This window comes from Halobacillus sp. ACCC02827, assembly GCF_030291935.1.
Classification (GTDB): Bacteria; Bacillota; Bacilli; order Bacillales; family Halobacillaceae; genus Halobacillus.
Genome location: NZ_CP128168.1, coordinates 3,615,676 through 3,673,346, shown reverse-complemented (window position 1 = coordinate 3,673,346; position 57,671 = coordinate 3,615,676). Strand labels below are relative to the sequence as shown.

Annotated in this window: 56 protein-coding genes and 2 tRNA genes (2 of these 58 only partly in view); 44 read left to right on the top strand and 14 right to left on the bottom strand. The window is 50.8% G+C overall.

Features of this window, described 5'->3' with window-relative positions:
- The 4 genes in view from mnmE to QRD89_RS19170 are tightly spaced (at most 57 nt apart) and all read left to right on the top strand, a layout consistent with a single transcriptional unit that may run on beyond the window.
- Positions 1-863, top strand: partial view of a tRNA uridine-5-carboxymethylaminomethyl(34) synthesis GTPase MnmE gene (gene mnmE, locus QRD89_RS19185; protein ID WP_026577627.1) — the 3' portion only. 514 nt of this gene lie to the left of the window's left edge; 863 of the gene's 1,377 nt are visible here — the last part of the coding sequence; its start codon lies off the left edge, out of view; it ends in the stop codon at positions 861-863.
- Between the two features lie 57 nt (positions 864-920).
- Entirely contained in the window at positions 921-2,810 is a 1,890-nt protein-coding gene (gene mnmG, locus QRD89_RS19180) for a tRNA uridine-5-carboxymethylaminomethyl(34) synthesis enzyme MnmG (protein ID WP_008638946.1), read from the top strand.
- Positions 2,811-2,827: 17 nt separating this feature from the next.
- Entirely contained in the window at positions 2,828-3,544 is a 717-nt protein-coding gene (gene rsmG, locus QRD89_RS19175; protein WP_026577628.1) for a 16S rRNA (guanine(527)-N(7))-methyltransferase RsmG, read from the top strand.
- A 57-nt stretch (positions 3,545-3,601) separates the two neighbouring features.
- Positions 3,602-4,093 carry a metallophosphoesterase family protein gene (locus QRD89_RS19170; protein WP_286096074.1) on the top strand — a complete coding sequence of 164 codons (492 nt, stop codon included), beginning with the start codon at positions 3,602-3,604 and terminating at the stop codon, positions 4,091-4,093.
- A 61-nt stretch (positions 4,094-4,154) separates the two neighbouring features.
- Here QRD89_RS19170 and nei read toward each other — a convergent pair whose 3' ends face one another.
- The 4 genes from nei to QRD89_RS19150 form a co-directional block, all read right to left on the bottom strand.
- Positions 4,155-4,976, bottom strand: coding sequence for an endonuclease VIII (gene nei, locus QRD89_RS19165; RefSeq protein ID WP_286096073.1), 822 nt, complete (start codon positions 4,974-4,976; stop codon positions 4,155-4,157).
- 16 nt (positions 4,977-4,992) lie between these two features.
- Complete coding sequence (locus tag QRD89_RS19160; RefSeq protein ID WP_008638937.1) at positions 4,993-5,862, bottom strand: SDR family oxidoreductase; 870 nt, start codon at positions 5,860-5,862, stop codon at positions 4,993-4,995.
- Positions 5,863-5,971: 109 nt separating this feature from the next.
- Positions 5,972-7,000 (bottom strand): spore photoproduct lyase, encoded by a 1,029-nt coding sequence (gene splB / locus QRD89_RS19155; RefSeq protein ID WP_008638935.1) that lies wholly within the window; start codon positions 6,998-7,000, stop codon positions 5,972-5,974.
- Complete coding sequence (locus tag QRD89_RS19150; RefSeq protein WP_008638933.1) at positions 6,994-7,248, bottom strand: transcriptional regulator SplA domain-containing protein; 255 nt, start codon at positions 7,246-7,248, stop codon at positions 6,994-6,996. The genes splB and QRD89_RS19150 overlap by 7 nt, the downstream gene beginning before the upstream one ends.
- 197 nt (positions 7,249-7,445) lie before the next feature.
- Here QRD89_RS19150 and QRD89_RS19145 point away from each other — a divergent pair, with 197 nt between their 5' ends.
- The 8 genes from QRD89_RS19145 to QRD89_RS19110 all read left to right on the top strand — a co-directional run bounded on the left by QRD89_RS19145 (position 7,446) and on the right by QRD89_RS19110 (position 14,478).
- Entirely contained in the window at positions 7,446-8,315 is an 870-nt protein-coding gene (locus QRD89_RS19145; protein ID WP_286096072.1) for an ABC transporter ATP-binding protein, read from the top strand.
- Positions 8,299-9,039 carry an ABC transporter permease gene (locus tag QRD89_RS19140; protein WP_286096071.1) on the top strand — a complete coding sequence of 247 codons (741 nt, stop codon included), beginning with the start codon at positions 8,299-8,301 and terminating at the stop codon, positions 9,037-9,039. The genes QRD89_RS19145 and QRD89_RS19140 overlap by 17 nt, the downstream gene beginning before the upstream one ends.
- A gap of 5 nt (positions 9,040-9,044) precedes the next feature.
- A complete protein-coding gene (locus QRD89_RS19135; RefSeq protein WP_241210940.1) occupies positions 9,045-10,130 on the top strand; it encodes a sensor histidine kinase in 1,086 nt (361 codons plus the stop codon).
- Positions 10,131-10,142: 12 nt separating this feature from the next.
- Positions 10,143-10,751: a response regulator transcription factor gene (locus QRD89_RS19130; RefSeq protein WP_026577635.1), complete on the top strand. Its 609-nt coding sequence runs from the start codon at positions 10,143-10,145 to the stop codon at positions 10,749-10,751.
- Between the two features lie 375 nt (positions 10,752-11,126).
- A complete protein-coding gene (gene noc, locus QRD89_RS19125; RefSeq protein ID WP_026577636.1) occupies positions 11,127-11,990 on the top strand; it encodes a nucleoid occlusion protein in 864 nt (287 codons plus the stop codon).
- 114 nt (positions 11,991-12,104) lie between these two features.
- On the top strand, positions 12,105-12,878 hold the full coding sequence (locus QRD89_RS19120) for a ParA family protein (protein WP_026577637.1): 774 nt from the start codon (positions 12,105-12,107) through the stop codon (positions 12,876-12,878).
- Positions 12,859-13,707: a ParB/RepB/Spo0J family partition protein gene (locus tag QRD89_RS19115; protein ID WP_026577638.1), complete on the top strand. Its 849-nt coding sequence runs from the start codon at positions 12,859-12,861 to the stop codon at positions 13,705-13,707. The genes QRD89_RS19120 and QRD89_RS19115 overlap by 20 nt, the downstream gene beginning before the upstream one ends.
- 66 nt (positions 13,708-13,773) lie before the next feature.
- Complete coding sequence (locus tag QRD89_RS19110) at positions 13,774-14,478, top strand: DUF554 domain-containing protein (RefSeq protein ID WP_026577639.1); 705 nt, start codon at positions 13,774-13,776, stop codon at positions 14,476-14,478.
- 150 nt (positions 14,479-14,628) lie between these two features.
- Here the strand turns inward: QRD89_RS19110 and yyaC are convergent, their stop codons facing one another.
- The gene (yyaC, locus tag QRD89_RS19105; protein ID WP_008636576.1) at positions 14,629-15,255 is read right to left on the bottom strand and encodes a spore protease YyaC; all 627 of its coding nucleotides are present in this window, start codon (positions 15,253-15,255) and stop codon (positions 14,629-14,631) included.
- 89 nt (positions 15,256-15,344) lie between these two features.
- On the opposite strand from yyaC, the gene QRD89_RS19100 reads away from it, so the two are divergent.
- The 7 genes from QRD89_RS19100 to rpsR all read left to right on the top strand — a co-directional run bounded on the left by QRD89_RS19100 (position 15,345) and on the right by rpsR (position 20,049).
- Entirely contained in the window at positions 15,345-16,364 is a 1,020-nt protein-coding gene (locus tag QRD89_RS19100; RefSeq protein ID WP_008636578.1) for a YkvI family membrane protein, read from the top strand.
- Positions 16,365-16,413: 49 nt separating this feature from the next.
- Positions 16,414-17,319 (top strand): mechanosensitive ion channel family protein, encoded by a 906-nt coding sequence (locus QRD89_RS19095; protein WP_008636581.1) that lies wholly within the window; start codon positions 16,414-16,416, stop codon positions 17,317-17,319.
- A gap of 15 nt (positions 17,320-17,334) precedes the next feature.
- A complete protein-coding gene (locus QRD89_RS19090) occupies positions 17,335-17,529 on the top strand; it encodes a DUF951 domain-containing protein (RefSeq protein ID WP_008636583.1) in 195 nt (64 codons plus the stop codon).
- Positions 17,530-17,774: 245 nt separating this feature from the next.
- The gene (ychF, locus tag QRD89_RS19085; RefSeq protein WP_008636585.1) at positions 17,775-18,872 is read left to right on the top strand and encodes a redox-regulated ATPase YchF; all 1,098 of its coding nucleotides are present in this window, start codon (positions 17,775-17,777) and stop codon (positions 18,870-18,872) included.
- A gap of 134 nt (positions 18,873-19,006) precedes the next feature.
- Positions 19,007-19,300 (top strand): 30S ribosomal protein S6, encoded by a 294-nt coding sequence (gene rpsF, locus QRD89_RS19080; protein ID WP_008636603.1) that lies wholly within the window; start codon positions 19,007-19,009, stop codon positions 19,298-19,300.
- Between the two features lie 12 nt (positions 19,301-19,312).
- Positions 19,313-19,801: a single-stranded DNA-binding protein gene (gene ssb / locus QRD89_RS19075; protein WP_008636605.1), complete on the top strand. Its 489-nt coding sequence runs from the start codon at positions 19,313-19,315 to the stop codon at positions 19,799-19,801.
- 20 nt (positions 19,802-19,821) lie between these two features.
- A complete protein-coding gene (gene rpsR / locus QRD89_RS19070; protein ID WP_008636608.1) occupies positions 19,822-20,049 on the top strand; it encodes a 30S ribosomal protein S18 in 228 nt (75 codons plus the stop codon).
- Positions 20,050-20,262: 213 nt separating this feature from the next.
- Here the strand turns inward: rpsR and QRD89_RS19065 are convergent, their stop codons facing one another.
- On the bottom strand, positions 20,263-20,703 hold the full coding sequence (locus QRD89_RS19065; protein ID WP_008636610.1) for an Rrf2 family transcriptional regulator: 441 nt from the start codon (positions 20,701-20,703) through the stop codon (positions 20,263-20,265).
- A gap of 171 nt (positions 20,704-20,874) precedes the next feature.
- Here QRD89_RS19065 and hmpA point away from each other — a divergent pair, with 171 nt between their 5' ends.
- Positions 20,875-22,092, top strand: coding sequence for an NO-inducible flavohemoprotein (gene hmpA, locus QRD89_RS19060; protein ID WP_286096070.1), 1,218 nt, complete (start codon positions 20,875-20,877; stop codon positions 22,090-22,092).
- Positions 22,093-22,155: 63 nt separating this feature from the next.
- Here the strand turns inward: hmpA and QRD89_RS19055 are convergent, their stop codons facing one another.
- Entirely contained in the window at positions 22,156-23,820 is a 1,665-nt protein-coding gene (locus tag QRD89_RS19055) for a peptide ABC transporter substrate-binding protein (RefSeq protein ID WP_008636614.1), read from the bottom strand.
- Positions 23,821-24,070: 250 nt separating this feature from the next.
- Here QRD89_RS19055 and QRD89_RS19050 point away from each other — a divergent pair, with 250 nt between their 5' ends.
- The 3 genes from QRD89_RS19050 (at position 24,071) to QRD89_RS19040 (ending at position 28,506) form a co-directional block, all read left to right on the top strand.
- A complete protein-coding gene (locus QRD89_RS19050) occupies positions 24,071-25,255 on the top strand; it encodes a pyridoxal-phosphate-dependent aminotransferase family protein (RefSeq protein ID WP_008636616.1) in 1,185 nt (394 codons plus the stop codon).
- Positions 25,233-26,816 (top strand): phosphoglycerate dehydrogenase, encoded by a 1,584-nt coding sequence (serA, locus tag QRD89_RS19045; RefSeq protein WP_008636618.1) that lies wholly within the window; start codon positions 25,233-25,235, stop codon positions 26,814-26,816. The genes QRD89_RS19050 and serA overlap by 23 nt, the downstream gene beginning before the upstream one ends.
- A gap of 172 nt (positions 26,817-26,988) precedes the next feature.
- On the top strand, positions 26,989-28,506 hold the full coding sequence (locus tag QRD89_RS19040; protein WP_008636619.1) for an AbgT family transporter: 1,518 nt from the start codon (positions 26,989-26,991) through the stop codon (positions 28,504-28,506).
- A 253-nt stretch (positions 28,507-28,759) separates the two neighbouring features.
- Here QRD89_RS19040 and QRD89_RS19035 read toward each other — a convergent pair whose 3' ends face one another.
- Positions 28,760-29,575 (bottom strand): histidinol-phosphatase HisJ family protein, encoded by an 816-nt coding sequence (locus tag QRD89_RS19035; protein ID WP_008635918.1) that lies wholly within the window; start codon positions 29,573-29,575, stop codon positions 28,760-28,762.
- A gap of 155 nt (positions 29,576-29,730) precedes the next feature.
- Between QRD89_RS19035 and QRD89_RS19030 the strand changes: the two genes are divergently transcribed.
- From QRD89_RS19030 to dnaB, 4 genes are all read left to right on the top strand, one after another.
- A complete protein-coding gene (locus QRD89_RS19030) occupies positions 29,731-30,678 on the top strand; it encodes a YybS family protein (protein WP_026577643.1) in 948 nt (315 codons plus the stop codon).
- Positions 30,679-30,707: 29 nt separating this feature from the next.
- Entirely contained in the window at positions 30,708-32,681 is a 1,974-nt protein-coding gene (locus QRD89_RS19025; protein WP_286096068.1) for a DHH family phosphoesterase, read from the top strand.
- Positions 32,678-33,124, top strand: coding sequence for a 50S ribosomal protein L9 (gene rplI / locus QRD89_RS19020; RefSeq protein WP_008635913.1), 447 nt, complete (start codon positions 32,678-32,680; stop codon positions 33,122-33,124). The genes QRD89_RS19025 and rplI overlap by 4 nt, the downstream gene beginning before the upstream one ends.
- A 139-nt stretch (positions 33,125-33,263) precedes the next feature.
- Entirely contained in the window at positions 33,264-34,625 is a 1,362-nt protein-coding gene (dnaB, locus tag QRD89_RS19015; protein WP_008635912.1) for a replicative DNA helicase, read from the top strand.
- Between the two features lie 101 nt (positions 34,626-34,726).
- On the opposite strand, the gene QRD89_RS19010 is transcribed toward dnaB, so the two are convergent.
- Together QRD89_RS19010 and QRD89_RS19005 are read right to left on the bottom strand one after the other, a co-directional pair.
- Positions 34,727-35,581: a Cof-type HAD-IIB family hydrolase gene (locus QRD89_RS19010; RefSeq protein ID WP_286096067.1), complete on the bottom strand. Its 855-nt coding sequence runs from the start codon at positions 35,579-35,581 to the stop codon at positions 34,727-34,729.
- Positions 35,572-36,354 (bottom strand): DeoR/GlpR family DNA-binding transcription regulator, encoded by a 783-nt coding sequence (locus QRD89_RS19005; RefSeq protein ID WP_062515181.1) that lies wholly within the window; start codon positions 36,352-36,354, stop codon positions 35,572-35,574. The genes QRD89_RS19010 and QRD89_RS19005 overlap by 10 nt, the downstream gene beginning before the upstream one ends.
- A gap of 240 nt (positions 36,355-36,594) precedes the next feature.
- Between QRD89_RS19005 and QRD89_RS19000 the strand changes: the two genes are divergently transcribed.
- Positions 36,595-37,884 (top strand): adenylosuccinate synthase, encoded by a 1,290-nt coding sequence (locus QRD89_RS19000; RefSeq protein WP_026577646.1) that lies wholly within the window; start codon positions 36,595-36,597, stop codon positions 37,882-37,884.
- Between the two features lie 74 nt (positions 37,885-37,958).
- Entirely contained in the window at positions 37,959-38,501 is a 543-nt protein-coding gene (locus QRD89_RS18995) for an LOG family protein (RefSeq protein ID WP_008635034.1), read from the top strand.
- Between the two features lie 30 nt (positions 38,502-38,531).
- On the opposite strand, the gene QRD89_RS18990 is transcribed toward QRD89_RS18995, so the two are convergent.
- A complete protein-coding gene (locus tag QRD89_RS18990) occupies positions 38,532-39,014 on the bottom strand; it encodes a hypothetical protein (RefSeq protein WP_026577647.1) in 483 nt (160 codons plus the stop codon).
- Positions 39,015-39,161: 147 nt separating this feature from the next.
- Here QRD89_RS18990 and QRD89_RS18985 point away from each other — a divergent pair.
- From QRD89_RS18985 to QRD89_RS18945, 9 genes are all read left to right on the top strand, one after another.
- Positions 39,162-39,238: transfer RNA gene (locus tag QRD89_RS18985), tRNA-Asp, on the top strand.
- 244 nt (positions 39,239-39,482) lie between these two features.
- Positions 39,483-39,555, top strand: a tRNA-Phe gene (locus QRD89_RS18980).
- A 317-nt stretch (positions 39,556-39,872) separates the two neighbouring features.
- On the top strand, positions 39,873-41,171 hold the full coding sequence (locus QRD89_RS18975; RefSeq protein ID WP_286096065.1) for a peptidoglycan DD-metalloendopeptidase family protein: 1,299 nt from the start codon (positions 39,873-39,875) through the stop codon (positions 41,169-41,171).
- A gap of 480 nt (positions 41,172-41,651) precedes the next feature.
- Positions 41,652-42,356 carry a response regulator YycF gene (gene yycF, locus QRD89_RS18970; protein WP_008635039.1) on the top strand — a complete coding sequence of 235 codons (705 nt, stop codon included), beginning with the start codon at positions 41,652-41,654 and terminating at the stop codon, positions 42,354-42,356.
- Between the two features lie 6 nt (positions 42,357-42,362).
- A complete protein-coding gene (gene walK, locus QRD89_RS18965; protein WP_008635042.1) occupies positions 42,363-44,189 on the top strand; it encodes a cell wall metabolism sensor histidine kinase WalK in 1,827 nt (608 codons plus the stop codon).
- Entirely contained in the window at positions 44,186-45,532 is a 1,347-nt protein-coding gene (locus tag QRD89_RS18960; RefSeq protein ID WP_286096064.1) for a YycH family regulatory protein, read from the top strand. Before walK ends, QRD89_RS18960 begins: the two co-directional genes overlap by 4 nt.
- Positions 45,533-45,549: 17 nt before the next feature.
- The gene (locus tag QRD89_RS18955; RefSeq protein WP_286096063.1) at positions 45,550-46,440 is read left to right on the top strand and encodes a two-component system regulatory protein YycI; all 891 of its coding nucleotides are present in this window, start codon (positions 45,550-45,552) and stop codon (positions 46,438-46,440) included.
- Positions 46,441-46,469: 29 nt separating this feature from the next.
- A complete protein-coding gene (locus QRD89_RS18950) occupies positions 46,470-47,264 on the top strand; it encodes an MBL fold metallo-hydrolase (RefSeq protein ID WP_008635049.1) in 795 nt (264 codons plus the stop codon).
- Between the two features lie 71 nt (positions 47,265-47,335).
- A complete protein-coding gene (locus QRD89_RS18945; protein ID WP_008635051.1) occupies positions 47,336-48,559 on the top strand; it encodes a S1C family serine protease in 1,224 nt (407 codons plus the stop codon).
- A gap of 455 nt (positions 48,560-49,014) precedes the next feature.
- Here the strand turns inward: QRD89_RS18945 and QRD89_RS18940 are convergent, their stop codons facing one another.
- From QRD89_RS18940 to QRD89_RS18930, 3 genes are all read right to left on the bottom strand, one after another.
- Complete coding sequence (locus tag QRD89_RS18940; RefSeq protein ID WP_286096062.1) at positions 49,015-50,358, bottom strand: alanine/glycine:cation symporter family protein; 1,344 nt, start codon at positions 50,356-50,358, stop codon at positions 49,015-49,017.
- 232 nt (positions 50,359-50,590) lie between these two features.
- The gene (locus tag QRD89_RS18935; RefSeq protein WP_008635055.1) at positions 50,591-51,079 is read right to left on the bottom strand and encodes an Ltp family lipoprotein; all 489 of its coding nucleotides are present in this window, start codon (positions 51,077-51,079) and stop codon (positions 50,591-50,593) included.
- A gap of 177 nt (positions 51,080-51,256) precedes the next feature.
- Positions 51,257-51,553: a hypothetical protein gene (locus QRD89_RS18930; protein WP_008635058.1), complete on the bottom strand. Its 297-nt coding sequence runs from the start codon at positions 51,551-51,553 to the stop codon at positions 51,257-51,259.
- A 194-nt stretch (positions 51,554-51,747) separates the two neighbouring features.
- On the opposite strand from QRD89_RS18930, the gene QRD89_RS18925 reads away from it, so the two are divergent.
- The 6 genes from QRD89_RS18925 to QRD89_RS18900 form a co-directional block, all read left to right on the top strand.
- A complete protein-coding gene (locus tag QRD89_RS18925) occupies positions 51,748-53,022 on the top strand; it encodes a M48 family metallopeptidase (RefSeq protein ID WP_286096061.1) in 1,275 nt (424 codons plus the stop codon).
- 117 nt (positions 53,023-53,139) lie between these two features.
- Positions 53,140-54,501, top strand: a complete 1,362-nt coding sequence (locus QRD89_RS18920) for a sigma-54 interaction domain-containing protein (RefSeq protein WP_286096060.1) — start codon at positions 53,140-53,142, stop codon at positions 54,499-54,501.
- A 195-nt stretch (positions 54,502-54,696) separates the two neighbouring features.
- Positions 54,697-55,389: a CoA transferase subunit A gene (locus QRD89_RS18915; protein WP_008635063.1), complete on the top strand. Its 693-nt coding sequence runs from the start codon at positions 54,697-54,699 to the stop codon at positions 55,387-55,389.
- A gap of 18 nt (positions 55,390-55,407) precedes the next feature.
- The gene (locus QRD89_RS18910; protein WP_286096059.1) at positions 55,408-56,082 is read left to right on the top strand and encodes a 3-oxoacid CoA-transferase subunit B; all 675 of its coding nucleotides are present in this window, start codon (positions 55,408-55,410) and stop codon (positions 56,080-56,082) included.
- Between the two features lie 21 nt (positions 56,083-56,103).
- The gene (locus QRD89_RS18905; RefSeq protein WP_286096058.1) at positions 56,104-56,880 is read left to right on the top strand and encodes a 3-hydroxybutyrate dehydrogenase; all 777 of its coding nucleotides are present in this window, start codon (positions 56,104-56,106) and stop codon (positions 56,878-56,880) included.
- A gap of 18 nt (positions 56,881-56,898) precedes the next feature.
- A protein-coding gene (locus tag QRD89_RS18900) for a thiolase family protein (protein ID WP_286096057.1) crosses the window boundary here: on the top strand, positions 56,899-57,671 show its 5' portion. Its footprint extends 406 nt past the window's final position; only the first 773 of its 1,179 coding nucleotides appear in the window; its start codon is at positions 56,899-56,901; its stop codon lies off the right edge, out of view.

Sequence of the window (57,671 nt, the reverse complement as noted above, 5' to 3'; positions counted from 1 at the left end):
ATGTCGAAGTGAACATCGATTATCCAGAATATGACGACGTGGAAGAGATGTCCCATGAAATGATGAAAGAGAAGACGAAGGAAGTCCATGCGGAAGTGACGAGTCTTTTGGAAACAGCGCGACAGGGGAAAATCCTTCGCGAAGGTCTCGGTACGGCGATCATCGGGCGCCCGAACGTCGGAAAGTCTTCCTTGATGAACGCGCTTGTGCATGAAAACAAAGCCATCGTCACGGAGATCCCCGGAACGACACGGGACGTGATCGAGGAGTATGTCAACGTCCGCGGTGTACCGCTCCGGCTCGTCGATACGGCGGGAATCAGGGAAACGGAAGACATTGTCGAACGGATTGGTGTCGAACGATCCCGACAAGTATTGCAGGAAGCAGACCTCATTCTGTTTGTGTTAAACTATGGGGATGAATTCAATCAAGAAGATGAAGAGCTTCTGAAAGCCATTCAGGATATGAACGTCATCGTCATCGTCAATAAGATGGACTTAGAGAATCGGTTGGATCTGGAGCGGGTCAAGGAATTGGCTGGAGAGCATCCGGTTATTACGACAGCACTGATCCGTGAAGAAGGAATCGATCAGCTGGAGAAAGCGATCGCAGATACCTTCTTCGAGGGGGAGCTTGATGCCGGAGATATGACCTATGTGTCGAACGTTCGTCACGTACAGCTTTTGAAACAGGCGAAGCAGGCCCTGGAAGATGCCCGGGACGGCATGGAAATGGGTGTGCCGCTTGATGTTGTACAGATTGATGTAACGAGAACATGGGAGATCCTCGGAGAGATCGTCGGAGATACCGTCCATGACAGTTTGATCGACCAGTTGTTCTCTCAGTTCTGTTTAGGGAAGTAATTGTTGAGTAGGAAGTTTTTTTGAATAGATGTAGAACAAAAAAGGAGAGACACCCAAATGACATTTGATGCAGGGCATTATGATGTAATCGTAGTCGGCGCCGGTCATGCAGGAGTGGAAGCGGGGCTTGCTGCGGCACGCCGTGGTGCGAAAACCCTCATGCTTTCTTTGAACCTTGATCTGGTCGCTTTCATGCCATGTAACCCTTCCATCGGCGGACCTGCCAAAGGGATCGTCGTCAGAGAAATCGACGCCCTCGGCGGAGCGATGGGGAAAGTCATCGATAAAACGCATATTCAGATGCGTTTGTTGAACACACGAAAAGGACCGGCTGTCCGTGCACTGCGCGCTCAGGCGGACAAACCTCTGTATATTAAAGAAATGAAGCGCGTCCTTGAAACGCAGGATAATCTGACTTTGAAGCAGGCGATGGTCGAAAAGATCCTCGTGGAAGACGACGAAGTGAAAGGTGTCGTTACGGAAACCAATGCGGCGTATTACGCGCCGACGGTTGTCATCACGACGGGAACGTTCATGCGCGGACGCGTCATCATCGGCGACCTTTCCTATGAAAGCGGCCCGAACAACCAGCGCTCTACTGTATCGCTTTCCGAGCAGCTCGAAGAACTCGGAATCGACATGGTCCGTTTCAAGACGGGAACGCCGATGCGGGTCAACAGCAAGACGATCGACTATTCCAAGACGGAAATCCAGCCAGGCGAAGAAGAGCCGCGCTCCTTTTCCTATGAAACGACGGAATTCATCACGGATCAGATACCGTGCTGGTTGACGTATACGAACGAAGAAACACACAAAGTCATCAATGATAACCTCGGACTGTCTGCGATGTATTCCGGTGCGATCAAGGGGACAGGACCGCGCTATTGTCCGTCCATCGAGGACAAAATCGTTCGTTTCAATGACAAGCCGCGCCACCAGATCTTCCTTGAACCGGAAGGCCGTGAGACGGAAGAAGTTTATGTACAGGGAATGTCGACATCGATGCCGGAATCCGTCCAGCATGAAATGATGCGTACCGTTCCCGGACTTGAGAATGCTGAAATCATGCGGGCCGGTTATGCCATTGAGTATGATTCCGTCGTTCCGACCCAATTATGGCCGACGTTGGAGACGAAACAGATCTCCGGGTTGTTCACAGCTGGTCAGCTGAACGGAACTTCCGGGTATGAAGAAGCAGCCGGACAAGGGTTGATGGCGGGCATCAATGCCGCGGCCAAGGCGCTTGATCTCGAAACACTTGTACTCGATCGTTCTCAAGGCTATATCGGTGTTATGATCGACGACCTTGTCACGAAAGGAACAGGCGAACCGTACCGTCTGCTTACTTCCCGTGCGGAATTCCGTCTGATGCTGCGCCATGATAATGCGGATCTCCGCCTGACGGAAATCGGCTATCAGCTGGGACTCATCACGGAGGACCGCTACAAGCGTTTCCTTGAGAAGAAACGGTTGATTGAGGAAGAACAGAAGCGTTTGGATAAAGTCATCCTGAAAGAGACGGAGGAAGTCCAGGCTGTCATAGAAGAGGCGGGCGGATCCAAACTGAAGGATGCTATTCGTGCGACCGATCTTCTGAAGCGTCCGGAAATGAGCTACAGCCATCTGGAGCGTGTGACACCGAGTGATGTGAGGCTTCCAGAAGCGGTCAAAGAACAGGTCGAGATCCAGGTCAAATACAGCGGCTATATTAAGAAGGCGCTGGAACAGATCGAACGGATGAAGAAGATGGATAACAAGAAAATTCCTGAAAACATCGATTACGATGCGATCAACGGACTGGCTACCGAAGCGAAAGACCGCCTGAAAACGGTTCGTCCGCTTTCTGTAGGGCAGGCTTCCCGTGTGTCCGGGGTCAACCCTGCGGACGTATCGATTCTGCTTGTCTATATTGAGCAGGGTCAGATTGCACGCGTTTCAGGAGAATAAATCGAAGGGATGGACGTATGGATACCGCAACCTTTATACAAGCATTGAAAGAAAAAGGGATCGATCTTGACGAGAAACAGCAGCACCAGTTCCAGCGTTACTTCGAAATTCTTGTCGAATGGAACGAGAAGATGAACCTGACAGCCATTACCGATCAGGAAGGCGTTTATTTGAAACACTTCTATGACTCGCTGACCGCTGCATTCTATTACGATTTCAGCAAGCCGCTTCGCATCTGTGATGTCGGAGCGGGTGCCGGATTCCCGAGCCTGCCGCTGAAAATCGCTTTTCCGCATTTGAAAGTGACCATTGTGGATTCCTTGAAGAAACGGATCACTTTCCTGAATCACTTAGCTCATGAATTGGAGCTTGACGATGTCGCTTTTTATCATGACAGAGCCGAGAATTTCGGGAAAAACGCCAACTTCCGTGAAAGCTATGACCTGGTCATGGCAAGGGCTGTTGCACGCATGTCCGTACTCAGTGAACTGTGTATCCCGCTCGCGGCCAAAGGCGGTCGTTTCCTTGCTATGAAGGGGCCGAACCTGATGGATGAGATGGAAGATGCAAACATTGCCATTCAAACTGTCGGTGGTGAAGTCATCGATGTGCACACGTTTGAGCTTCCACAAGAAGGAAGCGAACGGAACATTGCCATTATTGAAAAACGCCGGAAGACTCCGAAGAAGTATCCGCGTAAAGCAGGAACACCGAACAAAACACCGATTCAATGATGAGAAAGCCCCCTCTGTCTCCGGATAGAGGGGCTTTTTTGGTAGAGGAGGAGAAGCATGAAGATTGTGGTCACAGCAGATACACATATGCCGAAGAAAGCGAAAGAGCTGCCGGAGCGGTTAATGAAGGAGCTTCCTTCTGCCGATGCCGTCTTCCATCTCGGAGATTTTCAATCGCTGGATGTCTATGAAACATTGAAGGAAAAATCCGCGCTGTACGGCGTTTATGGAAACGTGGACGGCGGGGAGATCAGAGAATTGCTTCCGGAAAAGCAGGTAGTGACACTCGGGGGTGTGCGTTTCGGTCTCGTTCATGGACACGGGGATAAGAAGACGACAGAACGCCGGGCTTTGGAGTCGTTTGAAGAGGGGGAGGTCGATATCGTTCTCTTCGGCCACTCCCATATTCCGTATCTTCGTTACCATAAGAAGACGCTGCTGTTTAATCCGGGCTCGGCGACGGATAAACGCAGCCTTCCATTCTATTCTTTCGGAATACTGACGCTGTTGGAGGGCGGCATTCACGCAGAGCATATCTTTTATTCTTAAAAAAGGCCAGGCCGCACGTAACAGTGCGGGCTGGCCTTTTGCCGTCATACGGACTCTGAACTCATTCCTTTTGACAGGTAGGGCAGTAATAGCAGCGCCTGGAGCCGGCGCGGAATTTAACAATGGGGGTGCCGTCGATGCGGCACGGACGGCCCTCGCGGTTGAACACCCAGTGACGATAATCCTTCCGCTTCACACCTTCTTTTTTTAAGCGCTCTGCCAGGTCGAGGTCGTTTGTGATTCCTTTATGGCGGTAGGACTGCCACATCAAATCAATGGTCGCTTCGGCTGCTTTCCTTTTTTGTTCTTCGGTACTGTCAGCAGGGCGCGTTTCCGGATAAATACCGGCAGCAAACAGGATTTCACTGCGCAGATAATTGCCGATTCCTGCAATGAACGCCTGGTCCAAAAGCAGGGACGTCCACCGTCTGTTCCGGAACCGTTTCTCTTCGAAGCGAGCGGTTAATTCTTCAGGGGTTACGGTCTCACTTAAGATGTCGGGGCCGACTTTAGCGATGAATGGATGCGCCGGTACTTCTTCATCGCGCAGCACTTCAATGTCCGATGCGCTGTATAACAATGCGGACTTCTTCTCATTATGGATGGCGAGCCGGAGCTGCCGGTTCGTTTTCGGGTAGTTGTAGGCGTTACGGATCATCCACTTCCCATACAGCTGGTTGTGCGAGTAGATCGTATAGCCGTTGTTGAAGCGGATGAGCATCGCTTTCCCCTTTGTGTCCACTCTCCGGATGCCGGCCCCTCTCAGAATCTCTTCATACGGCTTCAGCTGTTCAAAAGCAAAGAAGACATCGATCACTTCTCGATCCATCAGTGCCTTTTCGACTTGGTCGGCGGCACGGCGGATTTCCGGTCCTTCTGGCATGGTTTCTATTCCTCTCTCAGCTTGATGTGTACATTCCTCCGTTGATATGGATGAACTGACCTGTGATGTAGGTGGAATCATCAGAAGCAAGCAGGACGTAGCTTCCGACGTGTTCGACCGGCTGCCCCGGGCGGCCCATCGGCGTACTGGTACCGAATTCTTCGACGTCTTCTTTCGGGAAAGTCGCTGGAATGAGCGGTGTCCAGATCGGTCCCGGAGCGACTCCGTTCACGCGGATTCCTTTGTCGACGAGCTGTTGGGCCATGGAACGGGTGAAGGCGACAACGGCCCCTTTCGTCGCTGTATAATCGACAAGCTGCGGGTTGCCTGTATATGGATTAATGGAAGCGGTGTTGATGATCGCGCTTCCTTGTTTCAAATGTGGAATCGCTGCTTTCGTCAAATGGAACATAGAAAAAATATTCGTGCGGAACGTGCTTTCCAGTTGTTCTGTAGTAATATCCAACAAATCGTCCTTCGGATGCTGTTCCGCAGCGTTGTTGACGAGAATATCCAGCTGTCCCAGCTCATCCACTGTTCGCTGAACCGCCTGCTTACAAACATCTTCATCACCGACATCGCCTGCGATCAGAATCGCCCGGCGACCTTCTGCTTCGACGAGCTGCTTCGTGTGCTCGGCATCCTCGTGCTCCTCCAGATACGAAATGGCAACGTCTGCCCCCTCCTTCGCGTATCCAATAGCGACAGACCTTCCAATTCCGCTGTCCCCGCCGGTGATCAGGGCGACTTTTCCTTGTAGTTTATTTCCGCTTTGGTAATCTGTATCCGCTTGGAGCGGCAATGGCTGCATTTCACTCTCCATTCCGGGCTGGCTTCCTTGTTCCTGTGCCGGCTGTCCATCTGTCTGTCGATTATATCGTGTCATGCTTCATCCTCCTCTGTGGAATGTTTTGTATGCTCATTCCACCTTTTTGGAAAAATAAAACACGGACGATGTTTTTCAGGCAGACAAAAAGGCGCACAAGGCGCCCTGATCAAGTAAAGTATTCGAGACTTGCTTCCGGGAAGTACTGATTAATATACCCGCCGAGCGTCTTCTTCATATCTTCCTGTTCGTCGGTCTGGTACACGTATTTCCCAATTCCGTATCGACCCCATTTGTACTTTCTCTTCTCCTCATCCATCTCAAGCTTTGTCATCGGATAATTTTTCTCAATGACGCGCTTGGCAGGCTTCGTAAAGCGGTGCTGGATCAGTTCGAACGTCAAATCTTTCGTGGCGTAGTCCGGGAGTTTGTCGTGTAGCTTCTCAAACAGCACCCGGTACCCTTCCTTCCAATCGTCGTACAGATAAATCGGTGCGATGATGAACCCGAGAGGATAGCCTGCCTTCGCTACTTTGGCAGCTGCCTCGATCCGCTCGTCCAGGCGGGAAGTGCCGGGCTCTAAGTACTTGATGACATAGTCCGCGTTCATGCTGAAGCGGAAGCGTGTCCTGCCGTTATGTTTCGCGTCCAGCAGATGATCGACATGAGCGAACTTCGTCACGAACCGCAGCCTTCCGTGGTCGGATTCCCCGAAATATTCAATTGCCCGTTTGAGGGAATGGGTCAAGTGATCGATGCCGACGATATCCGACGTACAGGACGCTTCGAAACGGGTTTCCTCCGGCATTCGTTCCTTCATATACTGCTCGGCAGCATCAAAGACCTCCTCCACATTCACATAGGTCCGAATATATGGTTTGCTCCCCATCGTCGTCTGCAGGTAGCAGTAATGGCAGTGCCCCATGCACCCGGTCGCTAGCGGGATCGCGTATTCAGCCGATGGTTTAGACGTATCGAATTTGAGCGTTTTCCTTACACCGACGACGAGCGTCGATTTCGCCATCCGGTATTTTTGGAAATCGTTCTCTCCGGGGAGGTTCCTGACCTGATTATGCGACGTCGTTTGACGAATTTCGATGCCCATGTTTTCGAATTTCTCTTTTAATTCCCGGCCTAAGGGGTAATCGAGCGCCCGCGGCTCTATATAGACCAGTTCCGGTACGAATGGTTTTACCACAGATCTCCCTCCGATTCCACACCGCCGAACGCATCATAGTAGGCCCGCTCCGCTTCCCCTTCGGATGCATAGACGGCTATGCTCTCATCCAGTGGAAAATACGTTTCATACAAAAATAATGCCAGGGAACCCGGGTTTTCCGGGTCGTTCACCACGGCCGCCTCCTGAACATTCGCTACATCATACGTATGCGGATTGCGGTAAACGACATAGACGACATCGCCTGCTTTATAACTGCTCCCATCCATCCAATCACCTGCTCTCTTAGTTGTTGTGCTCATTTTTCCACAAAACCCGCCAATTATTACAAGAGAGGATGCTTGTTTCATGTGAAACGAATAAAAGATGACAATTGTCATCTTTCATCATGACAATGCTTTCTAATTATTTCCTCCGCATCCTGATACGATAGATGTAACGAAAGACCTGGAAAGGAAGAGGCGGGATGTTGAAGCTATCGAATGTAACGAAGAAATATGGAAAAACGACGGCGCTGGATGACGTATCCATGGAACTTTCGGAGGGGGAATGTGTCCTGCTTCTCGGTGCGAACGGGGCTGGGAAAACGACGCTGCTCCAATGGATCATGGGCAATATCCGTGCAGAGAGCGGAAGGTTCGACTGGAGCGATGGAACCCGGCAGGTCGGTTATGTCCTGCAGGATGCTTCGCTGATGGATCGTGTCACGATAAAAGAACTCATCCAGTTCACAAGGAAGATGTATCCGGATCCGCTGTCGTATGAAGAGGTGCTCCAATTGTCCGGTTTGACGGAGCAAGCGAAGGTGAAGACAGACCATCTCAGTATCGGCCAGAAGCGGAAGCTGATCTTCGCTCTTGCTCTTGTCGGTCGTCCGAAGCTCTTGATCATGGATGAACCGACAGCGGGGATGGACGTGTCGGCAAGAAAGCATGTGTATGAACAGATCCGACAGTTGAAACAGCAGGGAATGACGATTCTGATGACGACACATTTGCTGCAGGAAGCATCCTTGCTTGGAGATCGTGTGCTGTTTATGGAAAAGGGCCGGCTCAAATCCGACCAAACCGTATCTGATATCGAACAGACGCACTCCTGGATCCGGTTCGACTTAAGCGGATCAACGCCGCGAGACTTATTGGAAGGCGCCGGATTTCAGAGAAACGGCCTGACATTACGGTGGGAGCTCAAGACGGACCGATCGGACGAATGGATTACATGGCTCGTCCGGGAGGCGGTGCCCTTCCGGAATTTGACGGTAGAGAAGCATACAGTCGAACATTTTTATGAAGAATTGCTCGGAAAGGAAGGAATTCACAATGAAAACATGGTATAACGTTATGAAGATTGAGCTTTTACGTATGGGAAGAAATCCGTATTTCATTATATTCTCAATGTTGATGCCGCTTGTATTCTATGCGATATACACACAGACGGTCGATGATACAGTGATGATCGACGGAACGGAGTGGAAAGCGTACTTTCTCGTCTCGATGACCTGCTTCAGCATGATGAGTGCCTCGGTGACGACAATGGGGATTCAGCTGCTTCATGACCGGAGACAGCCGTGGATGTCATGGGTGAAGTCGCTTCCGATGAAGCATTGGCAGTATTTCCTTGGAAGACTCTCTGCTTTGATGGTATTGAACCTGGCCGTCATTCTGTTTATGTTTATCATCGTTGCGAACTGGAAGGATATCGATTTGGGTTTCTATACGTGGGTTAAAATCGTTGCATGGGTGTGGCTTGCGATCCTTCCGTTCCTGGCACTTGGAACGTGGGTGTCTGTCTTCAAAACAGCGGAGACGGCGGCCGGGTTCGCTAACTTGATTACACTTGGACTCGCGATCATCGGCGGCCTGTGGATGCCGCTCCGCCAGCTTCCGGTCTTCGTCAGGGAGGTCGGTGCGTGGACGCCGGGGCACCTGTATGCGGACGGGGCATGGTCGATCCTTGCAGGAGAATCGATATCCGCTTTGACAATTATTGTGCTGGCCGGCTACTTCCTCTTTTTCCTCACGGGATCCTTGTGGACGTACCGCCGTTTTCAGGAAGGATGAATGTCATGAGATTGTTTCCGGAAAAATACGGGCGTGCCCCGTTGTTCTGGCTGATTTATATGCTTGTTCCGCTTATTGCATTGATAGCCACGGGTGGCTGGGAGGGAGGCTTCGGCCTTCTTCTTTTGCTTGTCTTCTTCCTTATGTTCCGGGATATGTACTGGCATCCTTCCCGGGCTTTCTTTGACGCTCTCGGTATGACGGCACTTCTTGCTGTGCTGCTCTTCTTCTTTCATGAGACATTCATTTATTTATCGATTTATACGACTTATTCGCTGTATTTCATCCATAAGCGCTGGAAGATCATTGTCGTGTATATGCTTGCTCCGCTTTTATTCTTTGAATTATATATGCTGACTCTGTATTCGTCGCGAGTCATCGATTTCTCCACTATTGTAGCTGCTATGATTCTTGTTGCGGCCATTCCAGTCGGGATCCGGAACGAGGTCAAATCGTGGAATATGAAAGAGCAGCTCTCGAAAGCGAATCGACGCATCGAAGAGCTCGTCAAGCAGCAGGAACGGGAACGAATCGGGCGCGATCTGCACGATACGGTCGGCCAGACGCTGTCGATGATTACATTGAAAAGCGACATTGCCAGGCGCTCTCTGCCTGATAAAATCGAACAGGCAGAGAGAGAAATCAAGGAAATCCACACGATTTCACGTACTGTTCTGAACCAGATCAGGGAGATCGTTTCTGATTTGAAGCAGCTGTCGTTCCGGGAAGAGCTGATCCACGCAGAAAAGCTTTTGCGGGAAATGGAAATGGAAGCGGTCGTTGATGCTCCTGTTCCTGTCCATGGTTTGAATCCGCTCTATGAGAATATCCTCGCCTACAGTCTGCGGGAAAGCATCACCAACGTGATCCGTCACAGCTTCGCGAGCAGATGTACGATCCGCGTGGAAGATTTACCGGAAGAAGTGCGGATGACGATCAGCGATGACGGAATCGGGTTTAAGGGTGAGCCGGGAAACGGGTTGCTTGGGATGGAGGAGCGGCTGCATATGATCAGCGGCCGTATGAATATAGAATCCGCCAAACAGCGCGGGACCGTGTTGGTCGTTCATGTGCCGAAAGTTCAAAAATAAGGAGGAATGCGTATGCTTTCGATCATTATCGCAGAGGATCAGACGATGCTCCGCAGTGCGCTGCGGACGCTGCTTAGTATGGAAGCCGATTTCGAAGTGATCGGAGAGGCTGCCGATGGCAGAGAGGCGCTCCGATTGATGGAGACGAAGCGGCCGGATATCGCCCTGCTCGACATCGAAATGCCGCTGATGACGGGAGTCGAAGTCCTGAAAGAGGCGAAAGCTAATGGTCTGGAGACGAAGATCCTAATTCTGACGACGTTTTCCAAACGGGGGTACTTGGAGGATGCCTGGAAAGAAAAGGTCGATGGGTATTTATTAAAGGATACCCCGAGTGAGGAACTGGCCGATTACATCCGTCAGGTGATGAACGGAAAGCAGGTCATCAGTCCGGAGTTGATCCATCAGATGTTTACGACGGAAGCGTCGCCTCTCAACGACCGGGAAGAGGAGATTCTCCGTTGTGTGGAGAAAGGCTGCAGCACGAAGCAGATCAGCGAATCTTTGTATTTATCAAGCGGCACCGTCCGGAATTATTTATCGGAAATCATGAGCAAGCTGGATGCGCAGAACAGGACGGAAGCAGCCTTCATCGCAAGACGAAAAGGATGGCTGGACTAAAGAAGCACATGTAGGGCGTTTTGCGCATTTTCGCCCGGAGGCATTCCAAGATTACGTTCCGGATGTTAAATTCATAGGGTTAAAGAAAATATATCGACGGTTTTTGCCATCATCAGCCAACGATGGGATGCGTGGAAACCGCGAAAAATAACCCTTTCCGTAGTGATCGATGGGAGAATTCGACAAAGGAGTCACACAATTCTTCCACCTTCTCGATACTTTTACGGAAGCAAATATGATAAAATGTAGGAAAGAAATGAAAAACGGCATACGTACGCGCAGCAGCCAACAAGCCTGCGGCGCTTTTTATATTTCAAAATACAGCAATCTATGATGAAATGCGTATGCTCGATCGTATAAAGGTGGTGTCTGATCGTGTTACATCCTTTTGGTCGTTTATTCGGGCTAGGGGACAAACCGGATTCGGATAAAGGCAGCAATGAAGAAGAAGGCTACAGTCCCGATGAAGTTGTGCAGGTTCCGGTCGAACGTGTACAGCCGAACCGTTACCAACCTCGAGCGATATTTAACAACGAGAAGATTAGCGAACTCGCCCAGACGATACATACGCATGGGATGATTCAGCCGATCGTTCTTCGTCGGTTAAACGAAGAAGATTATGAACTGATCGCCGGTGAACGCAGATGGCGGGCCGTCCAGTCGCTCGGCTGGGAAGAGGTTCCTGCGATCATCCGTGAGATGAATGATTCCCAGACGGCATCGGTGGCCCTTATCGAAAACCTGCAGCGGGAAGAGTTAACGGTCATTGAAGAAGCGGTAGCGTACGCACGTCTGATTGAACTGCAGGAACTGACACAGGAAGCGCTGGCTCAACGATTAGGTAAGAGTCAGTCGACGATTGCGAATAAGATGCGGTTGTTAAAGCTTCCGGAAGTCGTACAGCAGGCTGTCATGGATAAGCAGATTACGGAACGGCATGCGCGCGCCCTGATCGGATTGAAAGATCCGGAACTTCAGGAAAAGATGCTTGCCGAAATCATTGAGAAACAGTTGAACGTGAAACAGACGGAAGAACGGATCGCCAAATGGATGGATCCGAAACCGAAGAAGAAGAAACCGAGGATGAAAGGTGTCAACAAGGATATGCGGATCGCGATGAATACGATTCGACAGTCTTTGACGATGGTGACAGATACCGGCATCGATCTCGAAACGGACGAAGAAGATCATGATGACTATTATCAGATCACAATTAAAATACCGAAAAAGAAACCATGATCGTACGGGGACCCATCTTGACGCTTAGTGAAGATGGGATTTTTTTAAGTCCTTCTGCCTATGTCTGCTAATAAATGGTAAGATGAAAGAAAAGCGAAAGAGGCAGGTGACACCATGGGTAGAGTGATTTCCATCGCTAACCAGAAGGGCGGCGTCGGGAAAACGACGACGGCGGTCAATGTCAGTGCAGGGCTGGCGCATCTTGACTATAAGGTTCTGCTTGTCGATATCGATCCTCAAGGCAACGCTACAAGCGGTGTCGGTGTAGAAAAAGGCGACCTCGACCACTGTATTTACAATATACTTGTCGACGATCTGGATCCTGCACGTGTCAGGACATCCACGCTTGCTCCACGTCTTGATATCATCCCCGCCACGATTCAGCTTGCGGGTGCAGAGATTGAGTTGGTCCCGATTATTTCCCGGGAAGTAAGACTGAAAAAAGCGATCGACCGCGTAAAAGATGAGTATGATTATGTCATCATCGACTGTCCCCCTTCTTTAGGGCTGCTGACGTTGAATGCTTTGACGGCCTCCGATTCTGTCCTTATTCCGGTGCAGTGCGAATATTATGCGTTGGAAGGGCTGAGCCAATTGCTCAACACGATCCGCCTCGTCCAAAAGCATCTGAATAAGCGGCTTATGATCGAGGGGGTCCTTTTGACGATGTTGGATGCCCGTACCAACCTGGGTATAGAAGTGATTGAAGAAGTGAAGAAATATTTTCGGGAGAAAGTCTATCGGTCTATCATCCCGCGCAATGTCCGGCTGAGTGAAGCTCCGAGCCACGGACGTCCGGTGATCCTCTATGATGCCAAAGCCAAGGGAGCAGAAGTCTATCTAGAATTAGCGAAGGAAGTGATCATAAATGGAGAGAGGGTTAGGTAAAGGTCTTGACGCTTTAATTACCAACACAGAGAACATCGATGACAAACAACTAGAAACGATTGCGATTAAAGATTGCCGTCCCAACCCTTATCAGCCCAGGAAGTATTTCGATGATGAAAGCTTAAGCGGGTTGAAACAATCCATTGAAGAACACGGAATTCTTCAGCCTCTTGTCGTGAGGCAGAGTATTAAAGGCTACGAGATCGTGGTCGGAGAACGCCGGTATCGTGCAGCGAAACTTGCCGAACTGGAGACGATCCCTGCGATCATCCAGCCGTTGACGGATGAGCAGATGATGGAACTTGCCCTCTTGGAAAACCTGCAGCGGGAAGATTTGACGCCGATCGAGGAAGCGAAATCCTACGAGCAATTGATCAGAGAACTCGATGTCACACAGGAGATGCTTGCGAATCGTCTTGGGAAAAGCAGGTCTCATATAGCGAATCTGATTCGTCTGCTCGCACTTCCGCGACAGGTGACGGCGAAGATTAATGACGGAACGTTGTCCATGGGGCACGGACGGGCTCTGCTGGGATTGAAAGACAAAGATGTCCAGTTAAAGCTCGTTGATAGAATCGAACGGGAATCGTTGAATGTCCGTCAGGTAGAGCAGATCATTCAGGAAATAAACCGAAACGGCAGGAAACAAAAGCCGAAGCAGGAAGCACAGGATATTTTCCTGAGGGAGCAGGAGACCTCCTTGAAGGAACGTCTCGGTACCGGGGTAAAGATCCATAAAGGCAAGCGTAAAGGGAAGATTGAGATCGAATTCATGAATGAAGACGATTTAGAGCGGATTTTAGCATATTTTGATAAAGAAAAAGAGTGAAGGCAGGAAAAGGAGGTCACCCGGCCTCTTCTTTTTTTGTGAAAAAACAACATTGGAGAGAATGTCATGGTTTTACTTGGTACTTTAATCAATGGTTTATGTATTCTTGTCGGAACCTTGCTGGGATTGGTCTTTACTAGGATTCCGGAACGTTTTAAAGAAACGGTCATGTCGGGAGTCGGACTGGCGGTGCTGCTCATCGGGATTCAAATGGCGCTGGAGTCGGATGATATCGTCATCGTCCTATTGAGTATTCTGAGCGGGGCACTGATCGGGGAAGGCCTGCAGCTGGAATCAAGGCTTGAATATATCGGACGCTGGATCGAACGGAAATTCGCAAATCCGGAACAAACGGTGAGCATCGCCCAAGGGTTCGTGTCGGCTTCGCTTATTTTCGTCATCGGTGCGATGGCCGTCGTCGGGGCTCTGGACAGCGGCCTGCGTAATGACCATGAAATATTGATTACGAAAGCGATTCTCGACGGGTTTATTTCTCTCGTCCTGACGTCGACACTCGGAATAGGGGTCTTGTTTTCCCTTTTTCCTGTCGTCCTGTACGAAGGATCGATTGCTCTTTTGGCGACACAAATTCAACGGTTTGTCCCTCAGGAGGTATTGGATACTTTCATCGTCGAGATGACGGCAACCGGCGGTTTGTTAATCGTGGCAATCGCTTTGAATATGCTGAAGCTGACGAAAATACGGGTAGCGAACCTGCTCCCTTCTCTAGGCACCGTCGGCCTGATTCTCGCGGTCGTTCACTGGTTCTAATACATATGTTCAAATCAACTTTTATCGGAATCGAACGTTTCCGCCTAGATATAAACGTCCCCCCTATACTGGAATGGTCCTTCCACCAATAGGTTCAAGCAAGACAAGGATGAAAAGCCCCAACCACATTGGTTGGGGCTTTTTTTATGTTCAGCGGATTTCCTTTTTCATCGGGTTGATGTTCGTTGTGAACGGGTGATAGGGTGATGTTTCTAATTGGTTCTGTCTGCGCTTCGCGTCCGTCAGCTGAAGGGCTGCCGCTACTTTTGCTGCCATCTGCATGACAATGTGCAGCCGTGTATTCTGCAGGACGACGTGCTCCATGAATCCACTGACATTGACCATGCCGCTGATATGCATATGGCCGACCGGAGGCAGATCCTTCTTTAAGGCCGAACCGGGTGTCAGGGAACCTTTGCCGAGAACGACAGATCCGACAGACGCTGATTTACCAAGGCAGGCATCGACGGCCAGGATATAGGGGTGATGGTGGGTCTTGCTGATCCACGTCAGCCGCTCTTTTAAGTTGAGGGCATGTAGCGGTTCTTCGAGCGTACCGTAAATATGGAAGGTTTCCAGATTCTGATCATTCAGCATCGAGCCGACGAGCGGACCGAAGGCATCTCCTGTGGAGCGGTCGGTTCCGATACAGGCGATGACGATTTCCTGAGAGGACGGAAGCCAATCGTTCAGGTAGGTGGCTAACGTATCGCTCATGGCCGGATCGTCGGTGCTGACACGTTTCTCTTCTTTGGAAAACTTGTCCTTGAAATTCATAGCTTCTCCTCCAGACACATAGTAGTAACAGTATATAAGGTTGTCCGTCGTTCTATACGTGACAAATACATAGAGGTGGAGGAACCGTCATGATAAAAGCAGGTATCAAGTGGATGTTCTTGATAGTAGGAACGATGATCGGTGCCGGGTATGCTTCCGGGAGGGAGCTCTGGCAATTTTTTGGACAAGACAGCAGCCTGGCCATCCTGTTGTTCGCTCTCATGTTCATCTTCTGTTGTGTGGCGATCATGGATATCAGCTTCAAGAAGCAGTCCGGCCATTATCTGCCGGTTCTCCGGGCCATCGTCGGAAAGCATTTGACCGGGGTGTACGATTGGATGATCATCATCTATCTGTTCACGACGACTGTCATCATGCTGGCAGGATCTGGTGCGACGTGGCAGGCATTCCATTTCCCTTACAAGTTCGGGGTGCTCATTATCATCCTTCCACTCATTCTCTTGTTCGTGTGGGATGTCAAAGGGATCGTACTCGTCAACAGCTTCGTGCTTCCCCTTTTGATTGCGGGGTTGTTGTTCGTTCTGATTCTGTTCATCAGCGACCAGCATCTGTCTCTGTTCGGTCATGTGATGGAGAACAGTAATTGGATGGCGGCATTTCCATTCACCGCGCTGAATATCCTGCCGCTCATCGCCGTGCTCGGGGCGATCGGCAATCAAGTGAAGCGCAGAGGGGAAATATGGGTGGCAAGCGTCGGGAGCGGTGTCATTCTGGGTGTTGTATCCTATCTCTATAACAACAGTCTCATCCAAATTGCGGAGGACATCATTTTGTATGAGATACCTCTATTTGCGATTTTGAAACATTATCCGTATGCTATGATGCTCTTCATGTCCCTGATGCTGTGGATCGCCATCTTTACGACAGCCGCTTCCGGAACGCTCGGGCTCGTCACACGATTTCGTGAATACGTCCGGCAGCCGCTTTGGATTCTGGCTATGGGAGTGATTGCGGTAATGCTCCCATTCACATCGTTCGGCTTCTCCACGTTGATTGAATATTTGTACCCTCTATATGGCATTCTGAATTTATATGTGCTTGCCTCTCTTCTCTTATACCCGATTCTTTCCCGATTCAAAATTCGGTGAAAACCTGTTAAAATGAATGTCATATTCATGTCGTACAGGAGGGGACAGGGTGAGCAATCCCGCAACAGTTGTAGAAGATGCGAAAACGAAATGGGATGAGGTTGTTGAGTATGTAACCGGGCCGGATTTATGGATGACGATTGCACTCGGAGCGTTACAGATCGTTCTTATTCTGCTTGTCGCTTTTTTGGTCATTCGTATAGGAAGAAAAGTGGTGACGAGGTTCTTTACCAATCAACGGAGAGGGCCTTTCCAAATTACCCAGCGCCGGGAAGCGACGCTGAACAAATTGATTTTGAACACGTTGTCGTATGTGGTGTACTTCATCGCTTTCGTCATGATTCTGGATACGTTCTCGCTGAACGTCGGGGCATTGCTTGCCGGTGCCGGGGTCGCCGGTCTCGCCATCGGTTTTGGCGCACAGAACCTTGTCCGGGATATCATTTCCGGCTTCTTCATCATTTTCGAAGATCAGTTCTCTGTCGGGGATTATATCCAGACGTCCGGAGTGGAAGGCTTTGTAGAAGAAGTGGGTCTTCGTACTTGTAAAGTGAAAGCCTGGACGGGTGAAGTACATATTCTTCCGAACGGAAATGTGACACAGGTGACGAACTACTCGATTCACAACAGCATTGCTGTCGTCGATGTCGGTATCGCTTATGAACAAGACATTGACAGAGCGGAGAAAGTGATTCTCGAGCTGTTGGAAGAAATGCCGGAGCGCTATGATTCCATGATCGGAGTGCCGCAGCTTCTCGGTGTCCAGAACTTCGGAGCGTCCGACGTCGTTATGCGTATCATCAGTGAAGTGAATCCTATGGAGCACTGGGTAATTGCCCGTGCGATGCGTAAAGAAATAAAGGCACGCCTCGATGAAAGAGGAATCGAGATTCCGTTCCCCCGCATGGTCATGTACTCTCGTGACGAGAACGAAGAACGTAAGGAAGAAGAATAAGAGGAGGAAGTTCCCTTGGCGGAGAAAAATTATGAACTGAATGACGTCGTTCAAATGAAGAAGCCCCATCCATGCGGAGAAAACCGCTGGAAGATCATCCGGATGGGTGCGGATATCCGGATCAAATGTGAAGGCTGCGGCCACAGTGTGCTCGTCCCGCGCCGCAAGTTTGAAACGAAGCTGAAGAAAGTTTTGGAAACAGCAGAATGACGTGAAACCCTCCTTTGTTTTAGGAGGGTTTCTTCTCGGTTCGGGATCGGTAGTGGATGATGAACTTTCATTTTCTGATATGAATTGTTCCCGACTGCTGATTTTCCTTTCACGAATATGGTAAGAATGAAGAGAGAATAACGCCTGATTACGGAATAGCACCGGTTGTTATTTTCAGGTACAAAATCTATAATTGAAATGACTAACATGCATGTATGTAAATCCTTAAGGAGTGAAAGTCTTATATGGCACTAACAGCAGGAATCGTAGGTTTGCCGAACGTAGGGAAATCTACGTTATTTAACGCAATAACACAAGCGGGAGCATTGTCCGCCAACTATCCGTTCGCTACCATCGACCCGAACGTCGGGATCGTAGAAGTTCCGGATGAGCGGCTGGACAAGCTGACAGAGCTTGTAAATCCGAAGAAGACCGTTCCGACAGCGTTTGAATTCACGGATATCGCCGGTATCGTCAAAGGCGCAAGTAAAGGTGAAGGACTTGGAAACCAATTCCTTTCCCACATTCGTCAGGTGGATGCCATTTGTCACGTCGTCCGCGCTTTCGAAGATGAGAACATCACCCACGTATCCGGCCAGGTCGATCCGATCACCGATATCGAAACGATCAACCTGGAGCTTATCCTTGCCGATCTTGAAACCGTCACGAAGCGTCTGGACCGCGTCGCGAAACTTGCCCGTCAGAAGGACAAGGATGCCGTAGCGGAGCAGGCGGTATTGGAGACGTTGAGAGAAGCATTGGAAGACGAAACGCCGGCCCGTGCCGTCGAATTCGGCACAGACCAGCAGAAGATCGTAAAAGGTCTGCACTTGTTGACGGCGAAACCGATCCTTTATGTCGCGAATGTAAGCGAAGAGGAAATCGGGGAAGGCGACAACGATAAGGTCAAACAAATCCGCGAGTTCGCAGCGAAAGAAAACGCGGAAGTCATCGTTGTTTGTGCGAAAATCGAATCAGAGATCGCCGAACTGGACGGCGACGAAAAAGAAGAATTTCTGGAGGATCTCGGAATTGCAGAGTCCGGCCTCGATCAGCTGATCAAAGCGACTTACAACCTTCTGGGTCTTGCAACGTACTTCACAGCCGGGGAGCAGGAAGTCCGTGCCTGGACGTTCAAAGAAGGCATGACAGCCCCTCAAGCAGCAGGAATCATCCACACGGACTTTGAGCGCGGGTTCATCCGTGCCGAGACGGTGTCTTATGATGACCTGATGGAAGCGGGTTCGATGGGGGCAGCACGCGACCGTGGACGCGTTCGTCTGGAAGGAAAAGAGTATATCGTCCGTGACGGGGATGTCATCCATTTCCGTTTCAACGTGTAAGCGCACGAGCTTTCGCCGAAGGCTTGTAAATGAGGGACAAGTTTGTTACAATACTATATTGTGAGTAATTATTGATTACTCCTTGCCCCTTCGATAGAGAAGGAGCCGTCAAGTCCATAAGGAGGTGAAAACGGATGAACAGAAAATACGAAATCATGTATATCATCCGCCCAGACATCGAGGAGGAAGCTAAAACGGCTGTCAAAGATCGTTTCAGCGCAATCCTAACTGATAACGGTGCGGAGATCGAACAAGTTAAAGAAATCGGTAAGCGTCGTCTTGCCTATGAAATTAACGACCACCGTGATGGTATCTATGTAACGATTGATTTCGCTGGTACGAGCGAAGCAATCAACGAATTCGACCGTCAAGCGAAGTTCACGGATGATATTATCCGCCACATCGCTGTACGCGAAGATGACAAATAAGGAGTGGTTCTGATGTTAAATCGTGTCGTATTAGCCGGCAGATTGACGAAGGATCCTGATTTACGCTATACGCCGAACGGAGTAGCTGTCGCCAACTTCACTGTCGCTGTAAACCGTCCTTTTTCCAACAACCAGGGAGATCGCGACGCCGATTTCATCAACTGTGTCGTTTGGAGACGTCCAGCAGAAAACCTGGCTAACTTTATGAGTAAAGGAAGCCTTATAGGTGTTGATGGACGCATACAGACAAGAAGCTTCGACAACCAAGAAGGTAAGCGTGTATTCGTTACAGAAGTTGTTGCAGACAGCGTACAGTTCCTAGAATCCAAAGGTGCTTCCCAAGGCGGAGGAAACCGTGGAGGTTCAGGATTCCAACCAAATCAGAATCAACAACCATCAGGAAACAACTTCGGTTCTAACAACAACAACCAACGAAACGATGACCCATTCGCAGATAATGGGGAACCTATCGATATATCAGATGACGATCTACCATTCTAATGAGAAAGGAGTGAATGCACATGGCACGTCGTGGACGCGGTAAACGTAAAAAGGTGTGTTTCTTCACAGCTAACGGAATTACACACATCGACTATAAAGATGTTGATTTGCTGAAACGTTTCATCTCTGATCGTGGAAAAATTCTTCCTCGTCGAGTAACTGGAACTTCTGCTAAATACCAACGTAAATTGACAAAAGCGATCAAACGCTCTCGTCAAATGGCTCTACTTCCATACACTACTGAATAAGTGGATGGGTAGCGTCGGTGGAAACCCCGGAATCTTTCTTAGATTCCGGGGTTTCTTTTTCGTTTCCAGGGAAAGGGGTTTCTTCCCCTCATCTATTGCTGACTTTGGGTGATTATTTTCTTTCCCAATTCTATTTCTCGAAAGCTCATAAAAAAACCACGACAGCCATTGTCGTGGTTTTTTTATGGAATCGTCAGGTCGTCCGCCTGCTGATTATCCGTTCAACCCCATATAGTCACGGAGTTCTTCTTTGTTTGTCAGCAGGTCTTCGAGTGTGTACCCTTCCAGTACGGCAAGGAATGCGCGTAATGCTTCGTGGAGGGCGTGCTTCAATTTGCAGGCGGGAGTGATGACACAGTAATTGGTGGCGCAGTCGAAGCATTCCAGTAGATGAAAGTCGTCTTCCATCGCGCGGACGACATCGCCGACGTTGATGTCTTTCGGTTCCCGGGCCAGCCGGATGCCGCCGGAGCGGCCCCGGAGTGTTTCAATCAGCTGCATCTTATTGAGCTCATGTATGATTTTAGCCAAATGGTTTTCTGAGATGTGGAAGACTTCGGAGATCTCTTTCTTTCGTGCGAGCTCTCCGTTCCTTTTCGATGCTGTGAAAATCAATACCCTTAAGGCATAGTCCGTGTACTTCTTTAGTCGCATCGTCGTAACCCTCATTTTCTGTTTTTTTCATGATACCATACTCCGTTTATAAAGTCTTAGGAATGAGACGTTCTCACAATTGTCATAAAAGATGTATTTTAAATATTGCTTTAAATTTTCTTCGTTTTATAATAAAGATGTATTAAAAATATATCTTTTGGAGGCTTTATTATGGTGACAAAGGCTGAAAAACCACTAGATGAAAAGACAGTACGGACGATTAAAGCGACGGTTCCTGTCCTGGCGGAGCATGGCGGTACGATTGCAGGCGTTTTCTACCGGAACCTCTTTCAAGAGCATCCGGAACTGAGAAACGTCTTCAATCAGACGCACCAAAAGGTCGGCGAGCAGCCGAAGGCTCTGGCGAATGCTGTGTACATGGCGGCAGCACACATCGATGAGTTGGAAACGATTCTGCCGATGGTCAAGCAGGTCGCGGAAAAGCACCGCAGCCTGCATGTGAAACCGGAGCACTATCCTGTTGTCGGCGAGCACCTGCTTGGCGCGATCAAAGAGGTGCTCGGTGACGGTGCGACAGAGGAGGTTCTAGGAGCCTGGGAGCGTGCTTACGGAGTCATTGCGAGTGTCTTCATTGATATCGAATCCGACCTCTATGAGCAGGTGGAGAATCAGCGTGGAGGCTGGAGCGGATATCGCACGTTCCGGATAGCGGAAAAGGTGAAGGAAAGTGACACAATCACTTCCTTCTACCTCCAACCCGTCGACGGTGGCGCCCTTCCACAGTTCAGGGCTGGTCAGTACGTGACGATCAAAGCGGACATCCCCGACCAGCCCGTCAGTCATTTGAGACAATACAGCTTATCCGATGCACCCGGAAACGATTATTTCCGCATCAGTGTGAAGCGAGATCGTGGCATAAACGGAAATCCTGCCGGAATTGTTTCCTGCTGGCTCCACGACAAGGTCGAAGCAGGCGATACGCTGCCGGTCAGTGCGCCTGCAGGTGATTTCACACTGGATGAAGAAGTGGAACGTCCGCTTGTGCTGATCAGTGGAGGAGTCGGTGTTACACCGCTTATGAGCATGTGGAAGGACGCGGTTCAACGTCAAAAGAATCGGGAGGTACATGTTATCCACGGAGCGAAGAACGGCGCCGTCCACGCCTTCCGTGACGACATGACAGCTCTTCCTGCTGCGTCTACGCATATCGTCTATTCCGAACCTCGAGCAGAAGAGGGAACGTTCGATCAATCAGGATACGTAGATAGAGCGTTTTTACAGGAGAAGGTGCCATCCGGTGCATCCGTGTATATCTGCGGCCCGGAAGGCTTCATGACAGCGGTGCATGAAGCGCTTGCTGCGATTGGTGTGAAGCATGAGCAGATTCACTATGAATTTTTCGGAACCACAGGGGTGCTGGAGGTCTGACCGATCTTCTATTTTGCCAAAGAAAAAAGCGGCCGGGGATTAAATTCCCTGCCGCTTTTTTGTTTATTCTTCTACATAGGCCCACTTAAATTCAAATTCAGGACCTGTTGCTGTGGAGTAGACTCCTTTGATCGATGGACGGAAGAGCTGTGCCTTCGCATCCTGGTAGATCGGAGCGACGGCTGCATCTTCTTCCAGAAGGAGGCGTTCCGCTTCCATGAATGCTTCGAAACGCTTATCCGGATCCTGGGCGAATTCATTGTTCGCTTGTTCGATGAGGCTGTCATACTCTTCACTGGAATAACCCATGTTGTTGTTCTGTCCGTCTGTCAGATACATGTTCAAGTACGTGTTCGGATCGACATAGTCCGGTCCCCACGTCGCTGCTTCCATTTCGAATTCTGCTTCGTTGTCACGGCGGACACGCTCTTTGAACGGCACTTCCATCACTTTAATCGTCAGGCCTTCCAAATTCTCTTCCAATTGGCCTTTGTAATAGGCAAGGGTATCTTTCGATGTACCTGTGTCATCTCCAAGCAGCTCGATTTCCACTGTGTCGGTGCCGAGTGCTTCCAAGCCCTTCTGCCAATGTTCCTTCGCTTTCTCGACGTTCGTCTCTACGAGGTCGCCCTGCGCTTCCCGGAAGTCTTCTTCACTGTCCGGCATCGATACGAAGTTCGATGGTACATATCCTTTGGCCGGCACGGATCCGTCATTCAAGATGACGTCGACAAGTCCCTGGCGGTCGATAGCCATGGAGATCGCTTTACGGACATCGGCGTTGGCCAATGCTTCGTTGTTATCCTGGTTGAACTTGAAGAAATATAAGTATGGTTTCTCGACGACCTGGAACGCTTCGTCCGAGCTGTATTGATCGACGAATTCGGCATTTAATTCGGTTTGATCGATTTCGCCGGATTCATATAAGTTGACGCCTGTGGAAACTTCTTTCACTACTTTTGCGTGGATCTTGTCCAACTGGACGGTATCGGCATCCCAATAGGAATCGCTCTTCTCAATCGTCCAGCCTTCGCCGTGGCTCCAGTCTGTCATTTCGAAAGGACCGTTCGAAATTGTGTACTCGGCCTCCGTTGCAAACTTGTCTCCCTGTTCTTCTACATACTTTTGGTTCAAAGGCATGAAGGTGATGAACACGGTCATCGATTCAAAGTATGGAACAGGCTTTTCCAATTTGACTTCCAATGTCTTATCATCGACCGCTGTCGCGCCGAGTTCTTCCGGCTCCATCTCTCCGTTGCTGATCTCCTGGGCGTTATCAATGATGCCGCCTAGGAAATAAGGGCCGTATTCGGATGCTGTATCCGGATCGACCGCCCGCTGCCAGGCGTAGACGAAGTCATTTGCCGTTACAGGATCGCCGTTCGACCACTCGGCATCACGCAGTTTAAATGTCCAAGTAAGTCCGTCTTCACTTACTTCAGAGTCTTCTGCCATCCCATCGACGAGCTGGCTATTTTCATCCAAGCGGTACAACCCTTCATAGGTTTCACCGGCCCATTGGAAACCGACGGAATCGGTGATCAAGGACGGGTCCATGCTTGGGATTTCACTTTTTGCTGTTACTGTAATCTCTTGTTCTCCGGAAGCAGATCCTTCATCGGATGTACTGTCCCCGTCTGATTCTGATGATGTCTCGCTGCCTCCACTACACGCTGCGAGTACAAGGACGAATAAGAGTGAAAATAAAACCCACCACTGTTTTCTCAAAAAGAACTCCCCCGTTTTCAAAGTTTTTAGAAAATAATTACTTTTTGAATTATAACGATAATTTTCAGAAAAATCAAAGGGATATCAGGAAAATATGCACAAGAAATGTAGACATTATAACTGAATTTTCTAATTTGATTGACAACATCCTACCATTTGATAGGATTAGAGAATATCATTTCTTTTTCTAACGTGTTAAAGACATTTAATAGGAAAAGGGTAAGAGAAAATGAGGAGGTACAAGTGGAAAATGAAGCGTGAATGGGATTTGCTGCACACTCCGGGACCGACTCCGACACCACCAAGTGTGGAGAGAAGCATGAGCCAGCCGATGATTGGTCACCGTGGTGAAAAATGTAAGGAATTGATGAAGGAAATTGCTCCGAGGTTGAAGCCGGTCTTCGGCACTTCCGGAGATGTTTTGGTCATGACAGGAAGCGGAACGTCAGCACTTGAGGCCGCTGTCGTCAATACGACGAAGCCCGGGGAAGAGGTCATCGTCGTTGTCGCCGGTGCCTTCGGAGATCGTTTTGCTCAGATTTGCCGCACGTATGAATTGATCGTCCATCAGCTTGATGTTCCTTGGGGAGAAGCGGTGACACCGGATCAGGTGGAAGCGGCCCTTCAATCCTACCCGAAAGCGAAAGCCGTCTTCCTGACGCACAGTGAAACGTCGACAGGGGTCATGCATCCGGTCGAAAAAGTCGCCGAACGCGTTAAATCCGTAAGCTCTGCCCTTGTCATCGTTGACGGAGTCTCCTCTGTCGGTGGCGCCGGTCTCGATATGGATCGTTATGGAATCGATATCGTAGTATCCGGTTCCCAGAAAGCGTTGATGCTCCCGCCCGGCCTTGCGTTCGCCGCTGTCGGAGAAGCAGCCTGGAAAGTGATTCACGAAAATCCACGCCCGCGCTTTTACCTGGACTTGAGATCTTATAAAAAACAGCTCGACGCAGGACAGACACCATTCACTCCGGCCTTGTCGCTGCTGTACGGATTAGAACAGGTGTTGAACCTGTTGGAAGAAGAAGGTTTGGAAAACGTGTATGCACGTCATACGTTAATGAAAGATATGACTCGGAACGCCTGTCTCGCTCTCGGTCTTCCGCTGCTTGTAAGCGAGGCGGAAGCTTCCACTACCGTGACATCGATCCGCCCGGATACCTTCGAGGCAGAGCAGTTGAGGAAGCTTGCCAACGAAGAATTCGGCTTGATCATGGCAGGAGGACAGAAGCATATGAAGGGCGAGATTTTCCGCATCGGCCATATGGGTTACTGTCGCCCGGCAAATGTCCTGCAGTATATCGGCATCATCGAAATCGTCCTGAAGCGTCTCGGACATGAATTCGAACCCGGTGCAGGCGTCGCAGCAGCACAGGAAGCATACTTGAAGCACACAAGGGAGGATCATCATGTACCGCGTATTAATCAGTGACCCACTTAGTGAAGACGGAATCAGACCATTATTGGATGCAGAAGATGTAGAAACGATCAATACCCCTTCCCTCTCCAAGGAAGAGCTGCTGGAGGCGGTCGGTTCTGCCGACGCCATGATCGTCCGCAGCCAGACACAGGTGACAAGGGAAGTCATCGAACATGCCCCTCACCTGAAAATCATCGGCCGTGCCGGTGTAGGCGTCGATAACATCGATATCGAGGCAGCGACAGAGAACGGTGTGGTCGTCGTTAATGCGCCGGATGGAAATACGATCTCTACGGCGGAACATACGATGGCGATGCTCATGTCGCTTGCCAGGAACATCCCGCAGGCGTACCACAGCTTGAAGCAGCAGCGCTGGGACCGGAAGAAATACGTCGGTGTCGAGCTGAAGGATAAAGTGCTCGGTATCGTCGGCTTCGGAAGAATCGGCCGGGAAGTTGCTTCCCGCGCCAAAGGCCACCGGATGAAAGTCGTTGCCTTCGACCCGTTCTTGAACGAGGAAAAGGCGGCGAAGGCAGGCGTAACGTGCGGAACGGTCGACGAAGTGATCGCGCAGGCGGACTTCCTTACCGTCCATACGCCCCTTATTGAGAAGACGAAACACTTGATCAATGAAGAGGCGATCAAGAAGATGAAAGACGGCGCGCGCATCTTGAACTGTGCCCGCGGCGGTATTGTGGAAGAGAATGCCCTCTATGAAGCTATTAAATCCGGCAAGATCGCTGGAGCAGCTCTCGACGTTTTCGAGGAAGAGCCGGCGACGGAGCATCCGCTGCTTACCCTTGATGAAGTCATCGCGACTCCGCACCTGGGTGCGAGCACGATCGAGGCGCAGGAGAATGTGGCGACAGACGTCAGCTATGACATCATCGAATCCCTGCGCGGAGGTACGGTGAAAAACCCTGTCAACATTCCATCCGTTTCTTCAGAAATGATGGAGAAGCTTTCTCCTTACTTCCTATTATCCGAGCGTCTTGGGGATTTTCTTTCCAAGATCGTCGACGGCACGCTTGAAAGTGTGAATGTCACGTACAGTGGAGAACTGCTGGATGTCGATACGATGCCGCTTACTCGTATCGCTGTGAAGGGTATTCTGAAGCGTCATATCGGCAGCCGTGTCAACGACGTCAACGCCTTTAAGACGGCATCAGATAAAGGAATTACGATCAACGAGCAGAAGTCGACATCTACAAAAGGCTTCACAAACTTGATCACGGTGGAAATTGAAACAGATAAAGAGAAGCGCAGCATCCGTGGAACGCTTCTGAACGGATTGGGACCACGCATCGTCCAGTTCGATCACTATCCGATCGACGTCGTTCCGGAAGGGCATCTCATCGTCATTCACCACAAAGACCAGCCAGGTGCAATCGGCCGTGTCGGAAGCCTTCTTGCCCAGCATCAAGTCAACATCGCCACGATGCAGGTGGGACGGACGAATGAAGGTGGAGAAGCTGTCATGGTGCTGACGGTCGACAAAGAAGTGACGGAAGAATCCGTTGTCAAGCTGGCAGAGCTCTCTGATATCCAGAAGGTCCAGAGCCTTACTCTCTAAGCCATTATTATAGATATCTTTAAGAAAAAGCAGGCGTTTGCCTGCTTTTTCTTTATTTGTTGGAGAAGTGGGAAGATCGTGCGGCTAAAGAAGGAGCATGTGCTTTGACAAAAGATAGGGTCCTTGGTACGTTTAAATCCGACTAAAACGATACACATTGGAGGGATAAAGGTTGGAAGAATCAAGAGAATCCATATCCAAGTTCAGGAGAGGCTTGTTCCGGATCTTGGACGGGATTGAGTGGCTTGGGAATAAGCTGCCGTCCCCGCTCTTATTATTTGCCATATTAGCTTTGTTGGTTATTGTTCTATCAGGCATTTTCTCCGGCGTCGCCGTCACCAACCCGACGAGTGGAGAAGTCGTGGAAGTGAAGAATCTGCTCAGTCTGAGTGGACTGGAGTATATCTTCAATAGTGCCGTCGAAAACTTCATCGGTTTTCCGCCGCTCGGAGCCGTTCTTGTTACGATGCTTGGGATCGGCCTTGCTGAACAGACGGGACTGATCCATACGTCGCTGAAGGGGATCGTGTTCTCCTTCCCTAATAAGCTGTTGACGGCCGCGCTTGTGTTCGCAGGTGTAATGTCCAGTTTAGCGGTCAATGCCGGCTATGTCGTTCTTCCGCCGCTTGGAGCGGTTCTGTTCCTTGGACTGGGACGTCATCCGCTCGCCGGTCTTGCTGCTGCGTTCGCCGGGGTGTCGGGGGGATTCGGCGCAAACCTTGCTCTGACTTCGACGGATGCGATCCTGCAGGAGTTGACGGCAGATGCTGCCCGTACCATCGATCCTGCTTATGCCGATACGATTACCGTGACGATGAACTATTTCTTCGCTGCCGTCTCCGTTCTTCTCGTAACCATCATCGGTACCTTCGTCACGGAAAAGATCATCGAACCGCGCCTTGGGAAGTACAAGGGAGAGGCCGATGCAGAGATGGAAGAGTTGACTGATACAGAGAGAAAAGGGATGCGGCTTGCTGGTCTCGGCTTTCTTCTAACCTTCGCTTTGATGGTCTATTTGTCGCTCGGACCGCTGCGTGGGGACGGGGCTTATATTGAATCGCCGTTCTTCCAGGCCCTCGTCTTTGTCATCTTCCTTCTTTTCCTTGTACCGGGATTAATCTATGGAATCGTCGTTAAGGAGATCAAGAATGATAAGGATCTAACGAGGCTGCTGGGCAAGACGATGGCGAGTATGGGAGGATATATCGCGCTTGCATTTACAGCGGGTCAGTTCATCGCTTACTTCCAGGAGACGAATCTTGGGACGGTCATCGCCTTTCGGGGAGCTGATTTCCTTGATTCCACCGGGTTTGATGGAATTGCGCTCATTTTGACATTCATCGGTCTGACCATGGTCGTGAACTTCTTCATCGGCAGTTCTTCCGCGAAATGGACGATTCTGGCGCCTGTTTTCGTTCCGATCATGATGAATCTCGGGTATTCTCCTGAATTCACGACGCTGTTGTACCGAATCGGGGACTCGGTGACGAACATGGTGACACCGCTCCTGCTTTATTTCCCTGTCGTCATTGCCTTCGCACAGCGTTATGACAAGAAAATCGGTATCGGGACATTGATTTCGATGATGATCCCCTATTCCGTCGCTTTCCTGCTCGGATGGCTCGTGCTTCTGCTCATCTGGGTGCTGCTCGGAATCCCTGTAGGCCCGGGAGCTCCTGTTCAGTATTAATTTTTATCGGGACTGCTTGTGCCGCCGCTGATGGTTTCCGTGCAGGGCTGCGCTTTCCGCGGGCGGCCGGCGAGCCTCTTCAGAGCTCCGCTCTTCCGGGGTCTCTCCTGTCTCGCTTTTCCCGCAGGAGTCTCCGCCCTGCCCTCCAATCATCAGCTGGTGAGGGTGGAATATGAAAAAAACCGAACGTCTCCCGGCTTTTTGAGCTGGATGCGTTCGGTTTTTTTGTGTGCGTGTTTCACGTGAAACTGGGTCAGTCGATCGGGTGTACCGTCGCTTTTCTATTGGAGAAAACGTGAACACTATCGTAGCCGACCGACTTCGCGAGGTCGATTGCTTCCCCGTATCGGTACCCGATATGGTCCGGTTTATGAGCGTCCGAACAAAGGACGATCCCGACGCCGTGATCCTTACAAATCTGCAGCAGCACAGGGTCCGGATACATGATGCCGACCGGCTTCCGGAGACCGGCCGTGCTGATCTCGATGCATGTGTTGGTCGACGCCAGCGCTTTGGCTGCGCGTTCATACTGTTCTTTCAGAAACGCCTCATCATCCGGTCGATAGCCGAATACTTTGATGACATCGATATGACCGACGAAATCGAACAGGCCGGATTCTGCCAGAGTGACGACCCGGTCGAAATACTGACGGTACACTTCTTTCAAATCACGCTTTTCGTACTCGTCCCGGAAAATGGCGAGATCGATTCCCCAATCATCGATCCAGTGAACGGATCCGATCACATAGTCGAAGGGATGGGCGTCGATGAAGTCTTTCATCTCTTTTTCTTTTCCCGGCATATAGTCCATTTCTATTCCCATCTTAATAGGAAGCCCGGCTTCCTCTGCCGCATCGAACATCTTCTGGTACGTATCGAATTCAAGGGTTCTGCGATTCTCCACCCACGGGTTCGAGAGGATCGCACTCGTTTCCTGGAAGAAATAAGCGTGCTCGGATATGCCGAGTTCTTCAATGCCTTCTTCTTTCGCTTTTTGTATGTAGGTTCTGAGGTAGTCGATATCTAAGTTGCCAGTTTCTGCCATATGAACATGATAGTCGGTACGCATGATCGTCCTCCTCTATTAATTTCATTTATCATACCAGACTGTGTTCATATGACCAAGTCCTGGAACGGATGGATGAGACGAGAAACAGGTACCCTTTGTATGTTAAAATAGGGAGGTTACTAAAAGCCCGTAGAAATAGAGGTGCTTCAAAAGAAATGAATAAATCACGAAGATTAACGGAAGGGGCTTTGATGGCCGGTATCTACTTGATATTGCTGCTGCTTTCTTTGTATATGCCGATTATTGGTCCTTTCATGATATTTGTCCTGCCCGTACCGTTCGCTTATTACGCGCATCGGCATGGGTGGAAACCCGGAGCCCTGGTGTTCCTGGTGGCTTTGATCTTTTCCTTGCTGTTTGCGACAGTGATATCGCCGGTCACGCTGCTTGCCGGCATCGGCGGCCTGTTCCTTGGTGGTGCCATGCATAAGAAGCGCGGATCCTATGAGACGCTGGCCATCGGTTCGGTCGGCTTCATCATCGGAATCGTTCTATTGTTCCTTGCTACTCAGTTTGTGTTCGACGTCAACTGGATCGATGACTTCAACAACAATCTGGAAGAAGGAGTCACTTCCGCAGAGAACCTTCTCTCCGGTGTGATGGACGAGGAGCAGGTCGAGCAGCAGATTGCCGCCATGCGGGAGCAGATCGCGTTTCTCCCTGACATCATGCCTAGTATTCTCGCTATGACAGGAATCGTCCTTGCGTTCCTGAATCAGTGGATTACGTACAAGGTGATCAACCGGGTGGAGAAGAAGTCGTACCGCTTCGTCTCTTTCAAGAACTTCCGGCTGCCGTCTGCTGTATTATGGTACTACTTGATTGCATTGATTTTGAATCTGATTGTCGGAGACGGAGGCGGGCTGCTTTATTTAGCCGCCATCAACATCTTCACGTTGACAGGGACGCTGATCGTCATCCAAGGCTTTTCTTTCGTATTTTTCTATGCCGGTGTGAAGAAATGGTCCAAGGCAATTCCGGTGGTGCTCATCGTTTTCACCTTGCTTCTTCCACAATTGATGCTGTATCTTGTAAGAATCTTAGGTATAATTGATTTAGGATTTCCATTGCGGGAACGCTTGGGAGAAACGAAGGATAAATAGCTCGGAGCAGATGGTGGGAGCTGAATGCAATGCCGAATTTCTTTAAAAAACCAACGATGAGCGGACACTTGTGGATCATTTATTTGATCTCTCTTGTGCTGCTTGGATTCATTTGGTATTACCAGTGGACATTGGGACTGATGATGACGCTGTTTTTAGCTGCGTCCATCTTTTACAGTGTCCGTACGGAACAGAATATGATCAGCGAAACAGAGGAATATATTTCGACGCTTTCCTACCGGGTCAAGAAGGTGGGGGAAGAGGCGTTACTCGAGATGCCGATCGGGATCATCCTCTTCAGTGAGAATTTCACGATTGAATGGGCGAATCCCTACATGAACAGGTTCACAGAGGAGGACTCGATCGTCGGTCAGTCTCTTAAGAAGCTGTCCGATCAAATCATCCCTGCCGTCAAGGAAGATGAGGATGAAGTGTGGCTTACGATCGGCAGCTATAAGTTCCAGACGGTCATCAAGCGTGAGGAACGGCTGCTTTACTTGTTCGACAGGACGCGGCAGACCGAAATCCATAATCGCTATGAGAACGAACAGACGGTGCTGTCTGTCATCTTCCTGGATAACTATGAAGAGATCACTCAAGGGATGGACGATACAGCGAAGAGCCATATCAACTCCCAGGTGACGTCGATTCTGAATAAATGGGCCGGCGATTACGGCATTTATTTGAAACGGACGTCTCAGGAGCGCTTCATGGCAGTCTTGAACCAGGAGATTCTGGCAACGCTTGAAAAGGCGAAGTTCGAGATTCTGGATGATGTCCGTGAGCTGATTACCGATCAGAACGTCCCGTTGACGCTCAGTTTCGGTATCGGTGTCGGACCGGTCAGCCTGCCGGAGCTTGGCGAACTGGCTCAGTCCAGTCTCGACCTTGCACTGGGGCGCGGCGGAGATCAGGTGGCTATCAAGGATGACTCCGGGAAAGTCCGCTTCTACGGCGGTAAAACGAATCCGATGGAGAAACGGACCCGTGTCCGGGCCCGCGTTATCTCCCATGCGATGAAGGAGCTCGTCCAGGAGAGTGAAAAGGTGCTCATCATGGGGCACAAGTCTCCGGATATGGATTCGGTCGGGGCATCGATCGGGATTCTGAAGATCGCTCAGGCGAATGATAAAGAAGCAGCGATTGTTCTTGATCCCGACGATATCGATACAGGTGTCCAACGGATGATTGAAGAGATCGAGAAGGATGAGGACTTGTGGCGTTACTTCCTGTCACCTCAGGATGCGCTTGAAATGGTGACGAACGATACGCTGCTTGTCATTGTCGATACGCACAAGCCGTCGATGGTCATCGAAGAGAAATTGTTATCGAAGACCGAACATGTCGTCGTCATCGATCACCACCGCCGGGCCGAAGAGTTCATCTCCGATCCGACGCTCGTGTACATGGAACCGTACGCATCTTCGACTGCAGAACTTGTGACGGAATTGCTGGAATACCAGCCGAAGAAGCTGAAACTGTCGATGCTTGAATCGACGGCGCTGCTGTCAGGAATCATCGTCGATACGAAGAGCTTCACGCTGAGAACCGGCTCGCGCACGTTCGACGCGGCGTCCTACCTCCGTTCTAAAGGAGCGGACACCGTCCTCGTGCAGAAGTTCATGAAAGAAGACCTTGATATTTATATACGGAGAAGCAAGCTGATCGAGCAGGCGAGCGTATATAGGGATGGAATTGCCATCTCGACCGGGGACAAAGGCGAATCCTATGGACCGGTCATCATCGCACAGGCCGCCGATACGCTGCTTACGATGAGCGGAATCGTCGCATCCTTCGTCATTTCCGAACGTAAAGACGGACGAATCGGCATCAGCGCCCGTTCGCTCGGGGACATCAACGTCCAGGTCATCATGGAGAAGATGAACGGCGGAGGGCATTTGACGAATGCGGCGACCCAATTGGAAGACACAACGATTGAAGATGCGAAAGCATTGTTGCAAGATATAATTGATGAGTATTTTGAAGGGGGAGACTTTGAATGAAAGTAATTTTTAAAGCCGATGTTAAGGGGAAAGGCAAGAAGGGCGAAATCAAGGATGTAAACGACGGTTACGCCCGCAACTATCTGCTTAAAAATAACTTGGCCGTTGAAGCTACGAAAGGAAACCTCCAGGCGCAGAAAGCAAAGGATGCGAAGCAGGAGCAGCGTGCGCAGGAAGAAGTGGAGGAAGCGAAGCAGTTGAAAGAGACGCTTTCCGGTATGGAAGTGAAGCTGACAGCGAAATCCGGAGACGGCGGCCGCTTGTTCGGTTCCATCACAAGCAAGCAGATTGCGGAACAGCTGAAGAAAGACCATGATATTAAAATCGACAAACGTAAAATCGAGCTGGATGACCCGATCCGGACGCTCGGATATACGAACGTACCTGTGAAGCTTCATCCGGAAGTGACAGGCACGATCCGTGTCCATGTAGAGGAGAAGTAAGCGGTTTGTCATCAAGCGCCCACTCCGGCTGTAGCCGTGGGCGCTTCTCTTTTCCCTGATCTTCCCGGACGTCGGTAAGCAACCTTGGAAGAGTACGGCAGCGGACGTTTTCGTTTTAGAGTCAGAGGAGGAAAAATTAGTGAGTGAAATGTGGAATGATCGTACCCCGCCCCACAATATTGAAGCGGAGCAGGCGGTTTTGGGTGCGATCTTTTTAGAGCCTGAAGCGATGTCGACAGCAGCGGAGTCTCTGCTCCCGGAAGATTTCTACCGGGCCAGCCATCAGCGTATATATGAAGCGATGCTCTTTCTGTCCGATCGGGGAGAGCCGATCGACCTCGTCACCGTGACGACGGCGCTTACGAACAATAAAGTGTTGGAAGAGGTAGGGGGAGTTTCCTATCTGACAGATATTGCGAATTCCGTACCGACCGCTGCCAACATCGCCTACTACACGAAGATTGTCGGTGAGAAAGCAACGCTTCGGAACTTGATCCGGACGGCGACGAATATCGTAACGACTGGATATTCCGAAGAAGAAAACCTGGATGATGTCCTGAATTCGGCGGAGAAGGATATCCTGGAAGTTTCCCAGCGGAAGGATTCCAGCGCCTTCAAGAACATTAAGGATGTTTTGATCGACGTTTATGACAACATCGAACAGCTCCACCATAATGACGGGAATACGACCGGAATTCCGACCGGCTACAGGGACCTCGATCAGATTACTTCCGGCTTCCAGCGGAACGATCTGATTATTATCGCCGCCCGTCCTTCCATGGGTAAGACCGCCTTTGCTTTGAACATCGCGCAGAACGTAGCGGTCCATACGGATGAGAACGTCGCGATCTTCAGTTTGGAGATGGGTGCCGATCAGCTCGTGTCCCGTATGCTCTGTGCAGAAGGAAACATTGATGCCCAGCGACTCCGGACCGGTACGCTGGAAACAGAAGACTGGAATAAGCTGACGATGGCGATGGGGAGTCTGTCGAACGCAGGGATCTTCATTGATGATACGCCGGGTGTGCGTGTCAGTGAAATCCGCTCGAAGTGCCGTCGTCTGAAGCAGGAACACGGACTTGGTATGATTCTGATCGACTACCTGCAGTTGATCCAGGGAAGCGTCAATTCGAAAGAGAACCGTCAGCAGGAGGTATCGGAAATCTCCCGTTCCCTGAAGGGGCTGGCCCGTGAATTGAACGTGCCGCTGATCGCTCTTTCCCAGCTGTCCCGTGGGGTGGAGTCGAGACAGGATAAGCGCCCGATGATGTCCGACCTTCGGGAATCCGGATCGATCGAGCAGGATGCCGATATCGTCGGCTTCCTTTACCGTGACGACTATTACGACAAAGAGTCGGAAAGTCAGAACATCATTGAAATCATTATCGCGAAACAGCGTAACGGACCGGTCGGTAACGTAGAACTTGCCTTCGTCAAGGAGTACAACAAGTTCGTCGACCTCGACCACCGCTACAGCAATGCCGACATTCCGCCGGCATAGAAAAAGCAGACGCCTCCTTGATGGATGCGTCTGCTTTCTTATATTTTCATCACGACCCATCACGCCTCCCGTGGAGTTACGCTGGGTAAGTGGATGAAACATCAGGATAACCAGTGGGCGATGGCGTGTGCGACGCCGTGCTCCTCATTGGTCTTCGTTGTGAAATCTCCCGTTTCTATAATGAGGTCCTTCGCGTTCCCCATAGCGGCACAGTGACCGGCCATTTTCATCATCGATAAGTCATTCGGACTGTCGCCGACCGCCGCTGTCTTTTCCATAGATAAGCCGAGGTGGGAGGCAAGCTTCTGTAAGGCGAGCCCTTTCGATGCATCCTTGTGCTCCAGTTCGAAGTTATGATCGGCCGAACTGACAAGGGTCATGGTCGGTTCTCCCCGGTAGCGTTCTTTCCCGAGGCTGCGTTTGGCATCGTCGAAAGAGAAGGCGAGGATGTTGTAGACCGGAGCATCCGAAGCGACAATGTCCCGGTGGTCTTTGATGAAGCGGAAGCCGTTCTGACCGAATTGTTTCTCTATGGCATGCTCGAGTTCACCGATGTGCACGTCCGGATTTGCGCTCTTGATCCGGTCGATTTCGACTTGCAGCAGGCTTCGTCCTTCCTGTTGTGTCCAAATCCATTCATCGCTGCACGCTTCATAATAGAAGCCGTTCGCTTCCAACCAAGGAAGAACGTCACGTACATCCTCCGTCAGCATCGGCGTGGCATGAAAGAGTCTGCCTTCCGGATCATGGATCGTTGCACCGTTTGCACCGATCACCCATGTCCGAAGCCCTGTTTCTCTAAACAGCTCCCGAACATCGAACTCCGCTCTCCCTGTCGCGATCACTACTTCTACACCCTTTTCCTGCGCCTCTTTGATGGCGCGGACATTTTCTTCACTTATCTGACTGCTGCTGTTCAACAACGTTCCGTCTAAATCAATAGCGATCATGTCCATGGATTCTGCTTCCCTTCTTCTGTCACGATCAGCTCCACGTCATTATCTTTCAACATCTTCTGAAAGCGGTCATTCGGGAGTTTATCCGTGACGATAATATCGACATCTTCAAGCCCTGCAAACGAAAAGAATTCCGTGATTCCGAACTTCGTATGGTCGGCGAGCACGATCACTTCCTTCGCCTGTTTCATCATGGTCCTCTTTACCATGCCGTCTTCCTCAATGCCGATTGTCAGGCCTTGATCGGATATGCCGACGACCCCGATAAATGCTTTATCGACATGGTAGCTTTGCAGACGCTCAATAACGGAGGCGCCGTACAGAAATTGGTGTTCTTTCTGCAGGTGCCCGCCGAGCAGGTGGATGGAAATATTACCGACATTGGACAGAATGCTCGCCTGGTGGATCGAATTGGTGATGACGGTCAATTCCATCGGAGTCATCTGATTGGCACACGCCTGGACGGTCGTTGACGTATCGAGTATCAGTTTGTCGCCCGGCTGCATGAGAGAGACAGCTTCCCGGCCGATGCGTTCCTTCTCATAAGAAACCGTTTTCAAACGATTCGTATAATCTTGGATGGCGGCGTGGGAGGTCGGAAGGATCGCTCCGCCACGTGTCCTTACAATCGCTTTCCTGTCTTCCAGCTTAACGAGATCGCGCCTGGCCGTATCGCGGGAAATGTCGAACATCTCACACATCTGCTCGATGGATATCCTCCGCTTCTCCTTCAAGTATTGGATCACTGCAATCAGTCGTTCTTCTTGATACATCACGAAACCTCCTTCCATTTACATCCTTTTGTAAGTAATTATAAGTGTGTGTATAATTAAAATCAATGATAAATAAGTCATGGTAAGTAGTCGGAATTATCGTTCAAATGATTCATAATCGAACATTGGATGTTCTAATTTCTTTTAATGTTCGGAAATAGCGTTGACTTCCTTTTTGCAAATTGATAAACTGACGATGGATATGAATTACAACAAACAATTATTTGGCGGAGGTGCCTTATGTCTTCAGTAGTAGTTGTCGGAACCCAGTGGGGGGACGAAGGAAAAGGCAAGATAACCGATTTTCTTTCACAGAATGCGGAAGTTGTCGCTCGCTATCAGGGTGGAAACAACGCAGGACATACGATTAAATTTGACGGAGTCACGTATAAACTTCATTTGATCCCATCAGGAATCTTCTTTGATGATAAAATTTGTGTGCTTGGAAACGGAATGGTCATCGATCCAAAAGCGATCCTTGAGGAATTGAAGTACCTTCATGACCGCGGCATCAGTACGGACAATCTTCGGATCAGCAACCGTGCCCACGTCATCCTTCCTTACCACTTGAAGCTGGATGCGCTTCAGGAAGAAGAGAAAGGCGTGAACAAGATCGGAACGACGAAGAAAGGGATCGGCCCTGCTTATATGGATAAAGCGGCACGTACCGGTATCCGTATCGCAGACCTTCTTGATAAAGAAACGTTCCGTGAGAAGCTCGAGCAGAACCTGGCGGAGAAGAACCGTCTTTTCGAGAAAGTATATGAAACGACGCCGTTCACGGTCGATGAAATCATGGAAGAGTATTATGATTACGGTCAGCAGATCGCTTCTTACGTATGCGATACGTCTGTCGTATTGAACGACAGCCTGGATGAAGGCCGCCGTGTGCTGTTTGAAGGTGCGCAAGGGGTTATGCTTGATATCGATCAGGGTACATACCCGTTCGTAACGTCTTCCAACCCGATTGCCGGTGGTGTGACGATCGGTTCCGGTGTCGGACCGTCCAAGATCAAGCATGTCGTAGGTGTGTCGAAAGCGTACACGACTCGTGTCGGTGACGGTCCGTTCCCGACAGAGCTTCACGATGAAATCGGGGATCAAATCCGCGAAGTCGGCCGTGAATACGGTACGACGACCGGACGTCCGCGCCGTGTCGGCTGGTTCGACAGTGTCGTAGTCCGCCACGCACGCCGTGTGAGCGGAATCACTGATCTATCCTTGAACTCCATCGATGTTTTGACGGGGATCAAGAACCTTAAGATCTGTACGGCCTATAAGTATAAAGGTGAAATTATGGAGGAGTTCCCGGCGAGCCTTAAGGTCCTTGCTGAGTGTGAGCCTGTATATGAAGAAATGCCTGGTTGGGAGGAAGACATCACAGGAGTGAAATCTCTTGGTGAGCTTCCGGCTAACGCGCGCCACTACATCGAGCGTGTGTCTCAACTGACTGGTATCCCGTTGTCTGTCTTCTCTGTTGGTCCGGATCGTTCTCAGACGAACGTCGTCCGCAGCGTGTACAGCGAATAACCGATTGGACGAACGCCTGGCTGTTTCAGTCAGGCGTTTTTTGTTTATGATAGAAAGAAAAGGGGTGTGTGGGATTGAAACGAGTGTGTGTATTTGCCGGGTCCAGTTTGGGAACGGATCCGGTTTATAAAGAGGAAGTGCGGAAGCTTGGGGAAGCGCTCGGGAAGAAAGGAATCGAGCTTGTTTACGGAGGAGCGAAGAGCGGTCTGATGGGCGTGATGGCAGATGAGGTGCTGGCAAACGGCGGTCGGGTGACGGGGGTTATGCCGACGCGCCTGTTTACGAAAGAAATTGCCCATCCGGATGTGACCGAGATGATCGAAGTGGACACGATGCATGAACGGAAGGCGAAAATGAGCGAATTGGCGGACGGCTATATCGCATTGCCCGGGGGATTCGGTACGTGGGAGGAGTTATTCGAGGTTATCAGCTGGGCTCAGATCGGCATTCACACGAAGCCGCTCGCCCTTTTTAATATCAACGGGTATTACACACCGCTTATGAATCTCGTGGAACATGCCATCGAAGCGGGCTTCGTCCCGGAGGATAACCGCCGGTTCCTGATGCAGGAGAAAGATCCCGTGCAGCTGTTGGAAGCACTGGAATTAAAAATGTAAAAGAAAACCGAGCTGCTGGCAGCTCGGTTGTTAAATGTGGATGGTTTCTATGAAGGAAAGGCCGAAATATCGGTAAGACACTTCGATCCGGTCAATGGATGTATCCTGACTGATACTCAGACCGTAAATCGTCGATGGATTCGAGTCGGTTGCGGCTGCAACTTTCTTGGAAGAAAGCGGCGACGTATCCGGTCCGAGGACGATGGTTTCATAATCCTGCATGTCGTAGGATTCATCGACGAGCGCGTACGTATCTGTAAGTATAAAGCCTTTGTCGGAATCACTGATCTGCATTTTTACATTCGAAGGTGTTTCCTTATTGTTGGTGGCGACGTTCGTAATCTGGATGTCACCGATCCAATTCTGGTTGCCGACAGCGACAATAACGGTCTGTTTGTCCTCTGTCGTACCGATGGAACCATGGGCCAACGGGGGATTGAGCTTTAAGAAACCGATGAAAGAAATCAATAATAGAATGAGGACGAAAGCGACATATCGAAAGATTCTCTTCAACTAGGACCTCCTTTCTCCCTTGTTCACATGTGTATGATAGTGGGACTGGTATCATGATGGAAACTTGCTCTCTACTAAATTAACTATTGCGTTGTCTTTTATGTATGTGGTAAGATAGTTATCGTTGCAGTAAACAAGTGGTTTTTCGGTCCGGTAGTTCAGTTGGTTAGAATGCCTGCCTGTCACGCAGGAGGTCGCGGGTTCGAGTCCCGTCCGGACCGCCATTTTTATTATAACATCTATGTAATGTCGAACACATGAATAATGTGTTACCTGATGATTACAAATTGAATTCTAATATATGGCTCGGTAGAGAAGCCGTAAACCTCACGAATTATCTTCGGTGCAGGCTTTGCGATGAGCGTAATCGTCACCGAAACAGCTTGCAACGCGAAGAGCACATCTTCTTCGAATGATCATCGAAACCAGATAAGGTGCGAAGATCAAACAAACTAATAATAATAGCATGGCTCGGTAGCTCAGTCGGTAGAGCAACGGACTGAAAATCCGTGTGTCGGCGGTTCGATTCCGTCCCGAGCCACTACCAGAACGTCTGCGTATTCTACGCAGGCGTTTTTTGATGTTTTATTCTTTGGAAAAAGTTGAAGATTAATAGATAATATTCTAGTGTTACCACATTTAAACTTTAAATTTATTGTACTTAAATAGAGTAAATATACACGAAAATTATGTATTTAAACCGTATCTTTCGTAATTTTGCCAAGAAAATTATATCTTCTTTACAATTCGGAATTGTTGTTTTATCAATCCCTCTGCTGTGATAGATTAAATGAGGATTTTACAGGATTGTTATAAATTCTTATAAATTTATTAATTATATTCAGGAGGACTTGGTAGATGTGGAAGAAAGTTGCTGTCACGGCGGTCGCGGTCACGAGTCTTAGTGTAGGTACAGTTTATGCAGAACGTTCTTTGGACACGGTATACCACGTTTATGTGGATGATAAACCTGTCGGGACGGTCACAGATAAATCGAAGGTCGAGTCGTATTTGGATCAGAAACTTGAAGAAGCGGACGTCCCGGAGGAATGGGATACGAAGTTGGATAAAGACGTTTCCTACAAAGCGGAGCGGGTTTTCTCTGCCGATCCAGAAGAGAAGCAGGTGCTGGATGCGCTTGATGAAGAAGTGCGTGTGACGGTGAACACGGTGCAGGTCAACATTGACGGCCGCCCGGTGGCACACGTTCCGGATGAAGCGGAAGCGGATCAAGTCGTAGAGAAATATAAGGAAGAATACGTTCAGCCGGAAGTGCTCCAGCAGTTGGAGGAAGGCGAACCGGCGGATCCAAAGCCTGGGGAAACGAAGGTGATGGATGTAAGCCTTGGGGAAAAGGTATCTTATGACGAGCAGGCAGTCCCGGTCCGTTTCGTCGATACGGTGGATGAGGCGGTCGATCGTATAAAAGAAGGGGACACGTTCGATTCCGACCTGACAAAAGAAGAATGGACGACAGCTTATCCGGATGTCGATACACTGCTTACGGATAACCCTGCCCCTTCCCTTGATGTCATCGTCCGGAAGATGCGGGTGAAGGAAGAGGAAGTGGACTATCCGGTCGAAGTCAAACGATCGGACGATCTCTATAAAGGAGAAAAAGAAGTGAAGCAGGAAGGGCAGCCTGGTGAAAAAGAAATTCACACCAAGTTCGTCTTTACAAACGGAGAGAAGCAGGAAGAAGAGGTCGTAAAGGAAGAGACGACGAAAGAGCCTGTGAAGAAAGTGATCATCGAAGGTACGAAGGCTGTTCCGTCCAGAGGAGACGGTACGTTCATCTGGCCCGCTGTCGGTGGTGTGATCACAAGTAAGCAGGGAGAAAGATGGGGCCGTTATCATAAAGGGATCGATATCGCCGGTGTGAAGGATAAGACGATCAAAGCTGCTGACAATGGGAAAGTCGTGGAAGCAGGCTTCAAGAAGAGTTTCGGCAACAAAGTCGTCATCGACCACGGCAACGGATATGAAACGATCTATGCACATCTCGAGTCGATCGATGTGAAACGGGGCGATGTCGTGAAACAGGGCGACAAAATCGGGAAAATGGGTACGACCGGCCACTCCACCGGTGTCCATCTCCATTTTGAAATTCATAAAGACGGAGCATTAAAGAATCCTTTGGACTATGTATCCAAATAGATGGATTTGCTATGATTTTCATAGCGGATCTCTGGCTTTTTAATCGTTTTAATCGTTTGATAACAGACGGGTTGGATAGACGAGCAATATGGAGAGAAGATTTGTTCTTTTGGCCAAGCGTTTGTCTTATAAGCGAATCAAGGAGAAACTTTTTAAGAAGAGGGTGGAGGGAAATGGGCAGACTCCAGCGGGATTAGCGGAACAGGTGAGACCCCGGAAGAGCGCAGCGATGAGGAGGCTCACCGGCCGCCCCGTGGAAAGCGTCCCATTTCCCGGAACCCGTCCTCTCCACAAGAAATACCCACCTCCATGCAGGAATCCGCTATGATTATTCATAGCGGATTTTTTGTTTGTTTTGGTATAAAACTAAGGGGGACAGGAAGGATCCGTGGAAGCTTTGGAGTCAAATAAGACATTTAGCTTCAAATGAGTTAAAATGAGGGAAAGAAAGAGAAGTCGAAGAAAAGGATGTGACGCAAGGTGGCACAGAAGATTCTAGTAGTAGACGATGAGAAACCGATTGCAGATATATTGAAGTTCAATTTAGAAAAGGAAGGATATGAGGTAGTGTGCGCTCATGATGGGGATGAAGCCATCGCCAAAGCGGACGAAGAGCAGCCGGAGCTGATCCTCCTTGATATCATGCTTCCGAACAAAGACGGAAATGAAGTGTGCAGAGAAGTAAGGAAGCGTCACAATATGCCGATCATCATGCTGACGGCGAAGGATGCAGAAATCGACAAAGTCCTCGGCCTTGAAATGGGTGCGGATGATTACGTGACGAAACCGTTCAGCAACCGGGAATTGATCGCCCGTGTCAAAGCGAATCTCCGCCGTCATCAGCAGGAGCCGGAAGACAGCTCCCAGCAGACGAAGGATATTACGATCGGCCGTTTGTCGATTCATCCTGATGCATACACAGTGACGCGTGACGGTAATTATATCGAACTTACCCATCGTGAATTCGAACTGCTTCATTATCTGGCCCGCCATATCGGACAGGTCATGACGAGGGAGCATCTGTTGGAAACGGTTTGGGGTTACGACTATTATGGTGACGTCCGGACCGTCGATGTTACGGTACGCCGTCTTCGTGAGAAAATCGAAGAGAATCCAAGTAATCCGATTTGGATCGTCACCCGCCGCGGAGTAGGGTACTATTTGAGAAACCCGGAGCAGGAGTAACGTCTGATGAAGAAAGTCGGCTTTTTTCAGTCGGTTCGGCTGAAATTGATTCTAGTCTACATTTTATTACTTTTACTAGGCATCCAAGTAATTGGGGCCTATTTTGTTAAGCGCTTGGAAGATCAGTTGACGAACAACTTCGAGAGTTCCGTAGAATCGCAGCTGAACTCTCTTACCTTCAGCCTGCAGAATGCCTTCAGCGTCGAGCGTGATGAGGATACGCCATCGCTCGCCTCCGATGTCAACAGTCTGCTCTATTCCCTGGATGATGAGAACATAAGGAAGCTGTGGGTCGTCGACAACAGCCCGAATGTCATCGCCGCCTTCGGTTCGGAAGATGGAATCATCGGCAAAAAGGTGACGGATACGAGAATTACGAAAGTGTTTATTCTGGGAGAGGCGACCGAGCCGAGGAATGTAAGGGACAGCGAGACGAACGAACGGCTCTATGTCGGTTCGAGACCGATTACGAACGAAGCGGGGAATGAGATCGTCGGCGTCCTCCACTACGAGGTATCGACGAACGAGATTTACGAGCAGATGCAGGATATCAACAGCATCTTCGCCAAAGGGACGGTCTTGGCGATCGCCGTTACCGCTTTGCTCGGGATTTTGGTCGCCCGCGCGATTACGAGACCGCTGACGGAAATGGAAGAACAGGCGCAGATCATGGCGACTGGTGACTTTTCACAGAAGGTCGACGTCAAAGGAAACGACGAAATCGGCCAGCTCGGTCATACGTTCAATGAGCTGAACGATAAGCTGAAGCTCTCCCAGGCGACGACGGAAGGAGAGCGGAGAAAGCTGAGTTCGGTCCTTTCCAACATGTCGGATGGTGTCATCGCGACAGACCGGCTTGGTGCAATCATCCTTATGAATGCTCCAGCTTCGAAGCTGATCGGCCGTTCGTTCGAGGACGTTCAAGGACAGTCGCTGATCGATGTGCTTGATTTGAACGATCAGATTGAAGAGATGTCCGAGGTGGAGGAGCAGGGTTCGATGATCATCGATTTGAGCGATGAACAGCAGCAGCTGCTCTTGAAGGCGAACTTCTCTGTCGTCGAGGATGAGAACGACGAAATGGATGGATTCATCACCGTGATCAGTGACGTCACCGAGCAGGAGAAGGTCGAGCAGGAGCGCCGGGAGTTCGTCTCGAACGTATCCCATGAGCTGCGGACGCCGCTTACGACGATGCGCAGCTATATCGAGGCGTTGAATGATGGGGCCTGGCAGGATCCGGAGATCGCTCCGCGCTTCCTTGACGTCACACAGAATGAAACCGACCGGATGATCCGTCTCGTCAACGACCTTTTGCAGCTGACGAAAATGGATCATAAAGAAACGCCGCTGATGAAAGAGCGTGTCGAATTTGGCGGCTTCTTCCACCATGTCATCGATCGGTTCGAGATGAACAAAGATGAGAAAATGACGTTCGTCCGCAACCTATCGGGCAAAGACATGTATGTATGGATCGACAAAGACAAGATTACCCAGGTGCTGGATAACGTCATATCTAATGCCATTAAATATTCACCGGAAGGCGGGACGATCCGCTTCGATGCCCATGCGACAAGGAAACAGCTGCGCGTGAGCATCAAAGATGAAGGGATCGGGATGCCGCCGGATACGGTCGATAAGATTTTCGATCGTTTCTACCGGGTCGACAAATCCCGTGCCCGGGAAATGGGCGGGACCGGACTCGGGCTCGCTATTGCCCGGGAAATGATTGAAGCCCACCACGGGAAGATCTGGGCGGAAAGTAAAGAAGGAAAAGGGACGACCGTCCACTTTACGCTGCCGCTCATTCAGAAGCGGAGGGGACAATCGTGAAGAGAGAAACGATGAAGACCGTCGTTTTGATTATATTGATCGCTTTCAGTCTCGTGCTGACCGTTGCGCTATGGAACTATCAGCCGGTGGCGGAAAGTGACGACAGTGAAAATACGCTTATCGACGATACGACACTCGACAATCTCGGTCAGGAACGGACATTATCGGAACTGATCGAACCGGAAAAGATCGTCTTCCATGATCAGGGGAACTTCTATGCCTACAAAGAGGAGCTGGAGCGCTCGTCCTTTTATAAAGATATGCAGGAGTGGACGCTCAACAACTTGAACGTCAATCCGAAGGAAATATCGGCAGACCAGCAGAAGGATGCGGTGGAAGTCATTTTCCCTGCCCAGGTACCGGTCAAAGTGATCGGGGACCTTTTCCAAGTGGATAAAGAGCAGATCGAGAACGTCCGGCAGAAGTTCGACCGTGTCTTTTTGACCGCTCCTCAAGGGGAAAAGGCACCCAGTTATCAAGTGTGGTTCGTCAATACGGAAGAACAAGCTCCTGTGCTACGGGCTACAATCAACTCCGCTGATGGTGACCGTGCCTTTCGTGAGCTGGAAGACGAGCAGAAGCTGAACAAGCAGCTACGTCTCTCCGATGCTTTTCCTAATGCGGATACTTCGGCGTATGACCATATTTATATCCCGGAGAAGCGTAAGAACATCGAAGAATATGTGCTTCAGACCGATCCTGTACCGATCGCTACACTGAGGAATGCATTGTTTCCGTCGACTTCCCTTGTATCCAGGTACAAAACAAGCAGCGGGGAACCGAGATTCCGGGCTTCCGAAGGGCGTCGCCTTGATGTATTGGACGGCGACCGTCGGATGGAATATCTCTACATGATTCCGAACTCGGTCAATTCCGGCAACTTGGACGGCTATGAGCTGCTGCGACGCAGCATTACGGACGTCAACGGCCACCTTGGCTGGACGAACCAGTTCCAGCTCGTCTCCAATTCTTCCGATATGGTCCAGTACCGGATGAAATACAATGATATTCCGGTCATGGAAGGGCAGGGGACCTATCAGCTGGCGACGATCGCCCTATCGTATGAGCAGGACGAGATCCAGCGCTACATCCGTCCACTTGTTAAATTCAAGACGATATCGGAAACGATCGGAGCGCTGGAATCCGGAGAAGAAGTCGTTCGTTATCTGCAGAACAATAACATCGACTACGCTTCCATTCAGGATATCCGGATCAGCTACACGCTGGAGGAGCAGACGAACAGGCTTGCTTATAATCTGATTCCGGAATGGTATATCCAGACGTCTTCCGGATGGCAGCCGTTATTTGAAAGGAACCAAGGTCAGAATGAAGAGATTTCTTAAGCAGGGAGGCGTAGAAGATGCAGTGGGGTCAAATTAAATTGTTATTCATTCTCAGCTTCCTTGTGCTGGACATCTTCTTGTTCACCCAGTTCCTTGATAAACAGGAAGAAACCGAGCTGAGTCAAATATCAACAGAATCCGAAAACGCGGAAGAAGAGCTTGCTTCAAACGATATCACCTTTGCCGACGATGTACTTGCGGAGGAGGTGCCTAACGTAGAAGGGCTGCAATCGCGGATTAATGACGAACTGTTGGAGGAGATCGACTCGCAGGTGGAGGAGATCGATAAAGATGAACAGTCGGTCGAGGTGGAAGATAACGTCGTCCGCGGCACCTTCAATGAACCGATCGAAGTGACGAAGGATGATATTCAAAATAAAGTGAATGAACACATTCCCTTCGGGTCCCAGTATTCGTTCTGGGGTTGGAACGAGGAGCAGGGGGTCGCCCTGTTCTTCCAGAAGGCGAATGACAGGACCGTCTATTTCAATGAGGGCGGCTACCTGCTTGTCGACGTCTCGGGAGGAGACATGAACGGCTATGTCGCAGCCATGCTTTCGTTCGGGGAACCGGAAGCCGGAGAGGCGAGTCAGGGCGGCGACGTTATCGGACCGGTCAACGCCGTCAAGAAGTTGTATGATGCCGGTGAAATCAGCTCCGGTGATGAAATTACAGCGATGAGTATCGGCTACCACAGCAGCTTCAATCTCGAGCCCGGCGAAGACTATGGCCCGCAGATGTTTGCACCGACGTGGAAAGTGACGGTCAATGAAGAAGACAACAAGTTCTTATATGCGTATTCCGGTACGATCATCGACATATCGGAGTCGGATTTCATCGAAGGGGTCCTGTCGAGATATGATCTCAACGAAACCCCTTCAGAAGCATCAGATGGACAGGGAGATTAAGGAGAAACGAATTAAATGGAGTGTATCGAATGACATTACGTTTTAGTGTACTTGCTTCGGGCAGTACGGGGAACGCGTTTTTTATTGAATCAGGGGAAGAACGGATTCTGGTGGATGCCGGGCTGAGCGGTAAGAAGATAGAGGGTTTGTTCGATCAGGTCGGCGTCGATCCGAGTACGCTTTCTAGAATCCTCGTCACCCATGAGCACAGTGATCACATCAAGGGTCTCGGGATTATGGCACGGCGCTACAACCTGCCAGTGTATGCGAATGAAAAAACGTGGAAGGCGATGGAAGGCCATATCGGCAAGCTGTCGGTCGACCAGAAATTCGAGTTCAAGATGGAAGAGACGCAGACGTTCGGCGGCTTGGATGTCGAGTCGTTCTCCGTATCCCATGATGCGGCCGACCCGATGTTTTACACCTTTCATCAGGACGGCAGAAAAGTGGCGCTCGTCACCGACCTCGGCTATGTATCCGAACGGATCAAGAAGACGGTAGAAGGTGCGGATGCCTATATTTTCGAATCGAACCATGATGTCAGCATGCTGCGGATGGGGCGCTATCCATGGAACGTCAAACGGAGGATCCTCGGGGATTCCGGCCACGTTTCGAACGAAGACTGTGCGCTTGCGTTGACGGATATCATCACAGATAAGACGAAGCGGATCTACCTGGCACACCTCAGTCTTGACAACAACATGAAGGACCTGGCACGTATGTCTGTGAAGAACGTATTGGAAGAGCGGGGATTCGAGCTTGGATCGAGAATTCAACTCCATGACACCGACCCTGAACAGGCGACTCCTATCTTTGAGGTTTAAATGGTTTGAAGTTGCGAAGAATAAGGTAACAATACTTTACAAACCCATGAGGAAAGGCCAGGTGAAGAGGTTTGGGCTATTATGATGATCATTCCCAGTCCGGGCGTGAGAAGAAGCAGCGCAGGCGCTGGGTCATGCCGACGGTCGTCGGCGGCATCCTTGGCGCGGTACTGGTCCTGCTGGCGCTGCCCGCGCTCGTTCAGACGGACTTATTGCCATATGACATCACTATTCCGGAAGATGAAAGCGGACTGGTTAACGACGACCAGGAACTGACCGGGGATACGCAGAAGAATGTCGAACTGGATGTAACGACCCAGATCACCGATATCGTCGGTAAAGTGACACCGTCGGTCGTCGGCGTTGTCAATCTGCAGTCGCAGGAGAACTTCTGGCAGCAGGAAGGCGGCCAACAGGAGGCCGGTGTCGGTTCCGGAGTCATTTATAAGAAAGCGGATGGAACGGCCTATGTCGTGACGAATAACCACGTCATCGAAGGGGCGAATGAAATCGAAGTCGTCTTATCCGATGACACCCGCATCCAGGCAGAGCTGGTCGGAAGTGATATATTCACAGACCTGGCTGTGCTGGAAATGCCGGGAGACCAAGTGGAGCATGTAGCGGAAATCGGGAGCTCGGATGCGCTGAAAGTCGGCGAACCGGCCATTGCCATCGGTAACCCGCTCGGACTCAGCTTCGCAGGATCCGTCACTCAGGGAATCATCAGTGGGAAAGAACGAGCCATTCCGCAGGATTTCGATGGAGACGGCCTGGATGACTGGCAGTCGGAAGTTATTCAGACCGATGCTGCCATCAACCCGGGGAACAGCGGAGGCGCCCTGATCAACATCGACGGTCAGCTGATCGGCATCAACTCCATGAAGATTGCGGAATCCGCTGTGGAAGGAATCGGCTTTGCCATTCCGATCGATGCGGCGAAACCGATCATCGATGAGTTGGAAGAGTTCGGACAGGTGAACCGCCCGTATATCGGTGTGGAGGCTTATGGATTGAATGAAGTGCCGACATCCGAATGGAGAGGCACATTGAATCTTCCGGAGGATGTAGAAGGCGGCCTTTATATCCGCAGCATCCGTCAAATGTCTCCAGCTGCCAAAGCAGGCTTGGAGCCGCTTGATGTCATCACGGAATTGGACGGCAATGGAGTCGAGAATATCATCGACCTCCGGAAATACCTCTATGATGAGAAGGATCCGGGAGAAGAGTTGGAAGTCACGTACTATCGTGATGGAGAAAAGAATACGACAACCGTGACCTTAGGATCACAAGAGTAAAGTACCCACAATCGGGTGCTTTTCTTTTGTCATCATTCGATAATTTTCGCTTTTATTCCACAGAAACTTATCCACACCCTGTGAATACTTCTCTGGATAAGTCATATATATGGTATAAGAATCTATGTTCGCCACCATATAGCTGAGTCGCTTGTGAATATGTGGATAAAATCTGTGTATAACCTGTTTATAGTGTGGGGTTACCTGTGAATATCAGAAAATTAACAAGTTTTGTGCATAAGTCTGTGGACAAATGTGGGTAACTATTTCCGTTAGCGGAATTTTTCCACATGTGAATAATAAATTGGCTTTTTCTTTTCTGAAAAAGGAGTGGAAATTCACGGACAGATCCGCTGGATTTTGTCTAAAAGTAACGTCCCCCGATAGTAGGCCGAAAAAAACCGGACGCTCCCGCCTCTCTATGGAGAGGACGGACAAGCATCCGGTTTTTTCGTTTATCCGATCGTTTTGTCTTCTTTCCACGTCTTCTTGATCAGCTTCGTCAATGCCAGGACGGCAATCAAGTTGGGCAGGACCATCAGAGCGTTGAAGGTGTCGGCCATTTCCCAGACGAAATCGACTTGTACAAGCGCACCGAGGACGATGCAGACAAGGACGACAGCACGGTAGACGGGAACCCTTTTCTCCCCGAACAGGAACTTGACGTTGACTTCTCCGAAATAAGCCCAGCCGAGGATCGTCGTGAAGGCGAAGAACAGCAGACAGACGGCGATGAACGGGACGCCGAATTCGCCTAAGCCGCGGGCGAAGCCTTCCTGAGTGATGGCGCTGCTTGCGAGACCGGAATGATGAGCATCGGTGACGAGGATGACCATCGCCGTCATCGTACAGATGATGGCCGTGTCGATGAACACACCGACCATTGCGACAAGTCCCTGCTGCGACGGCTTCTTCACATTCGCGACTGCGTGCGCGTGCGGGGTCGAACCCATTCCGGCTTCGTTGGAGAACAAGCCGCGGGCAAGGCCGTAACGAATCGCTTCTTTGATCGTCGCACCGAGAACACCGCCGCCCGCTGCTTCCGGACTGATGGCCGATTCAACGATCAGGGCGATCGTCGGCAGGACATGATCCCAATATTGGATGAGAATGACGAGACTTCCGATGATGTACAAGAGAGCCATGACGGGAACGACGTTACCTGCGAAGCTTGAGATCCGGTTGATGCCGCCGAACAGGATCAAGCCGATCAACACGGCGATGACGACGCCGATGATCAGGTTGACGAATGGCGATGTGGTCCCTGTCGCCTCGTTCATCGCTGTCGTAATGGCGTTCGACTGGACCATGTTGCCGACGAATCCGAGAGCGATGATGATCGCGACCGCGAAAAAGCCGGCCAGCCACCTGCTTCCGAGTCCGTCGCGGATGTAGTAGGCAGGGCCGCCGTGCACCTGATCGCCCTTCTTCACTTTATAGAGCTGAGCGAGTACGGCCTCTGCGAAAATCGTGGCCATCCCGAAGAATGAGCTGATCCACATCCAAAAGATCGCTCCCGGACCTCCGGCTGCGATGGCTGTCGCTACACCGGCGAGGTTACCGGTTCCGACCTGGGCGGAGATGGATGTCGCGAGGGCTTTGAATGAATGGATACCTTCCTGCTTCTCCTTCTTGAACAGGGGAGCGAACGTCTGCTTGAACCCCTCTCCGAGATACCGGACCTGGATGAAGCGGAGCTGGAGCGTGAGCCATACGCCGGTGCCAAGAAGGAAAATGAGCATGACCGGGCCCCATAAGAAACTATTTATATGAATGAATACGTCTGTTAATCGTTCCAATTTTCTGTCCCTTCCTTTTCTAATGTACGAGTATAGGGACGAGTATCGCACGTGAAAACGTTTTTCAGCAAGGATTATTTCCCGGAAATCGAACGTTGGCAGGAATTTGGAAGGGAATTCGGCAGGTTTTATGAAGAAAATGGAGGAAATGGGATAGAGAAGAAAAAAGAAACCCGTTACGGGTTTCTTTTTGGGAGTTCTGTAAGAAGAGACGGACCTTTACAGCAAGCCATCACAGCCCTGTTTGATCGACACCATATTCTGCTTGTTCCGGAGTGAATCCGTCGAACTCCAGTTGATCGACCAATTCACTTCTTGAAAAGGACATGACGTCCAGGTATTCCTGTGCTTTCTTGCCGGCCTGTTCGTTCCAGTCGACATCCAAGCTCTCGACAGCCAAGGTCGCTTCCTCATTGGAGAACCCCTCGAACTCTAATTGTTCGATCAACCCGCTCTTGGAAAAGGCCAATATGTTGATGTATTCCACAGCTTTTCCGTCCGCGTTTTCTTGGGAAACAGAGGCGTCTTCTGCTGCTGCTTCCTCCACAGGTGCTTCTTCCTGAGCAGCTTCTTCCGTCGGCTCCGTCTCGCTTGTAAGAGGTTCTTCCAAAGCAAAATCTTCCGTGTCTGTGATCAAAGACGCATCCCCTACACCAGCTGCAATTCCCCCGGCAACTGCAACAGCCATCCACAAAATCCACCAGTCCTTGTAAATGTTCATGGTTCCCCTCCAAATTATTCCTTTGTCATTTCAAGAACTATATTACCATTAAAAGGGGGAAAAGGTGTACAACGACCTATCGAATGTGTTTTTCTTTATAGGATCTACGGACCGGATCGAAACGGGGGGGGAAGAGATAGACTTGCGGAAAGGGCTGACGGAGAACGCTCCGGAAAATTATTTCTTCCTATTAAAGGCTTTATCCTTAATCTTTTTGAACGTCTCGGACGATGTATCGACGGTCTTATCGAATGCTTCTGTCCCTTTCTCCGACGCTTTCTTGATGATGTTGCCGGAGGAATCAAGGGTCTTGCCGATCAAGCCGCCTTCTCCGGTGATCGATTTAATGATTTTTCCCGAGGTGTCGACGGTGTTTTGGACGACGTGGTTGGCTTCCTTGGACACGCTTTTGAAGAAGCCGTCTTTTCCTTCCGGGCCTTGTTCCTTATCCTTAGAGTTGTTGTTCGGACTCATCTGATCATCTCCTCTTTGGAATGGATGGTACCGTCTATATGTATGTGCAGGACCGGGCATTATGAGTGAAAAGAGGACCGGCGACAGGAATTCTGCCCGTCTATGTAGTATGGATAGGGATAGCACAGAAGTTCTAAGCGTACCGGGGAACTCGTACAATGAGACGAGTCTTACTTTCCAATGGAGGTGGAGAAGTGAAAAAAAAGTTTCTCACTTGGACCCTTATTCTATATGCCGTTTACGGCATCTTCCTGGCTCTTTATTTCTTTCAGTGGAGCGACATCGGCGTCCCTGCCGCCTATGAGGGGACCGCGGCGGATCCGAAAACGTTCATGAGCGAGCGGGAGCTCATGCTCAGTCAGGAATACTCGCGTTATCAGAATTTCCTTTCCTTTCTGGCCGAGCCGCTGGAGTGGATCATCTACCTCGGCGTGATGATTTTCGGTGTTTCGAAGGCCTTCAAGGAATTCGGCAGCAAGGTCTCGCGGTACACGATCATCCGCGTGCCGTTGTTCGTGCTGCTGCTTTTGACGTTGACGACGATCCTGACGTTCCCGTTCGACTACGCCAGACGCCGGCTTTCCGTCGAATACGGCATCTCGACACAGTCGTTCTCCAGCTGGATGCGGGATGAACTGATCGGTTTCTGGATCGGCTATCTCATCATGGCGCTCCTGATCACCGTCCTCTATTTCCTGATGAAAAAGTTCGAACGGCGTTGGTGGCTGATCGCCTGGTTCTTGATGATTCCGTTCCTTTTCTTCATGATGTACCTGCAGCCGGTCGTGATCGATCCGTTATATAACGATTTCAGCGAGCTGCAGAATAAGCAGCTCGAGGAAAAGATCCTCACCCTTGCCGATGATGCCGGCGTACCGGCGGAGCGGGTGTATGAAGTGAACATGTCGGAGAAGACGAACAGCATGAATGCCTACGTGAACGGCATCGGCTCCAACCTGCGGATCGTCCTGTGGGACACGACGTTGAACCGGCTGAAGGAGAACGAAGTGCTGTTCATTATGGCCCATGAAATCGGCCACTATGTGATGAACCACCTGTATTGGAATCTGGCGGGCGTCATCGTCTCCACCTTCTTCGGACTTTTGTTCACGTACCATTTAATGAAGACAGCCGTCCGCAAATGGGGCAGGAAGCTCGGCTTCGATCGAGTCTCCGACATCGCGAGCCTGCCGATGTTCTATCTGCTTCTGACGCTGCTTTCGTTCCTAGCCAATCCGATCGAACTCGCTATTTCAAGAAATGCCGAGACGGATGCGGACCGCTATGCGATCGAAATGACCGAGGATACCGAGGCGGCGATCGGTTCGTTCCAGGAACTCACCGTCAACGGACTCAGCGACGTCGACCCGCCGGCGCTCGTGAAGTACCTGCGCTACGGCCACCCGACGATGATGGAACGGATCCATATGTTGGAGACATACGGCAAGGATGTGGAGAAAACGGAATGACGGGAAGGGACGCCCTGCACAAGGGTGTCCTTTTTTGAGCTGGTTCCATTTCTGAACATTTGGTAAAATTGGAAATGACGGTTATTGGAAACGCTATCAAAAACGGAGGCGGAGCAGATGCTTTCATTGGAAAACCAACGGAACCACGTATTGGAGACACTGTTCGGAAATGTCGAGCACTGTATCGTCGTTGTCGATAAGGAAGGACTCATCTCTTATATGAACGAAAGCTACTGCCGGTTTCTCGCGGTCGATCAAGCGAAGGTCGGCGGCCGGCATGTGACGGAAGTGATCGAGAACACGCGTATGCACATCGTCGTCGAGACCGGCGAGGAGGAGATGGCGGACCTTCAGCAGATCCGCGGCGACTACATGATCGCCCACCGGATTCCGCTTTATGAAAACGGCGAGATCATCGGTGCGCTCGGCATGGTGCTTTTCCGTGATACGGATGAGTGGAAGATCATGAATTCCCATATCAAGGACCTTCTTTTGGAATTGGAGACATACCGGAGTCAGATGCAGCAGCTGAACGGGGCGAAATACTCGCTGCACGATATCATCAGCCAGTCGCCCGGGATGCTTGCGCTGAAGGAGAAGATCCGCAAGACCGCCCACAGCGACATCTCCATTCTACTGCGCGGCGAGAGCGGAACGGGCAAGGAGCTGTTCGCCCACAGCATCCATCACTTGAGCGAACGCAGCCATCAGCCGTTCATCAAAGTGAACTGTGCCGCCATTCCGGAGCATTTGATCGAAGCGGAGCTGTTCGGCTATCAGGAAGGCGCCTTCACCGGGGCGAAAAAGGGCGGCAAGCCGGGCAAATTCCAGCTCGCGAACGGCGGGACGCTTTTTCTTGATGAGATCGGGGACATGCCGATGCACGCTCAGGTGAAAATCCTCCGCGTGCTTCAGGAAGGGGAGGTCGAAGCGGTCGGTGCCGTCCATCCGCAGGACATCGACGTCCGGATCATCGCTGCGACCAACCAGTCGCTCGAGGAGATGATCAAGAACCAGACGTTCCGGGAAGATCTCTATTACCGGATCAACGTCGTCCAGATCGATATCCCGCCGCTCCGGGCCAGAGGCGATGACCAGCGCGTCCTTGCGAAATACCTGCTGCAAAAAATCACCGCCCGGACAGGGAAGCGTATCCGGGAGTTCGATGAAGCGGTCGAAGCCTTATTCACGTCCTACCCTTGGCCCGGGAACGTCCGAGAACTCGAGAACGTCATCGAGTCCGCCGTCCACATGGCCGACGGGGAGAAAATTACGCTGACCGATCTTCCTTCCCATCTCACCAGCATTCAGGAAGGGCTCGACGGGGAGCAGTCGCTCAAGGACGTCGTCGAGCATGCGGAGAAGCAAGCCATCGCCCGCGCACTGGACGCCTGCGGCGGTGACAAGACGAAAGCCGCCGCGAGACTCCGGATCGGCAAATCAAGCTTCTATGATAAAGTGAAAAAATACGGCCTCTGATGCCTTCCACGATTCCGGAAACTGTTCCGGAATGATGGAAGGCTTCTTTTTCGCCCTAGTTGTAAGGGTTTTCATGAATGTCCATTCATCTATTCCGGTATTCTGGAAAAAGGAATCTGTCGAACGGCGCAGACCCGGCGGTTCGGAAGTTGGCATGAAACTTGCATGTATAAGGGTGAAGGGAGTGGAAAACACATGAAACAAATTTATTCATCTTATCAAGAAGCGGTCAAAGACATAAAAGACCATGCCACGATCATGGTCGGAGGGTTCGGGCTCGTCGGTATTCCGGAGAACTTGATCCTCGCCCTCGTCGAGTCGAACGTGAAACACCTCACCGTCATCTCGAACAACTGCGGGGTCGACGATTGGGGACTCGGGCTTCTGCTTAAAAATAAACAAATCGATAAAATGATCGGCTCTTATGTCGGGGAGAACAAGGAATTCGAACGCCAGGTGCTCGCAGGGGAGCTCGAGGTCGAGCTGACGCCGCAGGGGACGCTCGCAGAACGAATCCGTGCAGGCGGCGCGGGTATTCCGGCCTTCTACACACCAGCAGGCGTCGGAACACCGATCGCGGAAGGCAGGGAAGTGCGGACGTTTGGCGACAAGGAGTACCTCATGCAGACAGGGCTCACCGCCGATTTCAGCCTCGTGCGTGCCTGGAAGGGTGACCGCTACGGCAACCTCGTCTATAACAAGACGGCGCGTAATTTCAACCCGATGATGGCGACAGCAGGAGCCGTCACGATCGCCGAAGTCGAAACGCTCGTCGAACCGGGGGAACTCGATGCCGATCGTATCCATACGCCGGGCATTTACGTCCAAGGATTGATCGAAGGCGCACAGGAGAAGCGGATCGAACGCCGGACCGTCACACAGGCATAATACGAAGGAGGAGAAACAATGGCTGTACAACTCGATAAGAAGCAAGTGAGAGAAATGATCGCAAGACGTGCCGAACAGGAAATTGAAAGCGGTTACTACGTCAATTTAGGGATCGGGATGCCGACGATGGTCGCGAACTACATCCAGGAAGACAAAGAAGTCGTCCTCCAGTCAGAGAACGGACTGCTCGGCATCGGCCGCTTCCCGACCGAAGATGAAGTCGACCCGGATCTGATCAATGCAGGCAAGGAGACGGTCACTGCATCCGTCGGTGCATCCTACTGCAGCAGCGCCGAATCGTTCGCGATGATCCGCGGCGAGCATTTGGACTTGGCGATCCTCGGCGGCATGGAAGTCGCAGAGAACGGCGACCTCGCCAACTGGATGATCCCGGGGAAAATGATCAAAGGCATGGGCGGCGCGATGGATATCGTCCACGGCTCGAAGAAGGTCGTCATCATCATGGATCACGTCAATAAACACGGCGATCCGAAAATCCTGAAGTCCTGCAGTCTGCCCCTGACCGGTAAAGGCGTCGTCGACCGGATCATCACCGAACGTGCCGTCATGGACGTGACGGAAGAAGGGCTGAAGCTCGTCGAAATCGCCGAAGGCTGGAGCGTCGAAGAAATCCAGGCATCAACAGAAGCAGCACTCATCATCAGCGATGAGCTTGTAAAAATGACTACGTAACCCGGTAGAGGAGGAACCCCCATGGTCAACAATAAAATTGTTTTCATCACAGGAGCAGCAAGCGGAATCGGCTACCAGCTCGGTGCCGCCTTCGCAAGACAAGGAGCCAAGGTCGCCCTCAGCGACATCAACAAGGGGAAGGTCGAACAAGCGGCCGCAGGCTTGAAGGAGGAGGGACTGGAGGCGATCGGACTCGTCTGTGACGTCACGAAGGAAGAGCAGATCAAGGCAGCGGTCGATCGGACGGTCGACACATACGGCCGACTCGACGTCCTCATCAACAACGCCGGACTCCAGCACGTGGCGTCCATCGAAGATTTTCCGACGGAGAAGTTCGAGCTGATCACGAAGATCATGCTTGTCGCGCCGTTCATGGCGACGAAGCACGTCTTCCCGATCATGAAAAAGCAGGGCTTCGGCCGTATTCTCAACATGTCCTCGATCAACGGCCTGATCGGATTCGCCGGAAAATCCGCCTACAACAGCGCGAAGCACGGCGTCATCGGCCTGACCAAAGTGACGGCGCTCGAGGGGGCAGAGCACGGCATTACCGTTAACGCCATCTGCCCGGGCTATGTCGATACGCCGCTCGTACGCAACCAGCTGGAAGATCTCGCCGCCAACCGCGGCATCGAGCTTGAAAAGGTCTTGGAAGAAGTCATTTACCCGCTCGTTCCACAGAAACGTCTGCTTGAAGTCGAGGAGATCGCCGATTACGCGCTGTTCCTCGCAAGCGACCAGGCAAAAGGAATCACAGGCCAGGCGACCGTCATCGACGGCGGCTACACGACCCAATAAACGAAAGGAGAAGATCCTATGAAATCTGTTTATATCATAGAAGGAGCACGTACCCCGTTCGGGACATTCGGAGGTGCGCTGAAAGACGTCGATCCGACGACCCTCGGCGTCACAGCCGGTAAGGAAGCATTGAAACGGAGCGGCATCCGGCCGGAGGACATCGATTTCAGCGTCATCGGCAACGTCATCCACTCCTCCCAGAACGCCCCGTATTTAGCGAGACACATCGCCTTGAAAACAGGCATCCCGACGACGAGTCCGGCACTCGCCGTCAATCGACTGTGCGGCTCCGGCCTCCAGTCCGTCATCTCCGCTGCCCAGTCGATCCAGCTCGGTGAAGGCGACACCGCACTCGCAGGCGGCGTCGACAGCATGAGCCTCGCACCCTATGCCTTAAGGGGAAGCCGGTTCGGGACGAAGCTGTCCGCACCGAAGGTCGACGATACGCTCTGGGCCGCACTGACCGATGAGTACATAGGCGCGGGTATGGGCATGACCGGGGAGAACCTTGCGGATAAATATGAAATCAGCCGCGAAGCCCAGGACGAATACGCCGTCCGCAGCCACCAGCTCGCAGCCGAAGCGCGCCGGAGCGGCAGGTTCGAGGAAGAAATCGCCCCTGTCGAAGTGAAAACGAGAAAAGGCACCGTCACCATAAAAGAAGATGAACATATCCGTGAAGACACCGACGTCGAGAAGCTCAGCCGCCTGAAGCCCGCCTTCAAGAAGGACGGGAGCGTCACCGGCGGCAATGCGAGCGGCATCAACGACGGAGCGGGGGCCGTCATTTT

Coding starts and splice junctions, on each gene's coding strand:
- mnmG (WP_008638946.1), top strand. CDS start 921: ATGACATTTGATGCAGGGCATTATGATGTAATCGTAGTCGGCGCCGGT.
- rsmG (WP_026577628.1), top strand. CDS start 2,828: ATGGATACCGCAACCTTTATACAAGCATTGAAAGAAAAAGGGATCGAT.
- QRD89_RS19170 (WP_286096074.1), top strand. CDS start 3,602: ATGAAGATTGTGGTCACAGCAGATACACATATGCCGAAGAAAGCGAAA.
- nei (WP_286096073.1), bottom strand. CDS start 4,976: ATGCCAGAAGGACCGGAAATCCGCCGTGCCGCCGACCAAGTCGAAAAG.
- QRD89_RS19160 (WP_008638937.1), bottom strand. CDS start 5,862: ATGACACGATATAATCGACAGACAGATGGACAGCCGGCACAGGAACAA.
- QRD89_RS19150 (WP_008638933.1), bottom strand. CDS start 7,248: ATGGATGGGAGCAGTTATAAAGCAGGCGATGTCGTCTATGTCGTTTAC.
- QRD89_RS19145 (WP_286096072.1), top strand. CDS start 7,446: ATGTTGAAGCTATCGAATGTAACGAAGAAATATGGAAAAACGACGGCG.
- QRD89_RS19140 (WP_286096071.1), top strand. CDS start 8,299: ATGAAAACATGGTATAACGTTATGAAGATTGAGCTTTTACGTATGGGA.
- QRD89_RS19135 (WP_241210940.1), top strand. CDS start 9,045: ATGAGATTGTTTCCGGAAAAATACGGGCGTGCCCCGTTGTTCTGGCTG.
- QRD89_RS19130 (WP_026577635.1), top strand. CDS start 10,143: ATGCTTTCGATCATTATCGCAGAGGATCAGACGATGCTCCGCAGTGCG.
- QRD89_RS19120 (WP_026577637.1), top strand. CDS start 12,105: ATGGGTAGAGTGATTTCCATCGCTAACCAGAAGGGCGGCGTCGGGAAA.
- QRD89_RS19115 (WP_026577638.1), top strand. CDS start 12,859: ATGGAGAGAGGGTTAGGTAAAGGTCTTGACGCTTTAATTACCAACACA.
- QRD89_RS19110 (WP_026577639.1), top strand. CDS start 13,774: ATGGTTTTACTTGGTACTTTAATCAATGGTTTATGTATTCTTGTCGGA.
- yyaC (WP_008636576.1), bottom strand. CDS start 15,255: ATGAATTTCAAGGACAAGTTTTCCAAAGAAGAGAAACGTGTCAGCACC.
- QRD89_RS19100 (WP_008636578.1), top strand. CDS start 15,345: ATGATAAAAGCAGGTATCAAGTGGATGTTCTTGATAGTAGGAACGATG.
- ychF (WP_008636585.1), top strand. CDS start 17,775: ATGGCACTAACAGCAGGAATCGTAGGTTTGCCGAACGTAGGGAAATCT.
- rpsF (WP_008636603.1), top strand. CDS start 19,007: ATGAACAGAAAATACGAAATCATGTATATCATCCGCCCAGACATCGAG.
- ssb (WP_008636605.1), top strand. CDS start 19,313: ATGTTAAATCGTGTCGTATTAGCCGGCAGATTGACGAAGGATCCTGAT.
- rpsR (WP_008636608.1), top strand. CDS start 19,822: ATGGCACGTCGTGGACGCGGTAAACGTAAAAAGGTGTGTTTCTTCACA.
- QRD89_RS19065 (WP_008636610.1), bottom strand. CDS start 20,703: ATGCGACTAAAGAAGTACACGGACTATGCCTTAAGGGTATTGATTTTC.
- hmpA (WP_286096070.1), top strand. CDS start 20,875: ATGGTGACAAAGGCTGAAAAACCACTAGATGAAAAGACAGTACGGACG.
- QRD89_RS19050 (WP_008636616.1), top strand. CDS start 24,071: ATGAAGCGTGAATGGGATTTGCTGCACACTCCGGGACCGACTCCGACA.
- serA (WP_008636618.1), top strand. CDS start 25,233: ATGTACCGCGTATTAATCAGTGACCCACTTAGTGAAGACGGAATCAGA.
- QRD89_RS19035 (WP_008635918.1), bottom strand. CDS start 29,575: ATGCGTACCGACTATCATGTTCATATGGCAGAAACTGGCAACTTAGAT.
- QRD89_RS19030 (WP_026577643.1), top strand. CDS start 29,731: ATGAATAAATCACGAAGATTAACGGAAGGGGCTTTGATGGCCGGTATC.
- QRD89_RS19025 (WP_286096068.1), top strand. CDS start 30,708: ATGCCGAATTTCTTTAAAAAACCAACGATGAGCGGACACTTGTGGATC.
- rplI (WP_008635913.1), top strand. CDS start 32,678: ATGAAAGTAATTTTTAAAGCCGATGTTAAGGGGAAAGGCAAGAAGGGC.
- QRD89_RS19010 (WP_286096067.1), bottom strand. CDS start 35,581: ATGGACATGATCGCTATTGATTTAGACGGAACGTTGTTGAACAGCAGC.
- QRD89_RS19005 (WP_062515181.1), bottom strand. CDS start 36,354: ATGTATCAAGAAGAACGACTGATTGCAGTGATCCAATACTTGAAGGAG.
- QRD89_RS19000 (WP_026577646.1), top strand. CDS start 36,595: ATGTCTTCAGTAGTAGTTGTCGGAACCCAGTGGGGGGACGAAGGAAAA.
- QRD89_RS18975 (WP_286096065.1), top strand. CDS start 39,873: ATGTGGAAGAAAGTTGCTGTCACGGCGGTCGCGGTCACGAGTCTTAGT.
- walK (WP_008635042.1), top strand. CDS start 42,363: ATGAAGAAAGTCGGCTTTTTTCAGTCGGTTCGGCTGAAATTGATTCTA.
- QRD89_RS18955 (WP_286096063.1), top strand. CDS start 45,550: ATGCAGTGGGGTCAAATTAAATTGTTATTCATTCTCAGCTTCCTTGTG.
- QRD89_RS18950 (WP_008635049.1), top strand. CDS start 46,470: ATGACATTACGTTTTAGTGTACTTGCTTCGGGCAGTACGGGGAACGCG.
- QRD89_RS18935 (WP_008635055.1), bottom strand. CDS start 51,079: ATGAACATTTACAAGGACTGGTGGATTTTGTGGATGGCTGTTGCAGTT.
- QRD89_RS18930 (WP_008635058.1), bottom strand. CDS start 51,553: ATGAGTCCGAACAACAACTCTAAGGATAAGGAACAAGGCCCGGAAGGA.
- QRD89_RS18920 (WP_286096060.1), top strand. CDS start 53,140: ATGCTTTCATTGGAAAACCAACGGAACCACGTATTGGAGACACTGTTC.
- QRD89_RS18915 (WP_008635063.1), top strand. CDS start 54,697: ATGAAACAAATTTATTCATCTTATCAAGAAGCGGTCAAAGACATAAAA.
- QRD89_RS18910 (WP_286096059.1), top strand. CDS start 55,408: ATGGCTGTACAACTCGATAAGAAGCAAGTGAGAGAAATGATCGCAAGA.
- QRD89_RS18905 (WP_286096058.1), top strand. CDS start 56,104: ATGGTCAACAATAAAATTGTTTTCATCACAGGAGCAGCAAGCGGAATC.